Annotated in this window: 49 protein-coding genes and 1 riboswitch (1 of these 50 only partly in view); of the genes, 23 read left to right on the top strand and 26 right to left on the bottom strand. The window is 62.3% G+C overall.

The features are described from left to right. Positions 1-38 precede the first annotated feature (38 nt). Together ACMFWR_RS19025 and ACMFWR_RS19020 are read left to right on the top strand one after the other, a co-directional pair. Positions 39-890, top strand: a complete 852-nt coding sequence (locus ACMFWR_RS19025; RefSeq protein ID WP_413196251.1) for a DUF692 domain-containing protein — start codon at positions 39-41, stop codon at positions 888-890. Next, positions 887-1,699, top strand: a complete 813-nt coding sequence (locus ACMFWR_RS19020; RefSeq protein WP_413196250.1) for a putative DNA-binding domain-containing protein — start codon at positions 887-889, stop codon at positions 1,697-1,699. Before ACMFWR_RS19025 ends, ACMFWR_RS19020 begins: the two co-directional genes overlap by 4 nt. A 244-nt stretch (positions 1,700-1,943) precedes the next feature. Here the strand turns inward: ACMFWR_RS19020 and ACMFWR_RS19015 are convergent, their stop codons facing one another. Continuing rightward, positions 1,944-2,177: a hypothetical protein gene (locus ACMFWR_RS19015; protein WP_413196249.1), complete on the bottom strand. Its 234-nt coding sequence runs from the start codon at positions 2,175-2,177 to the stop codon at positions 1,944-1,946. Positions 2,178-2,636: 459 nt separating this feature from the next. On the opposite strand from ACMFWR_RS19015, the gene ACMFWR_RS19010 reads away from it, so the two are divergent. After that, positions 2,637-3,386, top strand: coding sequence for an SDR family NAD(P)-dependent oxidoreductase (locus tag ACMFWR_RS19010; RefSeq protein WP_413196248.1), 750 nt, complete (start codon positions 2,637-2,639; stop codon positions 3,384-3,386). A 114-nt stretch (positions 3,387-3,500) separates the two neighbouring features. Here the strand turns inward: ACMFWR_RS19010 and ACMFWR_RS19005 are convergent, their stop codons facing one another. Further along, positions 3,501-3,887 (bottom strand): hypothetical protein, encoded by a 387-nt coding sequence (locus ACMFWR_RS19005; RefSeq protein WP_413196247.1) that lies wholly within the window; start codon positions 3,885-3,887, stop codon positions 3,501-3,503. 337 nt (positions 3,888-4,224) lie between these two features. On the opposite strand from ACMFWR_RS19005, the gene ACMFWR_RS19000 reads away from it, so the two are divergent. The 7 genes from ACMFWR_RS19000 to ACMFWR_RS18970 all read left to right on the top strand — a co-directional run bounded on the left by ACMFWR_RS19000 (position 4,225) and on the right by ACMFWR_RS18970 (position 12,654). Then, positions 4,225-4,665, top strand: coding sequence for a glycine zipper domain-containing protein (locus ACMFWR_RS19000; protein WP_413197284.1), 441 nt, complete (start codon positions 4,225-4,227; stop codon positions 4,663-4,665). 54 nt (positions 4,666-4,719) lie between these two features. Further along, positions 4,720-5,325 carry a hypothetical protein gene (locus ACMFWR_RS18995; RefSeq protein WP_413196246.1) on the top strand — a complete coding sequence of 202 codons (606 nt, stop codon included), beginning with the start codon at positions 4,720-4,722 and terminating at the stop codon, positions 5,323-5,325. A gap of 450 nt (positions 5,326-5,775) precedes the next feature. Continuing rightward, positions 5,776-6,849, top strand: a complete 1,074-nt coding sequence (locus tag ACMFWR_RS18990) for a sugar ABC transporter substrate-binding protein (RefSeq protein ID WP_413196245.1) — start codon at positions 5,776-5,778, stop codon at positions 6,847-6,849. An 87-nt stretch (positions 6,850-6,936) separates the two neighbouring features. Then, on the top strand, positions 6,937-7,932 hold the full coding sequence (locus tag ACMFWR_RS18985) for an ABC transporter permease (protein WP_413196244.1): 996 nt from the start codon (positions 6,937-6,939) through the stop codon (positions 7,930-7,932). Further along, positions 7,929-8,702 carry an ATP-binding cassette domain-containing protein gene (locus ACMFWR_RS18980; RefSeq protein ID WP_413196243.1) on the top strand — a complete coding sequence of 258 codons (774 nt, stop codon included), beginning with the start codon at positions 7,929-7,931 and terminating at the stop codon, positions 8,700-8,702. The genes ACMFWR_RS18985 and ACMFWR_RS18980 overlap by 4 nt, the downstream gene beginning before the upstream one ends. 98 nt (positions 8,703-8,800) lie before the next feature. After that, complete coding sequence (locus ACMFWR_RS18975) at positions 8,801-9,103, top strand: hypothetical protein (RefSeq protein WP_413196242.1); 303 nt, start codon at positions 8,801-8,803, stop codon at positions 9,101-9,103. A gap of 338 nt (positions 9,104-9,441) precedes the next feature. After that, entirely contained in the window at positions 9,442-12,654 is a 3,213-nt protein-coding gene (locus ACMFWR_RS18970; protein ID WP_413196241.1) for an EAL domain-containing protein, read from the top strand. A gap of 5 nt (positions 12,655-12,659) precedes the next feature. Here ACMFWR_RS18970 and ACMFWR_RS18965 read toward each other — a convergent pair whose 3' ends face one another. The 3 genes from ACMFWR_RS18965 to ACMFWR_RS18955 form a co-directional block, all read right to left on the bottom strand. After that, positions 12,660-12,956, bottom strand: coding sequence for a hypothetical protein (locus ACMFWR_RS18965; RefSeq protein ID WP_413196240.1), 297 nt, complete (start codon positions 12,954-12,956; stop codon positions 12,660-12,662). Positions 12,957-13,128: 172 nt separating this feature from the next. Beyond that, positions 13,129-13,542: a MarR family winged helix-turn-helix transcriptional regulator gene (locus ACMFWR_RS18960; protein ID WP_413197283.1), complete on the bottom strand. Its 414-nt coding sequence runs from the start codon at positions 13,540-13,542 to the stop codon at positions 13,129-13,131. An 88-nt stretch (positions 13,543-13,630) separates the two neighbouring features. After that, a complete protein-coding gene (locus ACMFWR_RS18955) occupies positions 13,631-14,533 on the bottom strand; it encodes a DMT family transporter (RefSeq protein WP_413196239.1) in 903 nt (300 codons plus the stop codon). Between the two features lie 288 nt (positions 14,534-14,821). Between ACMFWR_RS18955 and ACMFWR_RS18950 the strand changes: the two genes are divergently transcribed. Further along, on the top strand, positions 14,822-15,751 hold the full coding sequence (locus ACMFWR_RS18950) for a helix-turn-helix domain-containing protein (RefSeq protein WP_413196238.1): 930 nt from the start codon (positions 14,822-14,824) through the stop codon (positions 15,749-15,751). On the opposite strand, the gene ACMFWR_RS18945 is transcribed toward ACMFWR_RS18950, so the two are convergent. Further along, on the bottom strand, positions 15,748-16,650 hold the full coding sequence (locus ACMFWR_RS18945) for a DMT family transporter (RefSeq protein WP_413197282.1): 903 nt from the start codon (positions 16,648-16,650) through the stop codon (positions 15,748-15,750). The two genes, ACMFWR_RS18950 and ACMFWR_RS18945, sit on opposite strands and share 4 nt — an antisense overlap. A gap of 723 nt (positions 16,651-17,373) precedes the next feature. On the opposite strand from ACMFWR_RS18945, the gene ACMFWR_RS18940 reads away from it, so the two are divergent. Both ACMFWR_RS18940 and ACMFWR_RS18935 read left to right on the top strand, forming a co-directional pair. Next, positions 17,374-18,057, top strand: coding sequence for an alpha/beta hydrolase (locus tag ACMFWR_RS18940; protein WP_413196237.1), 684 nt, complete (start codon positions 17,374-17,376; stop codon positions 18,055-18,057). Between the two features lie 117 nt (positions 18,058-18,174). Further along, positions 18,175-19,806 carry an EAL domain-containing protein gene (locus ACMFWR_RS18935; protein WP_413196236.1) on the top strand — a complete coding sequence of 544 codons (1,632 nt, stop codon included), beginning with the start codon at positions 18,175-18,177 and terminating at the stop codon, positions 19,804-19,806. 101 nt (positions 19,807-19,907) lie between these two features. Here ACMFWR_RS18935 and ACMFWR_RS18930 read toward each other — a convergent pair whose 3' ends face one another. Together ACMFWR_RS18930 and mprF are read right to left on the bottom strand one after the other, a co-directional pair. Continuing rightward, the gene (locus ACMFWR_RS18930; RefSeq protein WP_413196235.1) at positions 19,908-21,245 is read right to left on the bottom strand and encodes a virulence factor family protein; all 1,338 of its coding nucleotides are present in this window, start codon (positions 21,243-21,245) and stop codon (positions 19,908-19,910) included. A 133-nt stretch (positions 21,246-21,378) separates the two neighbouring features. Next, entirely contained in the window at positions 21,379-23,964 is a 2,586-nt protein-coding gene (mprF, locus tag ACMFWR_RS18925; RefSeq protein ID WP_413196234.1) for a bifunctional lysylphosphatidylglycerol flippase/synthetase MprF, read from the bottom strand. A gap of 725 nt (positions 23,965-24,689) precedes the next feature. Between mprF and ribA the strand changes: the two genes are divergently transcribed. Next, positions 24,690-25,352: a GTP cyclohydrolase II gene (gene ribA / locus ACMFWR_RS18920; RefSeq protein WP_413196233.1), complete on the top strand. Its 663-nt coding sequence runs from the start codon at positions 24,690-24,692 to the stop codon at positions 25,350-25,352. Between the two features lie 99 nt (positions 25,353-25,451). On the opposite strand, the gene ACMFWR_RS18915 is transcribed toward ribA, so the two are convergent. The 6 genes from ACMFWR_RS18915 to ACMFWR_RS18890 all read right to left on the bottom strand — a co-directional run bounded on the left by ACMFWR_RS18915 (position 25,452) and on the right by ACMFWR_RS18890 (position 32,638). Continuing rightward, positions 25,452-27,026, bottom strand: a complete 1,575-nt coding sequence (locus tag ACMFWR_RS18915; protein ID WP_413196232.1) for a DHA2 family efflux MFS transporter permease subunit — start codon at positions 27,024-27,026, stop codon at positions 25,452-25,454. Between the two features lie 216 nt (positions 27,027-27,242). Further along, positions 27,243-29,630, bottom strand: a complete 2,388-nt coding sequence (locus tag ACMFWR_RS18910) for a putative bifunctional diguanylate cyclase/phosphodiesterase (RefSeq protein ID WP_413196231.1) — start codon at positions 29,628-29,630, stop codon at positions 27,243-27,245. A 20-nt stretch (positions 29,631-29,650) separates the two neighbouring features. After that, entirely contained in the window at positions 29,651-30,271 is a 621-nt protein-coding gene (locus ACMFWR_RS18905) for a methylamine utilization protein (protein WP_413196230.1), read from the bottom strand. A 15-nt stretch (positions 30,272-30,286) separates the two neighbouring features. Then, on the bottom strand, positions 30,287-30,964 hold the full coding sequence (locus tag ACMFWR_RS18900) for a group I truncated hemoglobin (RefSeq protein ID WP_413196229.1): 678 nt from the start codon (positions 30,962-30,964) through the stop codon (positions 30,287-30,289). Positions 30,965-31,022: 58 nt separating this feature from the next. Next, positions 31,023-31,922: a DUF3034 family protein gene (locus tag ACMFWR_RS18895; RefSeq protein ID WP_413196228.1), complete on the bottom strand. Its 900-nt coding sequence runs from the start codon at positions 31,920-31,922 to the stop codon at positions 31,023-31,025. Positions 31,923-32,461: 539 nt separating this feature from the next. Beyond that, a complete protein-coding gene (locus tag ACMFWR_RS18890) occupies positions 32,462-32,638 on the bottom strand; it encodes a hypothetical protein (RefSeq protein ID WP_413196227.1) in 177 nt (58 codons plus the stop codon). Between the two features lie 435 nt (positions 32,639-33,073). Continuing rightward, positions 33,074-33,185, top strand: a riboswitch (SAM-I-IV-variant riboswitch). 250 nt (positions 33,186-33,435) lie between these two features. Between ACMFWR_RS18890 and ACMFWR_RS18885 the strand changes: the two genes are divergently transcribed. From ACMFWR_RS18885 to ACMFWR_RS18875, 3 genes are all read left to right on the top strand, one after another. Continuing rightward, positions 33,436-33,690, top strand: coding sequence for a hypothetical protein (locus ACMFWR_RS18885; protein ID WP_413196226.1), 255 nt, complete (start codon positions 33,436-33,438; stop codon positions 33,688-33,690). Positions 33,691-34,319: 629 nt separating this feature from the next. Then, positions 34,320-35,696, top strand: coding sequence for a pyridoxal-phosphate dependent enzyme (locus ACMFWR_RS18880; protein ID WP_413196225.1), 1,377 nt, complete (start codon positions 34,320-34,322; stop codon positions 35,694-35,696). Continuing rightward, positions 35,693-36,874 carry a trans-sulfuration enzyme family protein gene (locus ACMFWR_RS18875; protein WP_413196224.1) on the top strand — a complete coding sequence of 394 codons (1,182 nt, stop codon included), beginning with the start codon at positions 35,693-35,695 and terminating at the stop codon, positions 36,872-36,874. Before ACMFWR_RS18880 ends, ACMFWR_RS18875 begins: the two co-directional genes overlap by 4 nt. Before the next feature lie 47 nt (positions 36,875-36,921). Here the strand turns inward: ACMFWR_RS18875 and ACMFWR_RS18870 are convergent, their stop codons facing one another. The 3 genes from ACMFWR_RS18870 to ACMFWR_RS18860 form a co-directional block, all read right to left on the bottom strand. Beyond that, positions 36,922-37,410, bottom strand: coding sequence for a PRC-barrel domain-containing protein (locus ACMFWR_RS18870; RefSeq protein ID WP_413196223.1), 489 nt, complete (start codon positions 37,408-37,410; stop codon positions 36,922-36,924). Between the two features lie 69 nt (positions 37,411-37,479). After that, positions 37,480-39,186 carry an acid phosphatase gene (locus ACMFWR_RS18865; RefSeq protein WP_413196222.1) on the bottom strand — a complete coding sequence of 569 codons (1,707 nt, stop codon included), beginning with the start codon at positions 39,184-39,186 and terminating at the stop codon, positions 37,480-37,482. A 191-nt stretch (positions 39,187-39,377) separates the two neighbouring features. After that, entirely contained in the window at positions 39,378-39,980 is a 603-nt protein-coding gene (locus ACMFWR_RS18860) for a TetR/AcrR family transcriptional regulator (RefSeq protein ID WP_413196221.1), read from the bottom strand. Positions 39,981-40,174: 194 nt separating this feature from the next. Between ACMFWR_RS18860 and ACMFWR_RS18855 the strand changes: the two genes are divergently transcribed. After that, on the top strand, positions 40,175-40,987 hold the full coding sequence (locus tag ACMFWR_RS18855; RefSeq protein WP_413196220.1) for an SDR family NAD(P)-dependent oxidoreductase: 813 nt from the start codon (positions 40,175-40,177) through the stop codon (positions 40,985-40,987). Here the strand turns inward: ACMFWR_RS18855 and ACMFWR_RS18850 are convergent. Together ACMFWR_RS18850 and ACMFWR_RS18845 are read right to left on the bottom strand one after the other, a co-directional pair. Next, on the bottom strand, positions 40,984-41,892 hold the full coding sequence (locus ACMFWR_RS18850; protein ID WP_413197397.1) for an ankyrin repeat domain-containing protein: 909 nt from the start codon (positions 41,890-41,892) through the stop codon (positions 40,984-40,986). The two genes, ACMFWR_RS18855 and ACMFWR_RS18850, sit on opposite strands and share 4 nt — an antisense overlap. Positions 41,893-42,387: 495 nt before the next feature. Continuing rightward, entirely contained in the window at positions 42,388-43,287 is a 900-nt protein-coding gene (locus tag ACMFWR_RS18845) for a LysR substrate-binding domain-containing protein (RefSeq protein ID WP_413196219.1), read from the bottom strand. A gap of 269 nt (positions 43,288-43,556) precedes the next feature. Here ACMFWR_RS18845 and ACMFWR_RS18840 point away from each other — a divergent pair, with 269 nt between their 5' ends. Next, positions 43,557-44,303 (top strand): SDR family NAD(P)-dependent oxidoreductase, encoded by a 747-nt coding sequence (locus tag ACMFWR_RS18840; protein ID WP_413196218.1) that lies wholly within the window; start codon positions 43,557-43,559, stop codon positions 44,301-44,303. A gap of 107 nt (positions 44,304-44,410) precedes the next feature. On the opposite strand, the gene ACMFWR_RS18835 is transcribed toward ACMFWR_RS18840, so the two are convergent. Further along, complete coding sequence (locus ACMFWR_RS18835) at positions 44,411-44,734, bottom strand: thioredoxin family protein (RefSeq protein ID WP_413196217.1); 324 nt, start codon at positions 44,732-44,734, stop codon at positions 44,411-44,413. Between the two features lie 156 nt (positions 44,735-44,890). After that, the gene (locus ACMFWR_RS18830; protein ID WP_413196216.1) at positions 44,891-47,386 is read right to left on the bottom strand and encodes an AsmA family protein; all 2,496 of its coding nucleotides are present in this window, start codon (positions 47,384-47,386) and stop codon (positions 44,891-44,893) included. A 366-nt stretch (positions 47,387-47,752) separates the two neighbouring features. Here ACMFWR_RS18830 and ACMFWR_RS18825 point away from each other — a divergent pair, with 366 nt between their 5' ends. Further along, the gene (locus tag ACMFWR_RS18825; RefSeq protein ID WP_413196215.1) at positions 47,753-47,890 is read left to right on the top strand and encodes a hypothetical protein; all 138 of its coding nucleotides are present in this window, start codon (positions 47,753-47,755) and stop codon (positions 47,888-47,890) included. 21 nt (positions 47,891-47,911) lie between these two features. On the opposite strand, the gene ACMFWR_RS18820 is transcribed toward ACMFWR_RS18825, so the two are convergent. Continuing rightward, positions 47,912-48,793, bottom strand: coding sequence for an AraC family transcriptional regulator (locus tag ACMFWR_RS18820; protein WP_413196214.1), 882 nt, complete (start codon positions 48,791-48,793; stop codon positions 47,912-47,914). A 150-nt stretch (positions 48,794-48,943) separates the two neighbouring features. Here ACMFWR_RS18820 and ACMFWR_RS18815 point away from each other — a divergent pair, with 150 nt between their 5' ends. Further along, positions 48,944-49,717, top strand: a complete 774-nt coding sequence (locus ACMFWR_RS18815; RefSeq protein ID WP_413196213.1) for a sugar phosphate isomerase/epimerase family protein — start codon at positions 48,944-48,946, stop codon at positions 49,715-49,717. 5 nt (positions 49,718-49,722) lie between these two features. Then, entirely contained in the window at positions 49,723-50,874 is a 1,152-nt protein-coding gene (locus ACMFWR_RS18810) for a Gfo/Idh/MocA family protein (protein WP_413196212.1), read from the top strand. 218 nt (positions 50,875-51,092) lie between these two features. Here ACMFWR_RS18810 and poxB read toward each other — a convergent pair whose 3' ends face one another. From poxB to ACMFWR_RS18795, 3 genes are all read right to left on the bottom strand, one after another. Further along, entirely contained in the window at positions 51,093-52,814 is a 1,722-nt protein-coding gene (poxB, locus tag ACMFWR_RS18805) for a ubiquinone-dependent pyruvate dehydrogenase (RefSeq protein WP_413196211.1), read from the bottom strand. A 97-nt stretch (positions 52,815-52,911) separates the two neighbouring features. Next, complete coding sequence (locus ACMFWR_RS18800; RefSeq protein ID WP_413196210.1) at positions 52,912-54,363, bottom strand: efflux transporter outer membrane subunit; 1,452 nt, start codon at positions 54,361-54,363, stop codon at positions 52,912-52,914. After that, the gene (locus ACMFWR_RS18795; protein WP_413197396.1) at positions 54,360-55,388 is read right to left on the bottom strand and encodes an HlyD family secretion protein; all 1,029 of its coding nucleotides are present in this window, start codon (positions 55,386-55,388) and stop codon (positions 54,360-54,362) included. The genes ACMFWR_RS18800 and ACMFWR_RS18795 overlap by 4 nt, the downstream gene beginning before the upstream one ends. A gap of 223 nt (positions 55,389-55,611) precedes the next feature. Between ACMFWR_RS18795 and ACMFWR_RS18790 the strand changes: the two genes are divergently transcribed. Then, a complete protein-coding gene (locus tag ACMFWR_RS18790; protein WP_413196209.1) occupies positions 55,612-57,246 on the top strand; it encodes an MFS transporter in 1,635 nt (544 codons plus the stop codon). Here ACMFWR_RS18790 and ACMFWR_RS18785 read toward each other — a convergent pair. Continuing rightward, positions 57,243-57,671 carry the 3' portion of a sugar porter family MFS transporter gene (locus ACMFWR_RS18785; protein WP_413196208.1) on the bottom strand. 972 nt of this gene lie beyond the right edge of the window, so the window shows 429 of its 1,401 coding nt (coding positions 973-1,401); the start codon falls outside the window, past its right edge; its stop codon occupies positions 57,243-57,245. The two genes, ACMFWR_RS18790 and ACMFWR_RS18785, sit on opposite strands and share 4 nt — an antisense overlap.

The raw sequence follows: 57,671 nt of genomic DNA, 5'->3' as shown, positions 1-57,671 counted from the left end.
GCCTCTTTTGCCCTTTCATCTACGTAGAGGTCCGCGCGATGCTCACATCTTCCCCATCATTCGCCGGCTATGGTCTCGGTCTGCGAAAGGAACACTATCGGGACTTCCTCGAAACGGCCGTGCCGGTCGACTTCGTCGAAGTGATCTCCGAGAACTTCATGGTCGATGGCGGGCAACCGCGTCATATCCTGCGCCAGGTACGGCAGCGTTATCCCGTGGCACTGCACGGCGTATCGATGTCGATCGGTTCGGCCGACGGGCTCGACGCTGCGTATCTTCGTCGCCTCAAGGCGCTCGTCGACGAGATCGAGCCGCTGTTTGTGTCGGACCACCTGAGCTGGTCGCGCATTGGCGGGTTCAACTCGCACGATCTGTTACCGATCCCCTACACGCAAGAAGCGCTCGATATCGTTTGCAGAAACGTCGATACCGCACAGAGCGCGCTGGGTCGCACGATGTTGTTCGAAAACCCGTCGAGCTATCTCGCGTTCAACGACTCATCGATGAGCGAATGGGAGTTTCTCTCATCGCTGTGCCGTCGCACGGGATGCGATCTGCTGCTCGATATCAACAACATCTATGTCACGGCGGTCAATCACGGGCTTGACGCACAGGCCTATCTCGATGGCATTCCGATGGAACGCGTTCGTCAGATTCACCTTGCCGGACACACGCGTGGTCCGGAGTTGTTGATCGATACACACGATCAGCCTGTTTGCCCGGACGTCTGGACGCTTTATGCGGATGCCCGGCGCCGTCTCGGCCCTGTTGCCACCATGATTGAACGCGATGACGATATTCCGCCGCTCGACGTCCTGCTCGACGAACTCTCGATTGCCCGCAACCTCGCGTCGGTCAACACCGGCGCTGCCCACAAGGAGGCCGCATGACACTCGCCGAACTGCAACAGGACTTTCGTGTGTGGCTTACCGGCCATGCAAGCGACGTCGACGGTAGCTCTGGGGGTGACGCGCCAGGCGATGCCAACGTTGAAGCAACATGGAATGCCATGGCGCAAAGAATGCGCACGCGTTCGGCGTCGGGCTTCCCTGTCTATCAAAACAACTACCGCACGCAGCTTGTCATCTGCCTTGAAATTACTTTTCCGCAAGTGCACGCATGGCTCGGCGACGACAACTTCCTGCACGCTGCCGTTTCGCATATCGATCGTCATCCGCCTTGCGCGTGGACGCTCGATGCCTATCCTGAACACTTCGGCGAGACACTGAAGGCAGTCTATCCCGACAACCCTGATCTGCACGAACTTGCCTGGATCGAACTCGCGCTGTCGGATGCGTTTGTCGCGGTTGACGCCACGCCGATTGCGCTTGATGCCTTGCCGTCGATTGACTGGGATACCGCTCGACTGGGTTTTGTGCCGTCGTTGCGCCGCCGCGTTGCGACAACCAATGCATACGAAGTCTGGCACGCGCTCGCACATGACCAAACTCCGCCCGAGGCTTTCATGCTCGAACAAACCGGGGGTCTGGTCGTCTGGCGCGACGGGTTTACTTCACGCTTGCAGCAGATCGACGGGCTCGAGTTCGATGCGATCCAGCAGGTCGAAGCGCACGGAGATTTCGAATCACTGTGTGAATGGCTTGTAGCGCGACTCGGTGAGGAAGCCGGGCTTCAGCGCGCCGGTGCTTTGCTTGCCGCGTGGATCGGCAATGGGATGGTCGTGCAAGTCGAGGGCTAAACCCTATTTAAGGCATGACACAAAAAAAGCCGTCGGCAGCATGTGCTGCATGACGGCTTTTTCGTCTTTCTGGATAGCGTGCATTTCTGCGTCGGAAGCATTTCTTCATCAAGCACGTTTCCGTGCCCAAAGGCTTGCTGCGTCTGAGGGATCGCTGCGTCGAAACGCAAAACGCTCGAAACCCGTGTGAGGTTTCGAGCGTTTTGCGTCACGCGCGGACTGCCCTGATGACAGCCCTGATACATCAACGACCGCGATATTGAGCACGCAGTTGCTGGAATTCACCGCTACGGCGCGAGGCGACGAGCTCTTGATACACCTCACGGCGCGTCTTGGATGCCATGTCATCCATCGGTGCCGAGGAAACCGACAACGAAAGTGCTGCCGGCGCCGAGCCGACGTTCGACACTTCAGCTGCGTGAGTCAGACCTGCTGCCGAACCGAGAGCAAGGGCGAGAACGAAAAGACGTGCCTTCATGATGATTCTCCACGCGCCACATATCAGGGCGCCGCAATGTTTAAGTCAGTGAGTCATGCTGCATCGCTTGCGGCCTGAACCGCTTGCGGTGTGGAGTCATTAGACGCCCCGGACGTATCGCTCATGTTTCGAGCCGCGGCGCGATTGAATCGTTGTGTGTCCGTATGTAGTCGTGGGGTCAGAAGCCATGCTACGTGCCCCTTTCAGCCCTGTGCCCTGTGCCCTGGTCCTACGCCTTGCACTAGCACTAGCCCTGTGTCCTAGTCCTAGTCCTGTGCCCTAGCCGTCGAGCGCCAAACCTGAGTCCTGATCGCATGACCAGGGTGTACCGGGCCGAACTATTCCTGCCAGGAATGGCTGTCATTCGCGGATGCCGTCTACTGCACACGGCCGCAATCGAGCAAAGTTCGCTCCAACGCAAGACGCGTTTCCCACTCAAGTCTTCCAAGGAGCATTGAAATGAGCAAGCCCGTCGTTCTGATTACCGGCGCACTGACCGGCATTGGTCGTGCAACCGCCATCGCTTTTGCCAACGAAGGCAACCGTATCGTCGTAAGCGGTCGTCACGACGATAAAGGCCAGGCACTGGCCGCTGAACTGCAAGGGCTCGGCGCCGAGGCGGAATTCGTGCGCGCCGATGTGCGTCATGAGGCTGACGTTCGGAGCCTTGTGGAAAAGACCGTCGAGCGTTTCGGTCGTCTCGATGTGGCCGTCAACAATGCGGGCACGGAAGGCGCACTGGGTCCGATCGTCGATCAATCGACGGAGAACTACGAAGCCATCTTCTCGGTGAACGTCCTCGGTACCCTGCTCTCGGTCAAGCACGAGTTGCGCGCGATGCAAGCACAAGGATCCGGATCGATCATCAATCTGTCGTCGATTGCGGGCCAGGTCGGCATTGGTGGCGCATCGGTCTACGCGGCCAGCAAGCACGCCGTAGAAGGCATCACGAAGAGCGCAGCGCTGGAAGGCGCCGCATCCGGCGTGCGCGTGAATGCGGTCGCACCGGGGCCGGTCGAAACACAGATGTTTGATCGCTTTGTCGGCAACAGCGACGAAATCCGCGCAGGCTTTCTGTCGATGGTGCCCGCCAAGCGTGCCGCTACACCTGAAGAGATCGCTCAGACCATCGTGTTCCTTGCCAGTGACAAGTCGCGCTACCTGACGGGCCAGCGCATCGCGGTCGACGGAGCCTATACCGCGCAATAAGCGACGAAATAAGCCACGCAATAAGCAGCTCAATCAGCAAAGCAGTCAGCACTTTATGGCTCCCGCGCGTCGCCTGGCTGGCGGCGCGCGGGCGCAACACGCAACGTTTGGACGTTAGTCGCGGATGTTGTCGAGCGGGCCGCTTCTGTCTCGTTCATAGATCGCGAGATCGTTGCCATGGCCCACGAGCGTCAAATTGACGCCCCTGGCCGTACGCGTGACGCGCGACCGCGTGCCGTCGTCCCATTCAATCTCTCCTGCGCGTGTGTAGTGCCCCGCATGATTGTTCCTGGAGCGGTCCCTGTCATAAACCTGAGCGCGTCCGTTGCCTTCGACAACAAGCGTGTAGTCGTCGTGGTGAACGTGCTTGTTCCCGCCCTTGTAGTGCCCAATCAGCCACTCCGGAGCGCGAGCGTCGTGGAGCTCGTTGGCGTGCCCGTTCGACATCGCACACACCGACAAAAGAAAGCCACATCCCACAGCGCGAATCATTTTGTTCATTGGGCATATTCCTGGAAGTACGGTCCGATACAGCGATGGCGAAGTTTAGCCACAGCCCCCTCATCAAGACCTCACACTTAAACCCTCCTAACACTCCTTACTGTCGCTTAATAAATCCTCTCGAAATCGCCGGTGTCGGAGAGATCGGCGATGCGAAGAAGATGAATCATTACCTCACTAATCGAACGCGCGAATCGCCGGGGAATTCAGGCGCGATTCGATGCCGGCCATAGTATTTTTCTCAGGCGCGCTCAGCAGACACACGTTCAAGGGCACAGGCATTTGCGGCCTGCCCGCGTTCGGGCGCACCACGGGCGAGGTCGCGATGAATCGAACGATGGTCATGCTGTTTATGGGTCTGATTTGCAGCGTAGCAAGCGCTCAAAAGCCCGCTGTCTATCCTGCAAAGGGTCAATCTGCTCAGCAGCAACAGGCCGATGACGGCGCATGCTATTCGTGGGCCAAACAAAACACAGGTATTGACCCCGCTGTCGTGGCCCAGACGCCGCCGCCGGCCACCGGGCCCACGGGTGCGCGCGTCGGTGGTGCGGCACGAGGCGCGGCAGCCGGTGCTGCGATTGGCGGTGTCGCCAATGGCGATGCGGGGCACGGCGCAGCAGTCGGCGCGACGGCCGGCGCGCTCGCCGGCGGCGTGAGATCGCGTCGCGAACACGCGGCAGAGAATCAGGCGGCCCAATCGAATCAACAGGCCCAGATGCAGACGTACTGGCGATCGTACGGCGCATGCATGCAAGGTCGCGGGTACACCGTGCAATAGCGATACCGAGACAAACACACATACCTAAACCAGGCCAATTCAGGGAGAGCCACGATGCAATCGCATGTTCAATCGAAGTTTCATCGCAAGCTATTTGCCGCTGCCTCCCTCGCGTTGGCCCTCTCGCCTATCGCGCACGCTGCAGACGCCGCCGCCGCAACAGATACGTCGCACGCGGTGCAAACCGGTGTGGTCGCACACGTGGTGACGAAGATTGTCGGAATCGACCCCGATTCGAACAGCATCCTGATCAAGGGGCCGAGAGGCAATGAAGTTCCGGTCGATGTCGACCCCGCTGTCGGCAATGTCAGCGATCTGAAAATCGGCGACACGATCACGATTGACTACGAGAACGCGCTGCTGATTCACGCGGACAAAGTCACGGGATCGGGTATCCGCGAAAAGATCGAGACGGACTCGACGACGCCGGTGTCCGGCGGCGCGTCGACATCGGTACGTTCGGTTCAGATCGTTGCAACCGTCGAGAAGATCGATCGCAAGGCGCGACTCGTCACGCTGCGTGGCCCGGAACGCACCGTGGTCGTCGAAGCCTCACCGGATATTCCGCTACAAAATCTCAAGGTCGGCGATAGCGTCAAGGCCGATTTCAAGTCTGCCGCAGCCGTGCAGATCTCACGCAACGGCGCGCCGCTCAAATAGACCTGCGTGGCAGTTTGAAGAATATTTCATGAACGCCATCGCACGCGACGGGTAAACCCTTTCGCGATGCAGACCACTTGCACCGTCGACTCAAGTGAACGCGTTTACGGGCGATGCACTGCGACCGTAAACGCGTTCGCGCGCACGCTTCCTGCGTAAAACACCTAGGGCACGAACCTTGACAAAGGCTATGCGCGCGCCCTACCTTAAGCGCTCAAATACGCCGTCATCCGGGCACGCTGCTGCGTGCCCCGGTGCAAAGCGATCTGCCGCGCTCAGTCTCTTCTTTCGTCTGTCGAGCGCCGTTTTGCACTCTTCTGTCAGGCACGGCGACTCATAACAAATGCGCCGATGCCAGCCGCCGTGATCGATCCGACCTGATCGATGTCGTGGTGCGCCTGGCGCGTCGTGTGGCACGTGCAGCACACCACCACAACCGAAGGAGACGACATGGCAGATCATCAGGATGACGCGCCCGGCAACCCGCAACGCATGCGTCGCGCGCTGTTGCAATCAGCAGGGCTCGCAGGCGCAATGGCAATGCTCGGCGGCGTCAGCACCCCGGCACTCGCCGCAGAGGGCGGATTCCCGAATCACAAGCGCTGGAAGATCGTGTTCGTCAATCACGTGACGACCAACCCGTTCTTTGTGCCGACGCAGTACGGCATTCAGGACGCGACAGGCCTGCTTGGCATGGACTACCAATGGAGCGGGTCGGCCAATGCCGACGTCGGCGAAATGGTCAACGCCATGAATTCCGCCATTGCAGCCAAGGCGGACGCCATCGCTGTGCCGATCGTCGATCCGAAAGCGTTCGACAAGCCGATCAAGGCCGCCATGGATGCGGGTATCCCCGTGTTCTCGTACAACGCGGATGCTCCTGCTGGCAGCAGCAATTCGCGTCTGGCTTATATCGGGCAGGATTTGTATCTGTCGGGCTATCAGATGGGCGAGCGCATCGCTCAAGTCGTCGACAGCGGCCTCGTCGCGCTGTTCATTGCGACGCCAGGCCAGCTCAATATCCAGCCGCGGCTCGATGGCGCGATGGACGCGATCAAGAAATCAGGCAAGAAGATCGACGCGCAGATGATCGCGACCGGCGCAACGGTCAACGAAGAGCTGTCGAAGATCAAGGCCTTTTATCTCGGCCACCAGGACCTCAAGGGCATGTACGCGGTCGACGCGGGCAGCACGCAGGGCGTCGCGCAGGTCATGAAGGAAAACAACCTGCCGTCCAAGGGCGTGCATGGCGGCGGCTTCGATCTGTTACCGACGACGGTCCAGTTGATTCACGACGGGTTCCTCGACTTTACGATCGACCAGCAGCCTTATGTTCAGGGCTTCTATACGGTTGTCGAAGCCTTCGTGTTCCTTGCATCGGGCGGCCTGGTTGGTCCGGGCAATATCAACACGGGTCTCAAGTTCGTCACGAAGGACAGCGTCAACCCGTATCTGACGACTGAAACGCGTTACGAAGGCAAGAGCACGAAACCTCAGATCGTGCCGCATTCGGGAGCCTATTAAACGGGCCTGCCTTGATCGAACCCGATCCGCCGCTGCCGCATCGCCTGATGCGTCATGCGGCGGTGAGTCATTCTCTGAATTCTGCTCATGGCCGAAACGAAGCAAAACGGCGCCAAGCCGCCGCGATTCGGGCCCCGCGCCCTCAGACGTTCCAGCGAGCTCAGCATTCTGCTCGTGCTGGTGATCCTCTCCGCGTATTTCGAATTTGCGAATCGCGACTTCCTGCTCACGAGCGCGAGTCTGCAGAATCTGTCGCAATTCATTGCACCCGCTGCCATCATCGCGTGCGGCGAGATCATGCTGATGATCGGCGGCGAAATCGATCTCTCGGCCGGCATGGTGTTCGCGCTCGCACCGTTCGTCATGCACTTTGCCCACGAGGCGGGCATGCCGATGGGCATTGCATTGATTTGCGGCTTGCTGGCCTCCGCCGTGGTCGGCCTGGTCAATGGCATTGTCACTGTCGTGTTGCGCATACCGTCATTTGTGACGACGCTCGGCACACTCTTCTTTGTCAACGGATTCACGTTGACGATCTCGCACGGTACGCCGGTGCCGACGCCCGGCGAGGAAGGCTTTGCGGCGTTCTTTGGCGCGTGGGGCTATAGCGAGATCCTGTGGGCGTTCGCCGTGGTGATCCTGATGCATATCGTGCTGCGGCACACGCGCTGGGGTCTGCACACCATCGCGGCCGGCGCCAACCCGCTCGGTGCGAGCGAGGCCGGTATTCATGTGAATCGGCTCAAGATCGGTAACTTCATCATCGTCGCCGTGTTCTCGGGGCTCACCGGCACGCTCGAGGCGTTCCGGATCACGTCGATCGATCCTCAGGCCGGTGGCAACCAGATCATGTTCCTTGCGGTCGCAGCGGCGGTGATCGGCGGCACGCCGCTTGCGGGCGGTTCAGGCACGATCATCGGCGGGCTGATCGGCGCGGCCGTGCTCGGCGTGCTCAGCGATGGCTTCACGCTGATCGGCATCAACGCGTTCACGTTCAACATGATTCTTGGCGCGGCGATCCTGCTCGCCATGATCTTCAATATCCATATCGTGCGCCTCGGGCGCCGCGGAGGTTCACGATGAGCGCCGCTCCGGAAGCACTGCGCGCGCAGAACATCGTCAAGCGGTTCGGCGCCGTCACCGCCCTCGACGGGGTATCGCTGCATCTGCGCCAGGGCGAGATTCTCGGCATCCTCGGCGACAACGGCGCGGGGAAGTCGACGCTGATGAAGATCCTCACGGGTTTTCAGCAACAGACCTCGGGGACATTGTTTATCGATGGCCAGGAGATCTTGCTGCGTTCCGTCGATCACGCGCGGTCGCTCGGCATCGAGTGCGTTTATCAGGACCTTGCACTCGCGAACTCGCTGAGCATTTACCACAACATGTTCCTGAACCGGGAGATCGTTTATCCCGGGCCGATCCGCCTGCTCAACAACCGCGCGATGCGCGCGCGGGCGTCCGAGCTGCTCGACGAGATCGGCGTGCATGTCCCGTCAGTCGATCTTGCGGTCGAAGCACTCTCGGGTGGCCAGCGCCAGGCCATCGCCGTCGCACGGGCTGTCAACTCAAACGCGCGGATCCTGTTGCTCGACGAACCGCTCGCCGCCATGGGAGCTCGCGAAGCGGGGCTCATCATCGATCTGATCTTGCGCCTGAAGGAAAAAGGCAATCTGTCGATCGCGATGATCATGCACAACTACGCGCAAACGCTCGACATCGCCGACCGCGTCATGCTGATGCAACGCGGCCGTGTGACCTACGAACAAGCCGCCGCAAGCACCTCGGTTGCCGAACTCATGGACATCGTCCGCCGCGAATACCGGGCCCTGCGAAGCGGCGACTCGGCGTAATCGCCATGGACGGGAGCTGCTCGATTTTTGCAAGTCAGCCTGACGCGCTCTTGGTATTTTTATACACACGGCCAATCCGGCGGTGAGGGAGAACGTTTATGTCTGATGCCGAGATCGACCAACACCAAGGCGCACTTCTCGAGGGCTCACGACTCGGACCGCGAATCGTCAACGCGCATTTCAGTGATGAAAGTCGTGAGTTGACCATCAAGTTTGACAACGAGTCGAGCGTGGTGCTGTCCGCCTCGGACGTCCAGGACCTCGGGGGCACCGGCGGAGTGCCCGATGTCAGGGCGCTTTCGAAGCACGAAATCACGGGAGATGGCTACTATCTCTACTTTCCGTTGCCCGACATCGCGGTCTACGGACCGGAACTTCACGGACGAACCGCCGCAGGGTGAGATGGCTGTGAACGCCCGCGAGGCAATTCCACAACTCCTGCGGCCTCCGAGATCCAAGCGCCCGTCCACGCAAGTCGCCTGAACCGCACCAACACCCCCGCCTTTCGATGTCATTACAACGAGGCGTGAGGCGGCTTGCCCGCTTCGCCTCCGGGCGCTTCCCTATTCAAGAATCGTGCTTGATTGCCGTTAAGCAGCTCACCTGAGCATCTCTTAAACGGTATCCCAACGGCTTGTCCTTCCGGTCAGTCAAGCAACGGTTTCATGCACTACACACAGCACCTCTCGAACACGACCGGATCGCGCGCGCGTCGCGCAACTTCGCGGAGCACAGCGCGATGAACGCGCTCGACGCCCGTTACGCCGGGAAGGCGGGGCAAGTGCTCCGGCGCCTGCTCGAAGCGTATGTACTGTTTCCCGTATTCGCCGTCCTGCTGCTGATTTCGGCATGGACCTCGGTCATCCATCTCGTCAGCGTCGAAGGGGCGGCCGCCGAAGCCGCCGCCGCGGAATCGAGCCGTGAGCTCGCCGATACCTACGAAGCGCAACTCGTACGCAACCTCGCTTCGATCGACCAGACACTCAAGACCGTCAAATATGCGTATGAAATGACGGGAAACGACGCGATCGAGCGCCTTCGCGACAAGGGGCTCCTGCCCTCGCAGATGGTCTTTGAGATCGCGATCGCAAGCGGCGACGGCACGCTCGTCGCGACCACGCAATCGCATGCGCACGGCAATATCGCCGATCGCCCTTATTTCGTCGCCCAACGCCGACGCGCTGCCGATAGCCCGCTGCCCTATGTCAGCGAAGTCACGCGCAATCCCGTCAGCGGCGCCTCGTCGATCACGTTCAGCCGGCGCCTGCGTGACTCTGAAGGCGGATTCGCCGGCATCGTGCTCGTCTCGGTCGATCCGGCCTACTTCACGAGCGGCTACGACTTTTCTCGCATGGGCAAGCACGGCCTGCTTGCGATGATCGGAACCGACGGCGTAGTGCGTGCCGCGCAGATGGGTTCGCATGCCACATGGGGCGCTCATATTCCGATCGCGCTCACGAGCGAATCGCTGAACGACACCTCGGATGTCGCCACCATTCACGCGTGGGACGACGGGGTTGCCCGCTACACCAACGTCCGCGCCCTGCACGGCTTTCCGCTTGTGGCTGTACTCGGCCTCTCTCAGGATGAACAGCTGGTGCAGTTCCACGAGCACAAGCGCACCTATATCTGGGAAACGGCCGTTGGCAGCGTCCTGCTGATCGCACTGATGCTGGTGCTCAGCCGCACGAGCTGGCAGCTCGCACTGAGTCGGCAACGCGCACGTCAGGCACGCCAGACTTACTATGCGGCGTCGGAAGGCAGTATCGACGCGTTCTTTACGCTGCGCAGCGAACGCGGCGCCGATGGCGAAATCAATCGCTTTATCGTGCGCGACACCAACCGTCGCGGTGTCGAAATCTCGGGCTTTCCCAAATCGGCGCTCGTCGGCATGACGCTCGACGACGCGTTCCCGAATTCGAAAGACAACGGGATGTTCGACGAATTTGTGCGTGTCGCGGATACGGGCAACGTGCAGGAGCGCGAGTGGGTTCACCAGCGCGGCGACGGTTCAAGGCTCTGGCTGTATCGGCAGGTCGTTCGCGTCGAGGATGGCGTGGTCGCGATCATGCGCGACATCAGTGCGCGCAAGGGCGCCGAAATGCGCCGGCAGGAACAGAACCGCGTGCTCGAAATGATCGCCACCGCGACGCCGCTGACCGAAGTGCTCGACTACCTCATGCGTGTGCTCGAGACGCAGATCACCGGCGTCTCATGCGCGACCCTGATGCGCAGCGAAGACGGCCAGACGCTGCGCGTAGCGGCCGCGCCGAGCCTGCCGGATGCGTACTGGCAAGCCGTGTTCGGCACGCGGATCGGCGCTGACGCGGGTCCGAGCGGGCGGGCGATCCATACGCTTGCCCCGGTCATCGTGGCCGATGCGTCGCAGGAAGAGCGCGTGCGCGCCGAAATGATCCGCGTGCATGTGGGCGACTGCGCCGCGTGCTGGGCAATGCCGATCATCGCGCCGTCGGGCGATGCGCTGGCCTCGCTGACCATGTATGTGCGCGACGTGCGCGCGCCGACGCCCGCGGAGGTCGACGCGATCGCCATGGCCACGCGCATCGCGGGCATCGCGATCGAACGCAGCCTCGCCGAGGAGCGGATCCGGCACATGGCGAGCCACGACGTGCTGACCGGTCTGCCGAACCGGACTCAGCTTGCCGTGCGGCTCAATCAGGCGCTGCGCCAGCGCGACTCACGTCGTCGCCATGTCAGCGTGGTGTTTATCGATCTCGACAACTTCAAGCTGATCAACGACAGCCTTGGCCACCACGCGGGGGACGATCTGCTCAAGATCGTCGCGGAGCGCATGACGGCGTGTGTGCGCCGCACCGATACGGTGGTTCGTCTGGGTGGCGATGAATTCGTCGTGATGCTGTTTGGCGACGCGCGCGATATGGCGGCCGTCACGACCACGATCGAGACTATCCGCGACGCGATTCTCGAACCGGTTCAGCTCGCCGGACAGACTTACCAGATCACGTGCAGCATGGGCGTGGCGACCTACCCGGACGGCGGCGCCGACGCGGAGACGCTGCTCAAGAACGCCGACGTCGCGATGTATCGCGCCAAGGCGCTCGGCCGCAATAACTATCAGCACTACACGGCCGAGATGAGCGCGCACACGCTGCATCGGCTTCAGATTCAGGAGCAACTGCGTCAGGCGATCGCCAACGGAGAGTTCCGGCTCGTGTATCAGCCTCAGGTCGATCTTGAGACCCAGACGATCAGCGGCGCCGAAGCGCTGATTCGCTGGGAGCATCCGACGATGGGCCTGGTGTCACCAGCCGAGTTCATTCCGCTCGCGGAGGAAACCGGATTGATCATTCCGATCGGCGACTGGGTGCTCCACGAAGCCTGCAAGCAGAACAAGGCCTGGCAGGCGGCCGGATTGCCCGCGCTGACTGTGTCGGTCAACGTGTCGGCGCGACAGTTCCTGCACCCTGAATGGGTCGCGCGCGTGGCGCACGCGCTCGAGGAAAGCGGTCTCGACGCCGAGCATCTCGAGCTCGAGCTGACCGAGAGCCTGATCATGCAGGATCTCGACGCGGCCATCGCGACCATGATCGAAGTCCAGCAGATGGGCGTGCGGCTATCGATCGACGACTTCGGCACGGGCTATTCGAACCTGAGCGCGCTCAAGCACTTTCCGATCGTGCGTCTCAAGATCGATCAGTCGTTTGTGCGCGGCCTGCCGCATGGTGAAGACGACCGGGCGATCGTCACAGGCATCATCTCGCTCGCGCGTCAGCTCAATCTCGATGTCATTGCGGAAGGTGTCGAGACGGTCGAGCAGCTCGACTTCCTGCTCGAGAACGACTGCCACGACATTCAGGGCTATCTGTTCAGCCGGCCCCTGCCCCCGGTGCAGGTTGAAGGCCTGCTGCGCGAACGGCTCACGTGGTCGCGCGCGGTCGTCGCGGGCGACTCGAGTCGCGTCGTGGTCTGACCGGCTCAGACGAGCGAGGTCAGCACCGACAGCCACATCGCCGTGACGCCGCAGAGGAACGCGCGGCGCGCGACGCGAATCTTCGACTCGTCGTCGGCACGTTCCATGGGTGTCGTCGCAAACCACGGCACCGAGCCCAGGCAGATAAAACCGCCCATCGCGAGCAGCACGACGACGTAGTCGCGCACACCCCACGTGCCTGATTCATGGATACCCCAGTAGCCCAGGAACACCATGCCGATCGAAAACACGGTCGAGGCCGCCGAACTCAGTGCGACCACGGATCCCGTCGGAGACTGCATGGCTGACCTCCCTTGTGTGCGGTGTCGCGGCGGATGCATGCAGAGTAGTGCACGCCGCATGCGGATGCAGGACGAATGCTGACCGAATGCGGCCCTGGCACGAAAGGCGGCGCGGGGACTCGCGTGGCGCGTGCTTGCCCGGTGAGTGGCGTGCGGGAAGTCGATCCGGCGATCACAAATCGATTCGTGGCACCGTGAACGATCCCTCGAGCGATTTCAGCTCGGCGCGATGCAGCGCCGCGAGCCGCGCGAGCAGCCGCTCGCCGGTCTTTTCGAGGTGGACTTCGACCTGGCGGCGATCAGACTCGCTGGCCTGCCGCCGCACCAGCCCGGCGGACTCGCAACGCGTAACGAGCGCGACGACGCCGTGGTGCTGGGCCTGCAGGCGCTCGGCCAGTTCCCCGATGGTCGCCCAGTCGCGGCCCGGGAAGCCCTTGATATGCAACAGCAGCAGATACTGGAGCGGCGTAATGCCCTCCGCCTGCGCGGCATGTTCGGAAAAGCGTTCAAACCGACGCATCTGATAACGAAATGCCGACAATTGTTCGAAGTCGGTCTTGTTCAGCGCACGCGGGGCTTCTTTCATCGAGGGATCGCTAACGTCGGACGGCACACGCCGGGTCCCGCGAAGATAGCGCAAACCGCGAAGAAAGCAAAAATGCCCGACCCGAATCTCAGGTCGTCGCGCGCGCCGAGGCTCGCAGCTTCGTGTTGCCGCTGAAGGCGATGACGTTGCCGAGCAGGATCAGCACGATCCCCGCAGCGGCCAGCGCCGTCCATCGATATCCCTCGAAAATCGTCGACACGGTCAGCGCGACGATCGGAAACAGCACCGTGCAATAGGCGGCGCGCTCGGGACCGATCCGTCCCACGAGCATCAGATACGCCGTGAATCCGATCACCGAGCCTGGCACGGCCAGATACAGCAGTGCACCGACGTAGCGAACGCTCGGCTCAGGCACGAACGACAGGCCGGCGACCGCACTCCCCACGGCGAGGATGGCCGCGCCGATCAGCATCGCCCAGCTGTTGGTCAGCAAGGGATGAAGCCCGATCGCCTGCATGCGGCTCGAGAGCAGGCTGCCTGTCGAGAAGCACAGCGTGCCGAGCAACGCGACGGCGAGACCGAACATCGACCCGCCCTGCCCGGGCATCGCGCGCGTCAGTTCGGGCAAGAACAGGCAGAAGATGCCGGCCAGGCCGACAAACGAGCCGAGCACGACCGACGGCTGCAGGCGTCGACCGAGAAACAGCTTGCCGTTGACCGAATTCAGGATCGGCGCGATCGAGAAGATCACTGCAACCATACCGCTTGGCACGGTGCGCTCAGCGTAGTAGAAGCAAAGGAAGTTGCAGCAAAACAGCGCGAGACCCTGCGCGAACAGATAGGGCCACGCGGCGCGCGGCGGCCAGACCCGGCGGCGCATGACGAGCAGAGTCGCGAACAGAACAATCGAGGCCAGACCGAAGCGATAGGCAATCGAGACAGGCGGCGGCACGACACCCAGCTGCCACTTGATCGCAAGCCACGTCGTCCCCCAGATCAGCACTGTCACGCCGTAAAGCAATGCGTTCATCGTAAAAGCTCTAAAGCAATAAAAATGGCCGGATCCCGTACCCGGCTTTCGACTTCACTATGCCGAACGTCCTCGAACCGTAGTTGTTGAATCTTGCGCTTTTCGCACAGGAATTTCCGGGACGACGACAAGCCCATACCGGTCGAGAGGTTGAGCTGTCGGGGCAAAGTTGTCCGATCTTGCGGTTATTTGCGCCGTGCGGACCCCATACCGCGGCGCCCGGACATGCCCTTGTTTACGCGGCGATATAATCGGTCGCATCACACTCGTCTTTTCCCGCATACCGCTTTGACCAGCGCTACTGCCTCCCGCATCGTCAGTGTCGAGGACACACCCCAGGGCATCCGGTCCGTCTACGACACGCTCAAGACGGCTCACGCACGGCTCGAACGCTTTGCGTGGCTCGGGGACGAACTCGCGATTGCGATCTGGCAGCGTGACGGCGGACCGGAAATGACCTCATATCTCGAACCCGGGCATCACACGCTGTCGTGTTATCTCGATGGCGGCTATCGGACGGAACGCGAGACGATGCCGGGCATTTACGGCGCGCCGAGCCGGCTGTGCGCGCTGCCCGGCGAACACGAGTCGCGCTGGTGGGTGCCCGCACCGATGCGCTTCATGCACATCTATTTCCTGCCCGGCCATTTCACGCGGCGCGCTGTCGTCGAGCTGGATCGCGAACCGCGCGAACTGACGCTTGCCGATCGAACCTATTTTGAAGACCCGCAGATGGCGGCGCTCTGCCTGGATCTGGCCCAACGGGACTGGGAAGACGCGGATGCGCGGCTCTACGCGAACGAGACCGTGCACGAGCTGCTGAACCGGCTGTTACATACGCAGTCCGCACGCGCCCCGTCGAACCCGCGCGGCGGGCTGTCACCATCGGCTCGCCGTACGCTGCGGGACTATATCGACGCGCATCTCGATTCGGCGATCACGCTGGGTGAACTCGCGCGAGTCGCGAATCTGTCGGAGTTTCATCTCGCCCGGATGTTCACGCTGTCATTCGGTATGTCGCCGCATGCGTGGATCACGGAGCGGCGCGTCGATCGCGCGCGGCATCTGCTGCGCACGACGGACCTGCCGCTCGATCAGATCGCGAGTCAGTGCGGCTACGCCGACCCCAGCCATTTGAGCCACCGGTTCCGAGGCGTGCTCAATGTGTCGCCGGGACGGTATCGGAAGGTGCTGGGGCCGGACAACCCGGCTCGTTAAGCGTCCGCGGCAACGCCATTATTGCCCGCCGCAGGCACATGCGCGTCGCGCTCGCGCCCGGGGAGCAGCTGGCATACGAGCAGGCCGGCCAGCATCAGCGCACAACCGAGAATCGCGCGCAGCGAAAGGGTCTCGCCAAGCACGAGCCATCCGGCGATCGCGGCAAATAACCCTTCCATGCTGAAAATCACGGCCGCGTGAGCCGGCGATGCGCGTTTTTGCGCGACCACCTGAATCGTGTAGGCAATACCGACCGACAATCCGCCGCCATACAGAATCGCGGGCAGTGCCGCACGCACGGAAGCCAATCCCATCGGCTCGGAAAATGCCGCGACGACCATGCTGATCAGACCCGTCGCAACGAATTGCACAAGCGACAGGGATAACGGATCGTGCTCGCGCGCATAACGGCCGACCAGCAGAACCTGCACGGAAATCACGATAGCGCAGACAAGCTGATACCAGTCGCCGAGCAGAATCGTGAAATGTTCGTCGACGCTCAGAAAATACATGCCGACAACCGCCAGAATGGCGCCGACCCACGTTCCTGTTGCCGTCTTATGACGAGCGAACAAGCCCATCATCGGCACGATAATCACGTAGAGCGAAGTAATAAAACCGGCGTTTGCCACCTTCGTGTATTGCAATCCGATCTGCTGCGCGGAAATGGCAATTGCGGTGACGAGACCCAGCACGCCCCCGGCGCGAAGCAACGCCACATCCGTGGGTATCGTACGCAGTGCCTTGCGTTGCGATGGAATCAACAGGCAGAACGCAAGCACGACGCCCGCACCGAGCAGAAAGCGCAAACCGGTGTAGTAGAACGGCCCGATGTCCTGCGCGCTCAGGCGCTGGGCGACGAACGCCGAGCCCCAGATCACTGCGGCAAGCAACATCATCAAATCAACGAGAATCGGGCGGCGGGTCAAGGCGACATTCCTGTGAAGAGCGGGGACAACGTCCAGTCCGGCGGACGAACGTCAAAAAAACCAGGCCGCGACAAGCGCGGCCGGACAGCGATGATACCAGCTTGTCTTACGAGTCCCTGTCGGCCTCGTTCATATATTCATTATTTCTGGCTCGCATCGGTTCGCTTCCCCCACCGCCTGCCGCCGGGATGAACGGCGTATGAGCGCCTGATCCCGGAATCCCGTCTCGCCAGTGCAATTCGATCGAATGAATATCCCGGATCGAATTCGCGATTTTTGTGCAAAGCGCACGAATCGAATCATTGTGATGCGTGTGCAACGGACATTACATCGTCGAAATGGGTGAATTGAATATCTTTACCGCACCCTTTTCCTATCGGATAATCCGATCGATTCATTCCCAATACGGCACGATTTTTGCAATTAAGCACTCCCCTCAGAAATATTTTTCCCCGCCACTCTCAAGTGTTTTTGAAAATCGGCCGTAATACCCTATGTGCGGGTTTCCGTCGCGATGAGAAACCCCTGAGTCGAAAGGGTAATTAGGTTCGTAATGAAGGTGCGAATCTTTTTTTCGATTCGAATTGACAAAAATTAAAAACGCGCAAAAACAAGGCTGGGCGCGCATGTTTGGGCAGTTTAGGATGGCGGTCTTCAAGCGACTCGGTCGCCGACCGCAGAACGGACGCAGATATGGAATCGAACAGCGATTTACTGCCGGCCATCGAGATCGAGACCGGCGACAAGCCCGATTGCGCAGTCATCTGGCTTCACGGACTCGGCGCGGACGGCAGCGATTTTGTTCCGGTCGTGCCGGAGCTTGGTCTCCCCGCCTCACTCGCCGTGCGTTTTGTGTTTCCCCACGCACCGTCGATCCCCATCACATGGAACAACGGCTATGTGATGCCGGGCTGGTACGACATCTACTCGCTCGACGAAGGTCGACGGCACGCCGATGAAGACGGCATCCGCCAGACGCGCGACGCCGTGCGTTCGCTGATCGAGCGTGAAAATGCGCGCGGCATTCCCACTGAGCGCATCGTGCTCGCGGGATTTTCGCAAGGCGGCGCCATCGCCTATATCGCCGGCCTCACGCATCCCGACCGGCTCGCCGGCATCATCGCGCTGTCGACGTATATCGCTGCGCCGGCCATGCTCGAAGCCGAGCGCACGCCGGCGAACGCGACGACGCCGGTGTTCGCCGCGCATGGTGTCGAAGATGAAGTCGTCCCTCCCACCCTGGGCACCGCGGCGCGCGACATGGTCGCCGCGTTCGGCAACCCCGTCGAATGGCACGCGTACCGCATGCCGCATTCAGTCTGCCTCGAGCAAATCCAGCAGATCGGCACCTGGCTGACCGCACGGTTCGCCGATTGACACGATGAACGCGTGTGCCACGGACCGGCGCTGCCCGCTCGCGCAATCGTTTAACCCCGTTTCGCACCGTCGGCGCGGTGTGAAAGCGTTTTCTTGCGCCCTGGAATCCCGCTGCTGATGAGTACGACTGTCACTTCCATCGGTCAGCCACTCGGGCTGCCGGACCTAGAACCCGCGCTGCTGTTCTTCGTATTCGCGGCGGCCGCGGTTCACGTTTGTCAGCGGCTCGTCGAACAGGCTGCCGTTGTGATCGGCGCCGACGCTCGCCGCGCGAGCTTTGCGCGCACGGCGCTGTGCGTCGGGTCGATCGTGTGGGCACTCGATGCCGCGGGCCTGTTCATGTACCCCGACGTCGTGATCGGCGACGCGAAACTCGCGCCGGCGATCCTCGCTCTGATCGTGATGGTCGTGACCGGCCGATGGACGATTCCGCCGCTCACCAACACACGCTCGAATCTGCGCGTCGTCGTGGCTGCAATCGGACTTGCGCTTGGCATGCTCGCCGGCAACGCGCTGATGCTGTCTGCATTTGGTGGCATCACGCTGATCATGAGCTGGCAGGCGGGCGCCGGAGCGCTGGTGCTCGCCACCGTGATGGCGGCCGGGCTCGCGCTGCGTCACCGCTCGGCGCGGCTGCGCACCGATCCGAAGGCTTACCTGCCCTTCTCGTGGCAAGAGAAGGTGCTCGGGGGCCTGACCGTGGTGCCGCTGCACGTCTGCCTCGCCAATATGTTTGCGCTCGAGCCGGCGACACCGGCGCATGGCGGCGGCCTCAAGCTGATGCTCGCGCTCGTGTTGTTCGGTATCGTCGGCACGGCGTACCAGGTTCGCAGCCTGCGCACCGACGCACGGCAAGAGCGCTCGATGAACCTCGCGCTGATGCTGCAGAACTCGGCGCACGCGCGCTTGCGCGAAGACGGCGGTCAGCGGCTCGCGTTGATTGCCGAGCGACTGCCGGCGCTGCTCGCGCCGTCGCGCATGGCGCTGCATTTTCAGCCGATCGTGGCCGCGGATGACGTCGGGGGTCCGGCGCGCCTCGAGGCGCTCTTGCGCGTGCACGACCCCGATCTGGGCTACGTCGATCCTGAACTGTTCTTTCTCGCCTGCGAACGGCTGGGCTACACGAGCATGGCCGACCGACTCGTGATCCGCTACGCGCTGGACCTCTCGGAAACCTGGCGTCAGCCGGAGTTCGAGTGTGAAGGCATTTCGGTGAATATCACGCCCAACACGCCGTTCGACGACGACTTCGTCGAGTGGCTGCACCGGCAACTCGCCGAGACACGGTGCCCGCCGGGCTGGCTCAAGCTCGAATTGACCGAGCACGCGATGATCAACAATGCGGAGCGGCTGGCCAACGTGATCCGTGAGCTCGCCGCGCTCGGCGTCGGCGTCGTGATGGACGACTTTGGCGCGGGCTACTCGTCACTCGCCATGCTCGGCGATCTGCCGATCGAAGGGATCAAATGCGATCGCAGCTTTGTGAGCGCGCTCGAACATGACCGTCGCCGTCAGGCGCTGCTGCGTCATATCTGCGCGATGGCGCGCGAACTGAGCCTCAAGGTCACCATTGAAGGCATTGAAGCGGAGAGTGCGTTGAAGATCGTGCGCCGGCTCGGCGCACAGGATGTGCAGGGTTATCACATTGCGCGACCGATGCCCGCGGGCGACGTCGCGCAGTGGTTGCTGGCGCGCCAGAGTGAGCGCTACGTGCAGGCGCCAGCGCGCACACCGTTCAACGCGTCCTGATCTCGGGCGCGTCGCAGCGACTTGACCGGCGCATCAGCGTTCACAGCAAAAGTGACCCGGAGACCCCGCCTCCGAGGCGAAGACACGCCCCGGGACGGGATTCACCGAACGTCAGGCTGTGCCTTCCATCCATCGAGGATGGTCTTCGTCAGCGCGACATAGTCTTTGCTGAAATGGTGACCGCCGCTCGTACGCACGACGGCGACACCCGTTGCAGCAAGCGAAGGACACAGCGTGTCTTCTTCGTCCTGACCATAGATGCACTGCACGCGCGAAGCCGGCACCTTGGCGATTTCAGGCGCGACGTTGAGCGCCTTCTCGCTCGGCGGCAAACCGAGCCAGCCGCTCACGCGAATCTGGAAGTCCGCCGCGTGCGCGAATCCGAGCAGCGACATGAACGAGACTTTCTCGCGCAGCGCTTGCGGCAGGCGGTTGTAGGCGAATGGCATCACATCAGCGCCGAATGAATACCCGATCAGCGCGAAGTGGCGTGCGTGCCAGCGTGTCGAATAGCGATCGAGAATGCGGGCAAGATCGTGGCTGGTCTGCTCGGGCGACTTGGGCGTCCAGAAATACCGCAGGCTGTCGATGCCGATGACCGACACGCCCTGCTTCTGCAACGTTTCCGCAATCGTCTTGTCGAGATCGCGCCAGCCGCCGTCCCCCGAAATCACGACAGCGAGCATGTCGGTCGGGTGTGCGGCGGGAAGCTCGATCAGCGGCAGGTCCGCGACGCTGTCGGCACCGCTGTCGCGCTGCTGCAGATGCGGCTCCATCAGCGCGATCAGGCTGTCGACCGTCGTCGCGCCCTTGTCGAGCTTGTGCACCGCGACCGGGGGTCCTTTGGGCGGCTGAACCGGCTTGACTGACGTGCCTTCGGTGGCACCCAGCTCGAGAAACCCCGGCAGGCCCTTGCCACGGCTCAACGTCGGGTCGGGCGGGCACAGGTTGAATCGATCGTCGAGCGTGGTGTCCGGATCAATCGCGACGGCGCCCGCCAGCGTGTTGTCGGGAGCCTGCGCAAGCATGCGTTCGGCAAGCAGCGCGCCCTCACCGGTGCCCGCGAGAATCGGCGAGAAATACTGGCTCGATTCGACCTCCCGCTGCAGTTGATGGCTCACGTTCTCGGCGTCGCCGACGAGCGGGTGGCACTGTTCGCCGTGAATCTCAGCGAGCTTCGACGCGTAGCGCGGCATATCGACACCCACGACCATCGCGCCATTGCGTGCCAGTGCCTCGGCTGCGTCCTGGTCCGTGTGGCTCCAGCCCGTACGGCCCGAAAACAGCACGACAAAGCCGCGCAGGGTGCCGCTCGGGCGCACGAGCTCGACATCGCCATACCGGCCGCCCGACACCGTCTCGGCGTGCGCGAACGACATGGCGCCGAGCCACGCACCGGCCATGACAAGACCCGTCCCCAGGGCTTTGACTACTTTCATCCGTCTCTCCGCAAATCCCCGCTGAGCGGGGCGAATGGCGCGACATCGCGCGCAGCAAAAGCGCGTGGCACATACGCGTCGCGGGCGCGCGGCAAGCAGCCGCGCCGTCCGGCCGCAACGCTGAATGCGTCGCTTACGAGCGCCATCCTCCGGCCAACAACGACAAGTCGGCCAGGGTGAAAAATACGCCGACCGAGCCGGAAGCCGCGAGATAACGCGGTTCCCAGCGCGGCTGGAACTTGCTTTTGAATCCGCGCAAACCGCGGAAATTGTAGAACCTTCCGCCAAAACGCCAGACGAGGCTCGCCACGCGATGCCATGACGACGCGAGCGGCGTCGCATGCATGCCCGACAGCGGCGCAATGCCCAGGCTCAGGCTTTGGTATCCGCTCTCCTTCAGATGCAGGGCAAGCTTGGTGAACAGATACTCCATCGCGTACGGCGAGGCATCGGGCAAATGACGCATCACGCCGACGGTCGCTTCCGTCTTGAGGTCCGTCGTCATGAACGTGACGAACGCAGCCGGCACGCCATGGCGGCGGACCAGCATCACGGATTGCGCCGACAGGTACTCCGCCGTGAAGGCGGCCACCGAGAAGCTCTTCTCGCGCGCCGTACGACTCGACAGCCAGGCGTCCGAGATCTGCTTGAGCGCCGGCAACAATCCGACGATCGAGTGCCGTTCGACGATTTCCACGCTCAGGCCATCGCGTTCGCCTCGCTTGAGCGCGTAGCGCAGATGCGAACGATGCGGACCGACGAGTTCGAAGTCGTCGAGCGCGATATGCGCTTCCTCGCCGAGCTTCATCAACGACAAGCCGGCGTCGAGGTAGAGCGGCAATGCGTCGGCGCGGACCTGATAGAACGCTGCGCGTCCGCCGTGGGCGTGTGCAAGCGCAACGAATTTCGCGATCAGCGCCGGCCACTCTTCGGCGGCCCCGACCGGGTCGTGGAGCGCGGCCCACGTGCGGCCATGCTTGGCGTACATCAGAAACGCCTCGCGCGACTCCGAAAAGAGGAAGCTCTTGTCGCCCATCATGGCGAGGCCCGCATCGCTGCGCGCCTGCGCGAGGATGATGCGCTGGGCGTCGCGCAGGTCATCGTGATGCGGGGCGACAAAGCGCCCGGCCGACGGACGCAGCAGCTGCCCAAACGCAAACGCGAGGCCGACCAGCGCGGCGGCCAGCGTCGCACGCAAGGCGCGGGGTGCGCGCTCGTCGAACGCGAACTGCCACCAGAGGTCGTCACGGTACGGGACGTCGCGAAACGCGAAGAACAGCACCCAGAATGCGAGCGCAAGCACGATCGCCACACAGACGAGCCACAAGGCCGTGAACGGCTCGCCGAACAGCGACGATGTCTTGTCGAAGCGCTTGCGGGTCACGATCAGCAGCAGGATCAGCACGCCGAGCACACCGACTTCGACAAAGGCCAGGCCCTTGGCAAGCGACAGGACCAGGTTGGCGACGGCAACGGCCATCGTGATCCACCACGCCGCGTCGAGACGGCGCATCAGGCCGCGCGCGACGAACAGCAGCGCAACGCCGAACACGCTCGCGAGCAACTGCGAGCTTTCGAGCACCCAGAGCGGCACGACGGTCTGCAGGCACAGCAAACGGTAGCGAAACGCCGGCGTCGCGCCCGAAATCACGAGCATGCCGCCGACCACAAACGCAAAAATGCCGAGGAACAAGGGCACCAGCTGAAGCACCTGCTCGCGGCGCGACGCATCGAAGCGCGCGCTGAGCAGACGGCCTTCAAAACCGGCGAGCAGCCCGGCCGACAGAATCAGGGGGGCGCCAAAATAGATCGCACGGTAAGCCAGCAGCGCCGCGACCATTTCGGGTACGGGCACGCTGTGGCCGAGGGCGAACACCATGGCCGCCTCGAAAATACCGATGCCGCCGGGTGTGTGGCCGATCATGCCGAGCAGCATCGCCGCCGAGAACACGACCAGAAAGTGAACAAACCCGACATCGCCGTGCGGCAGCACCGCCCACAGCGCAAGCGCGGCGGCGATCACGTCGATCACGGCGAAGAAAACCTGAGCCAGCAGCACGGTGCGGCCCGGGATATCGACCGTGATCCAGCGCAGCTTGACGGCACGCGAGCGCGCGCCGCACCCGAGCGCGACGATCGCGGCGAACCCCGCCAGCGCCGACGCGCCGATGGTCTCGACGACCTTCTGCGGCAGGTGGAACATCGGGCTCAGCGTCGCGCCAGCCACTACCATGCCTGCGGCGGTCATCAAGGCGAGCGAGATGGCGAGCGTCACGCTCGTAAAGACGGTCAGCCGGCCCACCTGCGCCGGCGTAATGCCTGCCGTGCCATAGACACGGCAGCGGACCGCTCCGCCCGTCAGCGCGCCAAAGCCGGTCGCGTTGCCGAGTGCGGAACCGGCGGTCGCGCCGATCCAGAGCGGTGTGGCAGGAACCTTGGCCTCAATATGGCGCAGGCCGATGGCGTCGCGCGCCACGAGGGCCAGATAGCTGAGCACGGTCGCCGCAAGCGCCGCGCCCCAGGCCGACACCGGCAGGTGCATGACGCTATGGACGACGGAGTGATAGTCGATCGTCTTCGACAGATGCTGAAGGGCGACGAGCAGCAGCGCGCCGACCGCGAGCACGACGGCAGGTGCGACGAACCGGCGCCACTGCAACTTTGCGTTCCCTCGGGTTGCGCCCGTGGACGCCTGACTGACATTGTCTTCGTAATGCATGCTGAATCGGTAATCGGATGCCACAGCGGCGCCGCGGGCTCAGGCCCCGACCGACAGGTCGTCGGTCGTTTTACACGCCGTGGCTTACACGGCGATGTCGGCAAACGGGCGACTGCGAAAATACTTTCGCGCCGCTTTCTTTCTGCTTACTACAGGGCAGCAGGCTGTTTATCGGCATATCTGCGCCCGACTTAAGCGGCGCGCGTGCCGGTTGACAACCCTTTGTGGGACATCGCCCGGCGCGAGGGCCGGTATTTTACCGTGTTCCGCCGTGCTGCCCCGCTTACCTCCCCCTGCTCCGGCTTCGCGAACCGGCCGTGATTCCGATATGCCGCTTGCGGGACGGCCTCATGCCGGCCTTGCGCAGGCCTTGATCCAATCTCGTGCCGACCTTGTTTCAACCTTGTTTGACACTGCTTCGACCCTGTGCCGACCCTGTGTCGACCTCGAGTCACCCGTGATCTGGCGCAACTTTCCGCCGGAGCATTCACTCACCAAACCGCCGATCGCTGCCTTCGTGGTGCGAGGAACGTGTGGCCTCGCCAAAACGTTGACGTAAAGATTTCCGTTCCGCGCATCTTTTCACTCAACCCGCGATCCAAACCGGGACGCCTCCCGGCTTCGGAGGGACGCGTTGGGCGGCCGGTGCGCGCGCGTGGTAGCCTTCGTGGTTCAGCGCCCGTGTACGCGCGCTTGGTTCACATGGAAAAGCAGTGCCTGGAAAGATGAAAACTTCTGCGGAAACGGTAACGTCGTCGTCGGTCGCGTGCGGCGAACCGGATGTCAACGACTGTGTCACGCTGGTCGCCAAGGCCACGATCCCGACGCGCTACGGCACCTTCATGTCGTACTGCTATCGCGTCAAGGCGACGGACGCCGAGCATATTGCGTTTGTCATGGGCGACGTGTCGGGTGACGAGCCGGCGCTGATCCGGCTGCATTCGGAATGCGTCACCGGCGACGTATTCGGCTCGTACCGCTGCGATTGCGGTGAACAGCTCGATATGGCGCTGCATTACATCGCGGCCGAAGGCCGGGGGGTGCTACTGTATCTGCGCGGACACGAAGGCCGCGGCATCGGGCTCGCCAACAAGATCCGCGCGTACGCGCTGCAGGAACAAGGTTTCGACACCGTCGACGCCAATCTTCAGCTCGGCCTGCCCGATGACGCGCGTGAGTACGATTCGGCGGCCGCCATCGTGCGCGCACTCGGCATCAGCTCGGTGCGGCTGATGAGCAATAACCCGTCCAAATTCGATACGCTGCTCAAGCACGGCATCCCCGTGTGCGAGCGTGTGGCGCTGGCCATTCCCGTGCGCGAGGAAAACGAGCGTTACATCAAGACCAAACAAGCGCGCTTCGGTCATTACTTCGACGAAAACGAATAAGGCCGGATCCCGTCGGGTAACGTCAGATTAGGCGCGCCAGCCGGTCAACAACAAGAAACAAGATGAAAAACAAACGGGCCCCGCGGGGCCCGTTTTTTGTCAGTGCGCGCCGGCTGCCGCCGCCCCGCCCGCGCCGCCGCTGCGATACCGCTTGGTGATCCAGATCAGCGGAATGATCGCAAGAAAGATCAGCGACGACGCCCAGAACACATCGTCGAGCCCGAGCATCGCGGCCTGGGTGTCGACGCTGAGCCCGAACATGGCGCGCGCCGTCGCAGCCGGGACGTTGAACAGCGACTGCAAAGCCGACTGCCCCTGCGCGTAGTCGGGGTTGAATGCGTTGGCGACCTCGGTCAGGCGTTCGTGATGAAGAATCGTCCGGTTGTTCCATGCCGTGCCGGCGACCGAGGTGCCGATTGCGCCGCAGAAGATCCGCACGAAGTTCGACAGGCCCGCGGCAGCAGGAATCCGCTCGCCGGGCAGCCCTGACAGGATGATCGCCGTGAGCGGCGTGAAGAACAGCGCCATCGGGATGCCCTGCAGCAGCGTGGGCAACACCAGCGTCCACGTGTCGACGTAGACGTCGTAGCGCGAGCGCAGGAAAAACACGAAGGCGAAGCAGATGAACGCGACGGTCGCCATGATCCGCGTATCGGTCTTCGGCATGATCCGACCGATGATCGGCGCGAGAATCACGGCGAAGATGCCCAGCGGCGCCGTGACGAGGCCCGCGTCGACCGAGCGGTAACCGAGGTATTCCTGCATCCACTGCGGTAGGAGCACGAGGTTGCCGAAGAACACGGCATAGCCCACCGAAATCGCGATCGTGCCGCCGAGGAAATTGCGCCCCTTGAACAACGACAGGTCGACGATCGGGTGTGCCTCGGTCAGTTCCCAGATCACGAACGCCGCAAAACCGATCACGGCGACGATCGCCAGCACGACGATGGTCGTCGAGTTGAACCAGTCGAGATCGCGTCCCTTGTCGAGCATGATCTGCAGGGAGGCGACCCAGACGACCAGCAGGGCGAGGCCCACCGTATCGATCGGCAGCTTGCGCGTCATCGATTCGCGCTTGTGATAGATGCTCCACACGGTCGCAGCCGCAAAGACACCCACGGGAATGTTGATGTAGAAGATCCACGACCAGCTATAGCTGTCGGTAATCCAGCCACCGAGTGCCGGGCCCGCAATCGGTCCGACGACGGCCGTCATGGCCCAGAGCGACAGCGCCATCGACGCCTTCTCGCGCGGATACGAACCCAGCAGCACGGCCTGCGACAGTGGAATCAGCGGCCCCGCCACAATGCCCTGCAGCACGCGCGCAGCCAGCAGGACGGTCAGGTTCGGCGCAAGCCCGCATAGCCACGACGCGATCACAAACATCGCGATCGCGCCGACGAACAGGCGGATCTGGCCGAAGCGCTGGGTCAGCCAGCCAGTCAGCGGCACTGCGACGGCGTTGGACGCGGCAAACACCGTAATGACCCACGTGCCCTCGTCGATCGAAACGCCGAGATTGCCCGATATCGTCGGGATTGCGACGTTGGCAATCGACGAATCGAGCACAACCATGAATGTCGCGAGCGCGACGGCGAACGTGGCAAGCAGAAGCTGGCCGCCTTGAAGCGGCGGCGGTGCAGCGGGCGCGGCGGGCGAAGTCGGGGCGCTCAACGATGGATCCTCGGGTCTTGGGGCGCGCCGCGCGAACGCGGCGCGGCTGCGCTGAATGGGCAGCCTTGGCCGTGGATGCTACAACGGGACGCTCTTCGCTGCAGCGGATCGTCCGGCACGCGTGGCCGCCAGACACACCCGATGTCTCTAGCCGACCGACCCGATACACTCGATGCTCATGCGGCTCATGCGGCGGCGGATGCACGCACTACGCCACTACACAGGCAGGTCGGCACCCGCCGGCGTCTTCGAATGACCAGCGCGCCATTCGGTGAGCCACACCTGCAGACGCTCCGGCGACAACGGCCGGCTCACGAAGTAGCCCTGCGCAAGGTCGCAATCGAGCTGGCGCAACTGTTCGAGTGCCGATTGCGTTTCAACGCCCTCCGCGACCACCTTGAGCCCGAGGCTGTGCCCCAGCGCGATCGTCGAGCGGACGATGGTTTCGTCGTCACGGTCGTCCGTCATGCCCATCACGAACGACTTGTCGATCTTGATCTCGTGCACCGGCATCTTCTTCAGATACGCGAGCGACGAATAGCCGGTGCCGAAATCGTCGATCGAGAGGCGCAGCCCCATCGCATAGAGATCGTCGAGCGTGGACATTGCATGCACCGGATCGTCCATCACCGCGCTTTCCGTGATTTCAACCCAGATCCATTCGGGTTCGACACGATGCTTCTCGAGCAAGGTCGCGAAAGTCTGCGGCAAATCGGCGTTGATCAGATCGCGCGCCGACACATTGATCGACACATCGAGCTCGATGCCCGCCTTGCGCCATGCGGCACATTGTTCGAGCGCCTTGTTTGCGACCCAGCGCGACAGCACCTTGATATACCCGGTTTGCTCGGCGAACGGAATGAACTGATCCGGCGGCACGATGCCGCGCACGGGATGTTCCCAGCGCAGCAGGGCCTCGACGTAGCTCACGCGGCCACTCGTGAGGTCGACTTTGGGCTGGTAGTAGAGCGTCAGCTCGTCGCGCTCCACGGCCTGACGCAATTCACCCATCAGCGACAGGCGTTCAGGATTGTGCTGATCGTCGCCGGGGTGGTACACCGCGTAGCCCGCATTGCGCCGCTTGGCGGCATACATGGCGACGTCCGCACGACGCATCAGGGTGTAGAACGTGTCGCCGTCGTGTGGGAAACTCACAAGCCCGATGCTGACGCTGACATCGATGATCTGGCCTTCGATCACGATCGGCGTTTCGAGCGCATGCAGCAGCGCCGTGGCCTTGCGCTGCCCCACATCAAGACCATCGAACGGTAACAGGGCCGCGAACTCATCCCCGCCGAGCCGCGCAATGACGTCGCCGTCGTTGGCGAGCACCTTCCAGAAACGGAAAGCCACCTCGCGAAGCAACAAGTCGCCGATGTGATGCCCGAGCGAGTCGTTCACGTACTTGAACCGGTCGAGGTCCATCATCATGATCGACATCGGATGGCCCTGCACGCGTGCCTCGGCAAGCGCGGCCTCGACTGATGTGTTGAACTTGCCGCGGTTGGGCAGCCCGGTCAGCGTGTCTTCATAGGCGAGCAGCGAAATCTGCCGCTCGCGAATCGCAATGTCGTGCCGCATTCGCTCGAACGCATCGGCCAGCTCGCCGACTTCGCCATGCCTCGCGACCGGGGCTTCGGCATGGTAGTCGCCTCCACCGATCTGGCGCGCGAACCGCGTGAGATCGCGAATCGGTTCCGCAATGCTGCGCGCGGTGAACATGCCACCTGCGACGGAGATCGCGACACCGACAAGCGCGATGACCACAAGCGTCGATTGCAGATGGCGCAGCGGCGCCAGTGCGTCGTGCATCGAGCGTTGAAGCACCGCCACGATCGGCCGGCCGTCTGTCGCAATGACGAGCGCCTTGGTGCCGTAGTCCTCGCCATTGACTGAAACCACGGTCGGCAGGCCCGGAGACCTTGCAGTTCGCGACAACAACCGCGTCAGTGCGTCCGGCTCGGCACCCATGATCGAGGTTGCGAGCATCTGCCAGCGATTGTCTCCACCGAGCCCGAGGAAGGACACGTCGAGGCCGACCAGGCTCGCCTGTTCCCGCAGCATCACATCGGTGATGTTGAAGCCCATGACGACCCAGCCGATCGTCAGCGGCGCTTTCACCGGCACAGCCACCATTTCATAGACGCGCCCGTCGATCATGTCGATCGCACTCGCACTGCCATCGCGCGCGGCGCGGCTCACGAGCTTCGGAAACACGAGGCCTTCGAATGTATGGCTCGGTGGGTGCGTTTGCGCGACAAGCTTGCCGTCGAGGCCAATGAATTCGACCACGCCCGCATGCACGCGCTCGCCGTGATTCTCGAGCGCAGAACGCACGGTATTCACGTCGTCGCTCGCGACCGCGGCGCGAAAGCCGAAATCGGCCGCGATCACCTTGGCCGAATCGATGAGCTTGTCGCTGTTATTGCGCAGCGTCCGCTCGAACACGCGTTGCCCGACATCGAGTTGCTGATTGACCGTCGTACGCGAACTCGTGTGAATGACGCCGGTAATGACGACGAACACCGCAAGCTGAATCGCGAGCAGCAGCACGACAAATACCAGTGCGATTCGCGTACGTAGGCTATGCGCGCGCATGAACATGACTGGGCCGGTGCTCCGGGTTATTTGGGTTTGGTCTGCACCGTGACCTTGACATCGGCGTCGGCGTCGGTCGACAGCCGTGCTGACGGCAACGTGGTGGTATCGGCCATCTGATAGTGCCAGGCCCGGAACTCATAGTTGCCCGGCGGCAGGTTCTCGACACGCGCGATACCGTTCTGATCCGACTTGCCGAAGTACGGACTGTCGACCACGTAAACGTACGCGATCATCGAGTCGTGGATATTGCAGCCGAGCACAGCAAGGCCCGGCTTGTCGAACACGACCGGGTGCGACGGCACACCGCTGTACAGGTCGAGTTCAAAGGTCTTCGCCGGAGAGAACGAATAGACGTCGTGCTCGATATTGTCCTTGTTCGGGAACGAAACCGAGGTACCCGTCTGGATCACCGTGACGAGCGGAACGAACGTGCGTTTGACCTGGTCGATGACCGCTTCACCGGGGTGCGGTGTGGGCAGCTTGCCATTCAGGGGCACCGCATAGACGGCGGCGTCCGACAGTGCGTGGCCATCCTGGTCGAACACCTGAACCTTCACCGTCACCGCGATCGCTGTCTGCGCAAGCAGGGCCGCGGTCAATACGGTGCAGGCGCCAAGCGCCCGGCCTAAAGAAACCAATTTCATCGTGTCTCCGGACAATCAGGGTTGCTCGACGATCTGGCGATACATCGGCGCCAGCTTCGCAAGCAGTTTGTTCTGGGTGTGGAACGGAATGCCGTTCTCGTCCATCGACTTCTGCAAGTCCTCGACGAGTGCATTGAATGCCTCGGCGGTGATCTTCTCGCCCGCATGCGCGCGCTTCATTTCGCGCCCGGTGTAGGTACACGGGCCGCCGCTCAGCACGCAGAACTGCTCAACGAGCTTCTGCTTGATGCGCTTGATCGATGCGTTCTCGAAGTAAGGATTGGTGCGCGGGTCGGCGAGCACATGCGTCATCATGCCGTCGACGATCTTCACGAGACCAGGCCGGGCGCCGAGTGCCTGATACAGCGAATCGTCGACCTCAGCCGGCGCGCTCGAGGGTTGGGCACCAGACTGAGCCTGGGCCTGGGCCGGGTCCAGAGCCGGCGTTTGCCCCTGCCACTGCGTTTGTGCATGCACAGGCGCGCCCATCGTCAGCAGCATCCCGACGCCGGCCACGAGCCCCGCGCCAAGCGCGCGGACCACCCACGCGCGGATCTGGCGCGCGACGCGTCGCGCACGCTTGAACAGCAAGCGCGCATTCGCCGCACTCATCGCGGCTACGGGGTCAACAGGCGTCATCATGTCGGGCATCGCACTTACAAAATCACTCATCCAGGGAGACAGTCGATTCATTGCGCAATCGAAAACGTGCTGCCGATCGTGCCGTGAACGAGATCTGTCAACGTGGCCGTCAGAATCCCAACTGGCCCGATACGTAAAACCCATGCTGGTTACGGATCGTTGCGATGTCGCCAAGCTGCACATACGCAACGGTCAGCGACACATATTTATTCGGTTGCCACGCGACAAACGCGTCATACCAGTCCTGCTCACGTGCAAAGGACAGGTTGTCGGGCTTCATGCGGTACTCGGCGCCGATCGCGATCTGTTTCGACAGCAGATACGCAATCGAGGTCTCGAACTCCGGTCGATAGCTGTCGTTGCGATCGCCGCCAAAGCCGAGCAGCCCGAGCTGGTTGGCCTTCGTCAGGCGCAGCGTGCCGTTGATCAACAGGCTCTGAGCGAGCAGCAACTTGGTCGCTGAAATGTAGAAGTCCGTGCCCGAGTCGCTCTTCGCACCGATCGCTTCAACAATATTCGCGTTGTTGTTGTGCTTGTACTGGATGCCGACCGATACCTGCGGCCACCAGACGTCCTGGTCGAGTACCGCGTTGCCGAGCACGCGCACCTTCGCGCCGATGATGTCCTGCGAAAAACGATAGCCCTCGCCCAGTCCGAGCTCGGCGCCGACGTCGCGCGTATCGAATGACTGATGCGCGACGGAGAATTCGAATCGATCGGCAATGCCAAACAGACCGCCGACGCTGTTCAAGGCATACGCGCCCGATTTGACATACGTGTCGTGCACATTACCGCCGACCTGCCCTGCCGTTCCTTGTCCGCCGATCAGTGCCCATGGCGTGAGTCCGCCACCGGCTGCGCCGTCGATTTCCGATACGCCGCCCGTCAGCAGCAGCTTGCCGCCGGTCGATGCAACCTGCGCGCATGCCGATGCGCTCCAGACAACGCCGCAGGCAACGAGACACGCCGCGGCAATCGCACGCGGTGCATGCTTTGAATAGTCAAACATTGGACAGGAAACCCGAGAACGCCTCGTGCCGCGAGATGCGCGAGGCCTAGTCGTGATATCGGCGATGCACCGGGTTTCTTGAACAGGGGAAAAGCCTGAGACGGGCGTGGAAAGACGCTGGTGGCCGGGGCATGCGACGCTGGAGGGAGGCGGGTTGCCGCCGTGTCCGGATATCGAATAGCTCACGCCGTGAGACGATCTGCCGCCTCGCCGCGTCGGCGCGACATCGCTGCGATTTGTCAGCGGAATGCGCCGACGTCACGCAGATCGCCGACGCGCTGACAACCCCACAACGACAACGTGGACATCAACCTCGATGTCCACGTTAAAAAAATCTAGAGGCGACGCTCCAGCACGCCTCGGCTACACCGTGCCGACGGTGCGCCGGCGAAACAATGCGCGCGCAACACGTCCGAGGACTGTACGCACCTTGCGAACCGTTTCAAGCCGCGTCGCATCGGTCGTGCGAACGCGATAAGTACGGGAAAACGAACGCTGAGCAATCGTGCACATGGCAGCAGCCTCCTCGAACGTTGACGTTAAGCCGCTTCGCAAACGCGAGTTTCTGCTGCTTGCTGTTGTTGCTGCTGCGGCCGTTGAGCCTGACGCAGCGCCGTGCGAGCCTGCGTACGGTATGCAAACGGATGCCACGTCGTTTCAGTGGGACCCAGCTCGTCGAGCGATGAATACGATCCAAGCGGTGCGAAGTCGGACATGATGAACTCCCGATAACTTTCGCGTGACCGGCGCTGTCGGGATGCAGTGCATCCGAGAGAAAACGCCGCCACGCATTGCCTTGCCGGGTCTGCGGGTATCGCAAACGACCCTTCATGGGTTCCAAAGATAACGGGGCACACGATGTGAATAAACCACCCGGCGATGAATACATTGATGCCACGGCGTGAATAATGCGGCAAAAGCAGCCCCGTCTACCGGGTTAACGGTCGGCGGCGATATCCCTTGAGTCCCTTGCCAGACGGACGATTGCGGCAGATTTGACCGGTCTCGCACATGCAGTATCGACGGACGGCGAAACGCGCCGATTCCACGTCATTCGTGAAAAAGCCTTCATTCGGGCGTTCATCCAATGTCATCGACCGGACCCTCGACAAGGGTCTTGAAAGCCCCGTTCTGCGTTTCTTGGTATCATGCGCGGGCATCCAGAGTCGGCGAGCAGGTTCGCCGACGCCAACCTGCCCTCCCGGGCAAGGTGGCGGCCAGTCATGGCGATGCGGCCGATTGTCGGCAACGAAACGGGAACAGCTTGGCTCGCACCGGTTCGTGATGATCTAACCGGATATCGAGAATGCAAGCATCGAACGCTTCCACGCCCGCTTCAAATTCTGCAGCACATCCCGCTTCAGGTCCTGCGTCACGTCCTGCTTCACACTCCGCAGCACGTTCCGCTTCACATCCCGGTTCACACCCCGCGTCAGATCCATGTCGCGCGAACGCGCAGCCCTCGTCCAGCGATATCGGCGCGCTGTTTCCGGGTTCGCAACTGAGCCACGTCTTGCATGTGGTGACCGAGCCCAACGTCGCTGCGGTCAGCAGCGTGATCGAATGTCTTGAATCCGAGCCTTCGTCGCCGATCGATATTCAGAGCTTCCACGTGCGCCGCCTGCCCGGCGCGTTCGACCAGCGCATCTGCGTGCAGGGCATCGATGAAACACACGCCCGGCACATTCGCGAGCGTCTCGAGCAACTGCAAGCCGTCGAACGTGTGCGACTCGAACATCAGGTGCGCGTCGTCCGCGGCGTCGAATAACCCTGGTTGGAAGATGGCGACCGCGTAACGTTGAGTCAGCGCCGCCGATTCAGTCGCGGCACTTTCATGGCGGTCACTCATAGCGGTAACTCGATGGCGGTACCGCTGTGACGGCGACGTGGTGGTGATGATTGCTGGTTTCTATGCAAACCATTCGAACAATCAATATGACGTGAGCAGGGTCTTTTTGTGAGAATCGATTCCAGCGAATGACGCAGGACCGATGACATGAGTCACGGCGATTGCGTCGAACGAATCCGATTCTCAGAGAGGGCACCATGAAACGACTGCACACTTCCGCCATGCGCTCGCCTGCACCCGCGCACTCGCAGTGGTCGACACTGCGTACGCTGCTGACCGAACTGCTTGCACATCGCGCCCGCGCTTCGTAACCCGACGCGGCGCGTACGACGCAGCGCTCCATAAGGGCGCTGCGTCTCGTGCATTCGGTCTGTAGCGGTGCACGGACTGCGCCGATGCTATATGCTCTGAGCGTCCGTCCGGCTTCCGGACAGCAGCACTTGTGCGCGCTGCAGCTGCGCCCTCGCCCGAAGCCCATGCCGATCGCCGCGCGGCATCTACGCATGTGATGCAACGCCGCGCAGGCACCCCGACCACGAGGTGGCTGCATGACGCTGGCTTCAGGCCCCGCCGTACTCGACCTGATCGGTCACACCCCGCTCGTTCGCGTAACACGCTTCGATACCGGCCCATGCACCCTGATGCTCAAGCTCGAGTCACAGAACCCGGGCGGCTCGATCAAGGACCGCATCGGTGTCGCGATGATCGAAGCGGCCGAGCGCGACGGCCGGCTCAAACCGGGCGGCACGGTCGTCGAAGCCACGGCGGGCAACACCGGGCTCGGCCTGGCCCTCGTCGCACGCGCGAAGGGTTATCGCATCGTGCTCGTGGTGCCCGACAAGATGTCGACCGAGAAGGTGCTGCATCTCAAGGCCATCGGCGCCGAGGTGCATATGACGCGCTCCGATGTCGGCAAGGGCCACCCCGAGTACTACCAGGACTACGCCGCGCGCATCGCAGCGGGCATCGATGGCGCGTTCTTCGCTGATCAATTCAACAACGCCGACAATCCCCGCGCCCATGAAGAAGGCACCGCGCCAGAGATCTGGGAACAGACGGGCCACGACGTCGACGCGATCGTCGTGGGTGTCGGTTCCTCAGGCACGCTGACCGGCCTCACGCGATACTTTCGCAAGGTCCAGCCTCAGCTTGAATTTGTGCTCGCCGACCCGGCGGGATCGGTGCTCGCCGAATACATTCGCAGCGGCAAGGTCGGCCAGGCCGGTTCGTGGGCCGTCGAAGGCATTGGCGAAGACTTCATCCCCGGCATCGCTGACCTGAGCGGCGTGCGCAGTGCCTATTCGATTTCCGATGAAGAGAGCTTTGGCACGGCGCGCGAACTGTTGCGCCGCGAAGGCATCCTGGGTGGTTCGTCAACCGGAACCTTGTTTGCGGCCGCCTTGCGCTACTGCCGCGAACAGACCGAACCGAAGCGCGTGGTGACCTTTGTCTGCGATACCGGCACGCGCTATCTCTCGAAGGTCTACAACGACAACTGGATGATCGATCACGGCCTGCTCGAGCGGCACCACTATGGCGATCTGCGCGACCTGATTTCGCGTCGCTTCGAAGAAGGCAGCGTGCTGAGTGTCGGCGAGGCCGATACACTTCTGACCGTGTTCCAGCGCATGCGGCAACTCGATGTGTCTCAGTTGCCCGTGCTCGACAGCCAGCATCGCGTGATCGGCGTCATCGACGAATCCGATCTGCTGCTTTACGTGCAGGCACACCGCGACCGTTTCCAGGCACCCGTCTCCGCGGCGATGACGCGCGCGCCGCAGACACTGCCGCCTGCCGCGAGCCTGGCTGAACTCAGCGCCCTGCTCAACACAGGGCTCGTAGCCATCATTTCGGACGATAGCGGGTTTCATGGCCTGATCACCCGCATCGACCTGCTCAATCATTTGAGGAGAACACTCGCGTGACTGACGATACCCGTACCCCGCTCGGCTTTGCGACTCGCGTGATCCATGCGGGCCAGGCGCCCGACCCGAGCACCGGCGCCATCATGCCGCCGATCTATGCCACCTCGACCTATGTGCAAAGCAGCCCGGGCGTGCACAAGGGCTACGACTACGCGCGATCGCACAACCCGACGCGCTTCGCCCTCGAACGCTGCGTCGCCGATCTCGAGGGCGGTGCGGCAGCCTTTGCGTTTGCGTCGGGCCTCGCCGCGATTTCGACGACGCTCGAGTTGCTCGACAGCGGTTCGCATATCGTGTCGAGCCATGATCTCTATGGCGGAAGCTTCCGCCTGTTCGAGCGCGTGCGCCGTCGCAGCGCCGGCCACGACTTCACGTTTGTCGACTTGTCGAACCTCGCCGAACTCGAAGCCGCGTTAAAACCCAACACGCGGATGATCTGGATCGAGACGCCGACCAATCCGCTTCTGCGTCTGTGCGATCTCGAAGCGATCGCCAAGCTTGCGCGCGAACGCGGCATCATCACCGTCGCGGACAATACGTTTGCAAGCCCCTATGTGCAGCGTCCGCTCGAATTGGGCATCGATATCGTCGTGCATTCGACGACCAAGTATTTGAATGGCCACTCTGACGTGATCGGTGGCATTGCGATCGTCGGCGGCGCGCCGCATCTGAGCGAACTTCGTGAGCGCCTTGGGTTTCTTCAGAATTCGATCGGCGCGATTTCCGGTCCGTTCGACAGTTTCCTGACCTTGCGTGGCGTGAAGACACTGGCACTGCGCATGGAACGCCATTGCTCGAACGGGCTCGCACTTGCGACGTGGCTCGAGAAGCAGCCCAAGGTCAACGCGGTTCACTACCCGGGTCTGGCCTCACATCCGCAGCATGCGTTGGCGAAGAAGCAGATGCGCGGGTTTGGCGGCATGATCTCGATGGATCTCGATACCGATCTCGCCGGCGCGCGGCGCTTTCTTGAAGCGGTGAAAATCTTTTCGCTCGCCGAAAGTCTCGGCGGTGTCGAAAGCCTGATCGAACATCCGGCGATCATGACGCACGCGACGATTCCCGAGAAAACGCGCGCGGCGCTCGGTATCGGCGACGGGCTGGTTCGCATGTCGGTGGGCGTCGAGGACATCGTCGATCTCGAGGCCGATCTCGCCAACGCTTTCGCTGCGATCTGAGCGCGCCGACGCGCATTCACGCGATCGGCGCGCGTCCATCGAAGAGCCTAGAGCAACGGTTTCTCGATGCTGGCCGCAGCATCGTCGTCATACGGTCCTTCATCGCCGAGCCAGTACGGACGGCGATGATAGTACTCGTGGACCGAGGTGCCCCACTGCGCGTCGGCCATCGACGGCCAGTGGTCCTTGTCGAAGCCCGGTGCGTTCTTGATGGCTTCGGCATCGACGTCGAGCCTGAAGCACTTCTCGTCCGTATCGAGCGTCAATGCGGACCAGGGAATGGCGTGCAGATCGTCACCCATGCCGAGAAAGCCGCCGCTCGACAGCACCGCATACGCGATATAGCCGCCCCGGACATCGAGCATGATGTCCGAGATCTTGCCGATATGCTGGCCATCCGAAGTGAGCACCTTGTTGCCGTCGAGCGTTGCCGCAGCCATCACATCCGGACCCGGACCTTCGCCGGTGCCCATGCCGATAATGCGCGCGCCACCCGTCGTACCGCCTGCCTGCGTTCTAGGATTCATTGAGCCCATGATCGTCTCCTGGACAACGTGATAGGACCCTTCCTAGTGCAAGCGATGTGCCACGCGAACGCCAACCTCTCAGCTGAGCTCGAGCGCGTGAGTCAGGTCGCCAAACGGTGCCTGACCACGTGCGATACGTGCTGCATCACGCGAGCGCACGCCGTCGAGCGGCTCAAGATCGTAGACGCGGCTGATGAGTCGCAAGATCGAGTTCGTGTCGTAGATCGTGTGATCGACAAAACCTTTTTTCGCGAACGGCGAGATCACTAGAGCGGGAATTCGCGAACCCGGTCCCCAACGATCGCCTTCGGGTGGCGTCACGGGGTCCCACCATCCGCCGTTCTCGTCATGCGTGATGACCACGACCATGCCGCCCCACTGCGGTCCCTTCTCGAGATGCGCAATGATGTTGGCGATGTGGCGATCACCCGACGCGACGTCGGCGTAGCCCGCGTGCATGTTCAGATTTCCTTGCGGCTTGTAAAACGTGACAGCGGGCAAGCTGCCGGCATCAATATCGGCGAGAAACTTGTTCGTTGAAGGATCGTCGCCGACACCACCATCGCGCAGATGCGTACGACCTGTCGTACCCGGCGCATACGCGCGGAAATAGTTGAACGGCTGATGATGGAACTGGAAGTTCGGTACCGAGCCACTCTCGTGATGGGTCAGCGCGTCTTGCCATGCGCCCGCATACCAGGCCCACGAAATCTGCCGTGCTGTCAGTCGATCGCCGATCGTGTCGTAGGACTGCGGCGGCAACACGGACGCATTGGCCGGATCGGCCAGCATGGGATCGCCACCGGGCGCCGGCGCGACAAAGCTCGGCTGATACGGCGGCGCGACTGTGTTCACCGCATAGCCATCGGGCGTGTAGGCGCCGTCCTTCACGTAGACCGGCGGACCGTCGAGCGCCGACTTCGGCGAATTCGGCGCGACTTGCAACCGCGTGCCGGTCGGATCGTCGCCTACGATCACGGAAACCTGCTTCTTCGCTGGCGAGTTGAACACGTCGGGGTGACGCGGCGTCTGCCCCGAGATCAGGTAGATATGGTTGAGCCATGAACCGCCGAAGGCCGCCATGAAGAAGTTGTCGCACAGCGTGTACTTCTGCGCGACACCCCAGAGCTGAAGCGAAGACGCGTCGTTGCGATAGTGGCCCATGACGAGGCCGCCGGAATCGGCCCACGCAACGAACTGATTGTTCTTGCCCGCGTTGATCTGCATCTGGTTCTGATAGAAACGATGCACGAGATCGCGCGTGATGACCGTTTGCGGCAATGGCGTGCCCGTCTCATCGCTGATGCGAAACGGCGCGTTCGGCAAGTTCGTGATCTGATCTTCCGCGATCACATAGTTCCGACCGTCGATGGTCTGCGCCTGCGGGACGAGGCCGCCCCAGAACTTCGGCAACGCATCGAGCGTGGTCTCGCCATCGCGGTCGTACTGAGTGAAGCGCGCGGTCGGAACGTGGTCGAGGGGTGTCTGGACGCCGGGGAAGTTGCCGTACAGGTTCGTGAAGCTCCGGTTCTCGGCGTAGATCACGACGATATTGCGGACCTTTTCCCGAAGCTTTTGTGTGACCGCGGAGGCGTTGGGCTCAGGGGTCGCAGCCTGAGATGTCTTCAGCGTGTCGCAGCCGGCGACGACCCATGTCGCGCCGACGGCCGCGAGCCCGCCTAACAGACGCCGTCGCGCCGGGTCGGCCGGCTGATCGCCATCGCGCGTCGCTTCAACGGGAAGGTCGTGGCTGCGTTCGTCGTTCGTATCGTCGTGGCGGCTCATGGGCGATCCCCGTGCGCGAAGTGGCGAAGAGCGTCAGGCTACGGGGATCGTCATGACAGCGCAACCTCGGCGCAGTACGGCCGCGTCGGTCGATACACGGGCGGCATCTAGCTGGCCTCGAGGCCACCCCGCCGCCTCGGCACGCTTGCGACGCCTTGGTGCGAGCGAAGCGTGACGCGTGCAAAGCTTCCTTAGCGCGCTTGCGGTTCGACGATACGTTCGAGGTCGTCGATCAGTCGTTCGCGGGCCGCTGCGAGGAGTTCGCCTGAGAGCTTCGGATCGTTCGTTGCGCGCGCCATGCCGAGCGCGCCCGACATGGTGGTGACGATCACCAGCGCATGCGACCGACGTTGCGCGGCAGGCCGAGCTTCGCCCAGCAGCGGAACCAGGCGGGAGACCAGGCGTTCGATATGCGCCGAATAGAGCGCACGCGCCTGCGCGCCGCTGCGAGCGATATCGCCGGTCAACGCGGCCATCGCGCACCCGACGGCCGGGTTGTCACGATGCTCGGTACTCAGGTACTCCTCGATATAGCGCGCAAGGTCGACCGCACCCTTGTCGTCGACCATGTTGCACAGCGTGCCATCGCTTGCATGCAGCGCGCAATCGACCGCCTCGGCCACCAGTGCGTCGCGCGATTCGAAGTGCCGATAGAACCCGCCATGCGTCAGCCCGGCCTCCTTCATCAGGTCGGCGAGGCTGATGCCGTCGATGCCCTTTTCGCGGAAACGCGCCGCCGCGGTCTTCACGATCCGTTCGTGCGACTGCGCCTTGTCGGCTCTCGAGTAACCCATGTTCGTGTCCCTGTTTCGAGGACGCTGATGATACCGCCCCACTTCTGCGATGCCCAGAAGCGGCGCTATGACGTCCATTGATTCAATCAATCAAGATGTTGATTGACATCTACATTCTACGCCGATACGCTGCGTTCATGGTGAAGATGATGGACAACATCCACAACCACCAAATTCCACTTTCAGGAGCAAACATGAGCAACGAACAGCACAAAGGCACGGCCGTCATCACGGGCGCTTCGACGGGTATTGGCGCAACCTACGCGGACCGCCTCGCACGCCGCGGTTATGACCTGATCCTTGTGGCACGCAACGGCCAACGCCTTGACGCGGTCGCCGCGCGCCTGCGCAGCGAAACGGGCCGCACGGTGCAAACGATCGTCGCCGATCTGACCAAGCGCAGCGACCTCGAAAAGGTCGAACACGTGCTGCGCACGGATGCGACGGTCAGCGTGCTCGTCAACAACGCCGGCACGGCGTCTTTGGCGCCGTTGGGAACGGCGGACATCGACAAGCTCAATAGCGAGATCGAACTCAACATCGTCGTGCCGACGCGACTGTCGCACGCTGTTCTGCCCGGACTCGTATCGCGCGCACGCGGCGCGATCATCAACATCGCCTCGGTGATGTCGCAACTGATTCAACCGGGCAATACCGTCTATGGTGGTACCAAGGCCTATCTGCTTCACCTGAGCCAGGTGCTCAACACGGAGGTCGGAGGGTCGGGTGTTCAGGTGCAGGCCGTCCTGCCTGGCGCGACGCGTACGGAAATCTGGAGCAATTCGGGTATCGATCTCGACGCCGCATTTCCCGCAGAAATGATCATGGAAGTCGGCGAGATGGTCGACGCTGCGCTCGCCGGTCTGGATAGTGGCGAAACCGTCACGATCCCCTCGCTGCCCGATACGGCCGACTGGCAGCGCCTGATCGATGCACGTGACGCGCTGCGCCCCAATCTGTCGCGCCAGCACCCTGCGTCGCGCTACGCCGTAGCCGTCAAAGCTTAAGGACGGCGTCGTGGCGCGAGCGCGCGAGCGGAGCGCGTCCGCCCTTCGACATAGGCCTCGAGGGCAGCGATCACTTGCAGCGCGCCCCTGTTTTGCAGTTGCTCTTGCTGAAGCGCGAACTCGAGATCGGGCGCGACACGTCCGGTCTCGAGCAGTCGCTCCACGACACGATATCGCCCGCCTCTGATGGCCGCGCGCTGCGCACTGAGGCCCGATGTGTCACACGCATCGATGTCGATGTCGGGCCGTCTCAGTAACGCATCGACAATCTCGAGATGTCCGTTCCACGCAGCGTGAACAATCGGTGAGTCGAGATTGGGGCATGTTCGCGGGTCGTTCAAAAGCCGCCGGGCAATCGAGACGTAACCACGATCAACAGCCATGCGAAGCGGCGTGTAACAGGGGTATTGGCGCGCGCACGTCGTTGCGTATCGAAACGAAAGCCCGGGTGCAACCTCGTCAAGCGCATCCATCGGGCGCATGCCTTCGAATTCCGGTTGACGTGGAATCACGATATCGCCGAACAACGTCGTGACTTTCCAGCCTTGCCCAATAGAAGCAGCACCGAGTACAGCATTCGCTTGTCCGCACTCGCGAGCATTGACTACCGCAACCCGACCCATCAGCGCGCGCACGACAAAGAGTGCGCGAAATGTCGCCGCAATCCAGAGCGGATTGCAACGATTCGCATCGATCCCCGGCACGGACAACAAGTGCTGCACCGTTTGCGTGTGCCCGTTGCGTGCGGCCCACCACAGCGCGGTGCGGCCCCACGCGTCGGGATTGTTGACCACACGTCTGAACGCGGGGAACTGCAGTAGGAATTGCACGTGATCGAGATGGCCGCGACTTGCGCTGGACGCCAGCGTTTCGCAAACTTCTGCTCGAGGCAGGCCGTCGAGCATGGCGTCGAAGGCCGCCCGAAGTCTTTGACTTGTCCGTGACATCGAACGCACGTCTTGAAAGTCGAGATAGCGACAAATCGAGCCAAACACTTCCCTCGGGAGCGACTCGAGGTTTGCGGATCTCACCGCACACGACGCGGAGCGTGGCGAAAGCGTCTCGCCGCACACCGAGCGAATGGCATCGGCATTGTTCCTCACCGCTGTCGCGGGGTAGGGCGCCGCGCGTGGAGCACCGACCCTCACGATGTCATGTACAAGGGGAACCGCTCCCGATCCAGAGACCGCACGAGTGATCGGCGATCGGCTCCGTGGCAACGAGGGTGAGGCCGGCCCAACAACGCGTTCCATGTGTTCCCCGCATCAGCGATCCGAAGAAGGCATCGTAAGGCGAACACCGGTGGCATGTATGCCGATATCGCTCCAGTACGACTGCCCCGCCGACACGACCGGAAAGGCGTCCAAAACATTGACGAAGCTCAGCATCCGGCCGCTCCATCACACGAGCCGTGCGTGTCCGTCATCCGCGAGTTCGTCGAGCCGTTCGAGGAACCGCTTGAGTACGGGCGACGCATTGGTCTTGTTGTAGCCAACGGCAAGGTCGATCATCGGCACCTCTCCGTCCAGCGGTCGGCTGACGACAGACCACGGCAACAAGTTCATCGCGTAAGCCGGCATTAACGCGAGTCCGCGTGTGGATGCGACGAGGGACATCGCTCCGGCAAGGTTGTCGACATTGTGCTCACGTTCAAACGCGATACCCGCCTTCTGAAGGTACGCCCGCGTCACCGCTTGCAGCACCTTGGCCTTGTTCGAGGTCGCAACAAAGACTTCACCGTCGAAATCCTCGGGACGGATGCGCTCCCGTAACGCCAGCGGATGATCGCTAGGCATTAGCACGACAAGCGGTTCACGCCGCACGATTCGATATTCGAGCCCGAACCCCGCTTCGGTTCGTAGAAACGCCGCATCAAGCTTGCCGCGCGCGAGTGCATCGGCGAGGTCAGGCGAGTAATCGCTCGAAACCGTCACCTCGATACCCTGCAACTCGTCGCGCAGCACCTGCATGGCACGCGGTAACCACGTCATTTCAGTGCCGGTCAGAAATCCGAGTGCAAGCGTCGGCTTGGTGGGTTGCGATGCGCGCCTCGCTGCTTCAACCGCAGCCTCGACTTGCGAGAGCGCCATGCGCGCGTGATCGAGAAAGGCGCGCCCGGCGTCCGTCAGATCGACCCCGCGCGCGCTGCGAATCAGCAAGGGCGATCCGACTTCCTCTTCGAGGTCCCGTATCTGGCGGCTTAACGACGGCTGCGACGTGAAGAGCCGGTGTTCGGCGGCCTCGGTCAGGCTGCCTGTCTCTGCGACGGCGACGAAATACCGGAGATGCCGAAGTTCCACGCTGCCTCCAGATCGGGAGCAAAAACGTACACCATGCCTGCGAAGCATGCGTACCCGCTTACAAAGTCTTTTTCCGCCGCGTCACCAGCCACTACATTGAGATCCAGGTCATCGCTGTCAAGCAGACGTCGGGAAAGAGCCTAACGCAAGCCGGCTTTTTCCGCAGTGGCGGGGCAAGGCCATCCGGCCTGGCACTGCTCGGGCAGGTATCACGCCGTTCGGATGCTGATGCGATGAGGCGATATCTCTCAACCTTGATGGAAACGATCATGACAAACCTCACAGGAAAGACCGCGCTCGTCACGGGCGCATCACGCGGCATCGGACGCTCGAGCGCACTCGCACTCGCGAAGGCAGGTGCGAAGGTGCTCGTTCACTACAGCAGCGGCGAGAAGGAAGCCGACGCCGTCGTTGCGGAGATTCGCGCCGCAGGCGGACATGCGGAGAAGATTGGCGCTGATTTGCGCGCGGCAGACGGCCCCCATTCGCTCGCACGTCGTGTGCGGGCAATCATCGGCGATCGACTGGATATTCTGGTCGCGAATGCCGGGATCTCGAAGGCTGCGCCGATCGAGGACGTCACGGTCGAGGACTTCGACAATCTCTTCGCCGTGAACGTACGCGCCCCCTACTTCCTCGTTCAGCAATTGCTGCCGGTGCTCGGCAAGGGCAGCAGCGTCGTGCTGCTATCGTCGCTTGCTGCACGTGCGGCAGTCGGCACGCTATCCGCCTATGCGGCAACGAAGGGCGCGATCGATACGCTCGTCAAACACTTCGCACAGACGCTCGGCGAACGCGGCATCCGCGTCAATGCGGTCGCACCCGGGATTGTCGATACGGATATGTCGAACTTCGCGAAGACCGATGCAGGACGCGACTATGCGTTCGGCATTCAAGCGATCAAGCGCATTGCGCAGCCTGATGAAATCGGCTCGGCCGTCGCGTTTCTTGCTTCGGATAGCGCGCGTTGGGTCACGGGCGACACGTTGCGCGTCGACGGCGGTTCGAAGCTCTAAGGTTCGAAGCTTAAGGTTCCAAGCTTTAAGGTTCGAACCTTTAAATCGATGCGGGTCCGGATCGCCGGCTAAGCATTCAGCTGGCGATCCACTAACGCAGAGACCACTCAGGCCGGGTCGATTTCCGCGAGTGCCTGCTCGATCGACTGGACATCATCCGGGCGCACGAGACGTGCGATCTCCTGACCGTCGCGCATGAAGATGAGCGTCGGCCAGAGTTTGACGCGAAACGACCGTCCGAGCGCACGTCCCGGTCCGTCTTCGACCTTGATATGACGCAGATCCGCGTGCTTGTCCATCGCGGTGGACAACAGCGGTTGCGCGGCGCGACAGTAGCCGCACCAGTTCGTGCCGAATTCAACAAGGGTCGCGCCGGCCAGAGCATCGACTTCAGCACGGCTGGGCGCAGCTTCGGTGTACACGGTCTGCATAAAGAATCACAAAAGATATTGACGACCTATCGCGCCGACTGACGCTCTGTCGCCAATCGCGACGACCGCTCGCTACCCGCTTGCCGGGCCGCCACCTGAGCCGTCGTCACGATCACCGACTCATCGCTTGGCTCCGAGCATACCGGGAAACGCACTTCAGTGCTTTTCGTAGCTCGCACCGCTCTCGCCATTCGTCTGCGCGGAACGCGTCGAATCGGCGTTCGCCCGGCCTTGTGCGCGAGCGGGTGCCGAGGCAGCCGCCGGCGCAGAGGCCGCGCTCGAATCGGACGTCATATAAGCCGGCGCCGCCTTGCGCTTTTCAATCTTGCCCGGAGGCGGTGCCGTCGGGGCCTTGGCCATATCGGCCAGCATCTGCTGACAAGGCAACGGTTTGTTGTTGCTCGGCTGCAGCAACGGGATTAGCGCCGCGAACGGATTGATCAGTCCGAGGCCGACCGCGAGGCCTCCGCGCAACGCGAGCGCACCCGCATCGACGCCGACGCTCGGCTTTTCGAACGTCCCTTTGACATACAACGGCGAACGCAGCGAGATGATGCGGAACCCCTTCGTGTGCGGATGGATATGCAGATCCATCGTTTCGTCCTTCATGTTGACAGTGCCGTCGACATTGATCACGGCATCATCCGTATCCAGTGCGAAGACTCTTGAATCGAGCACGCCGTTCGTCACAACGAAGTCGGCCGCCGCACAATTGATCTTCACGTCCTTGTTCCCGAACAACTTTTCATAGACGACGTTCGCCACGTTAAGCCCTGCCGCCTCCATATACAGCTGGCTCACCGTGCCGTCGTTGATCAGCGTCTTGACCTCGCCGTTGGACGTCGCGGCGAGCGCGGCAGGCGAATTTCCCACGGCCGACAGTTGGGCATCGCCGTTGATTTCGCCGAGTGCCGACTGCATGGTCTTGTTCGTCGGGAACAGCTGCTTGAGTTTCAGATGCCGCGCCGATGTCTGAAATCGGCCCTTAAGCGGCGTGGTGCTGCCGTCCAGATAGATATCGTTCGCCAGCGTGCCGCCCGCGACGCCGAACTTGAGCGGCTGAAGCGTCAGCACGCCATCCTTCATGATCACGTGCGTGTAGAGATCGGTGATCGGCAGATCCGGGTTCTTGATGATGCGATGCCCCGTGAACCGCACATCGGCATCCATGGCCTTCCAGCGGTCGGTCTTGAACTCTTCGGTCGGCAGGGCCTTGCCCGTCGGCTGACGTTCGGCGTCGCCGCGGCGGGCCTTGCTTGCGTTCGAGTCGGCTCCGATGATTGGCGCGAGATCGGAGAATTGCAACAGACGCGATTCCACTTCACCTGTCAGCGATGGGCGCGGTTGCTTGCCGGCGTAGGTCAACGAGCCGTTGAGGTCGCTGCCACCGACACGCCCCGTAAAGTGCTCGTATTTGAATACATTTCCACTCTTGTTGAAATTCCCGACAAGGTGACCATCGGTCGCATACGGGGGCGTCTCGGGCAACGTGACGCCGGTGACGTCATAGAGATGCGCAAGGCTCACGCCCTGCAACCAGAGCCGCATATCGACTGCGGCGAGGTGCATCGGGTCCGTGACGGTGCCGACGAATGCGATATGAGTATCCCCGATGCGTACATCGGCTTGAAGGGGGAACGGACGGCGCGCGTCACGTACCGCAAGCACCTGCCCCACTTTGCCCTCGCCGGTGACCTTCGTATGTTTGTAGGTCCCCTTGATCGTCCACCCGAGGCCATAGACCGGTTCGCTCGCGACGGGGTGTCCGGCGGCCGCCTGATCGTTGGCGGTCGAGTTGGTCGCTTCGCTGGTGCCTTCATTGCTGTTTTCGGTGCGCTGCGCCGCCGTGGAGTCACTCGCGGCGCTCGCCGAAGCTGCGGCCTCGGTGCCGCTCGTTGCGCTCGCAGCGGCGGTTGCTTCGGTACTGCTCGTCGCACTGGCGCTGCCCGAATCAGCCGCGACCGCCGCCGATACGCTAGATGCCGCTTCCGCTGCCACCGCGCTTGCCTGGTTCGCCAGCTTCTGAGCCCCCGCCTTGCCAACTGTCTGCGCTGACGACTGGCGTGAAGCGGTTTCCTGCTGCTTCATGACCTCGCCGATGGGCAGGGGCTGGCCAAGCGTGTCGATCGTCCCCTGCATATTGGCGGACGTGACCTCGTCGGCTACCGAAATTGCACCCTTTGCGAACGAGATGTCGTGCAGTTGAAGATTCCAGATCGATGGCTGCGACGACTCTTGCAGCTTGAACGTCCAGTTGTTGCGGTTGTCCTTGAGCCGTTCGATATCGACCGACGGATTCACAAGATTGATGGCGGGGATGATGATGTCGTGTGCCAGCAGGGGCAGCACTTCGACCTGAAAGTCGATTTCGTCGAGCGTCGCGAAGTACTTCTGCTTGGCCCAGTCCGGATTGCCGATCGTGATATTGCGAGCCGAGAAGCGCGGCCAGGGGATCCATCGTTTCCATCCTGCCTCGTTCGGCGGGCGCTCCCATCCGACGCGCAGATCACCGTTGATGGCGAATGGACGCCCGATCGCCTGCGTGACCTTGTCGTCGACCCATGGACGAGCGCGATTCCAGTCGAACGTCAGAAAGATCACAACGAGGATCACGACGAGCAGCACGAGCACGCCCACCGTCCAGCCAGCCACTTTTCCGATTGTTCGACCCGTCGCCACCGTCTGCTCTCCGGTTCGTTACACACCGGCAGTGCAGCACTTGATGTGCCCGAAAAAGGCAAGCCTTCGCGCGAACAATCGTGTTTCTGGCCGAGATTTCGCCAACGCGCCGCGATTGCGACTCGATTCATCCAATTCTGACAAGCGATTCAGGCAACACTCGCCGCGTCGAGGTCTATCTTATCGATCCAATTCGAGTCGCTTTAACAGCCTTGAGCGCTGCTCGATGGGGCGTTCACGAATGCAATCGATACAACATACCCAGTGAGAAGTACGTATGACTGACCTTGAGGCGCGTTTTCGCCGTTGTTCGCCTTTGATCTCTATGAGGTCACAACAATGAAAGCTCTCGCACACCGACTCTTCCCGCGCTACGGCGAACGTGAAGCGCTGCATTTCCTATGGGCATACTTCGGCATCGGCTTAGCCGGCATGCTGCTCATCGCGACCATTGCAATGAGATGCCTTGGAATGTGACCTTGACCAAAAGCGATCGGACTAACTGGCAGCAGGACTCGGCTGCACGCGAAACGCCCCGGGCGATACGCCGCACCAGCGTTTGAATTGCCGTGAGAAACGATTGCCATCGGCGTAGCCCAGCCGCGTGGCAATCTCTCCGATCGACAGCACGTCGTCGAGCAACAGCATCTTGGCGCGCCTCAGCCTTAGCGTTGATTCGTACTGACGCGCGGACAATCCGAACACCTGCCGGAACAAGGAATTCCCATAGTCAGGGTGATAGCCGAGCTGACGAATCATCGATTCGATCGTCGCTGCCCCACCGATGTCCACCTCGCGTTCAATGCGCTCGGCTAACCGCGTTGCCGTTTGCAACGTTGCCTGGGGCAACTCCGGTAACGCGGCATATTCAATCTGATACGCGCCCGCGAGCACGGCAAACACTGCGAACAAGCCTGATGCGAGTTCGAGCCGTGAGATCAATCCTTCGTGCGTCGGGATCGAACGCATTTGCTTGAGAATCGGCCGCAACCGCTCGCCGACCGTCGTATCGGCCCCGATGATCCGCGAACCGCCCCGGCACAACAAACGCCGCAGCGCGAGTTCATCGATATCGAAGTGGATGCAATACAGCTTTGAATCGACGGATGCCGTGCTGGCGTGCGCATCGAACGGGCACAGCAACAGCAAGTCATTGGGCTCCTGGTGCAGCGTACGCCCCGTGAGCCGCGTCTCCTGCTGCCCCGACTCGAGCAGACAGATCTCGAAGTACGGGTGATCGTGCCGCGGATAGGCCCAGCCGGCCGGCACGTCGCGTGAATGGGCGCCCGTCAGCTGAAAACTGGCGGAAAGATTAGGCTGCCGCAGCGTCGGCACACTGCTCGGGTCAAGATTCGGCGGAGGGGTCAGGCTCGGATGCATAGGGTAAATACGGACGCGAAATCTCGGGTTTGGTCAGATGGATCCCGCCTCCGGTTATGTCTCTGTGGCACGCTGGCTGGGATGATTCTATGTGAATTCACCCGACAGACGGTGATGAAAACCCCAGATCCCACATTGGAGGAATGACACGTGGCAGCAGCACAAGCATTGCCTATCTCGATCCAGATCTACAGCCTGCGTAACCTGGGCAACCTCGACCAGGAACTCGACACAGTTAAGGCGGCCGGCTATCAATACGTCGAATTGATCGGCGCCCACCTCGACGACGCCGACAACGTGCGAGCCAAGCTCGACGCGCGCGGCCTCAAGGCCTCGTCAAGCCATGTGAGTCTCGACGCCCTGCGCACGCGCTTCGACAAGATCGTCGCCGCATGCAAGACGCTCGGCTTCACGCAGCTCTTTATGCCTTCGGTACCGCAGAATGAACGCGAAAGCGAAGGCCCGTACTGGAGCGCACTCGGCCGTGAACTCGGCGACTTTGCACGCCGCTTCGCTGAACACGGCATCCATCTCGGTTATCACAATCACAACTGGGAACTGAAGCAAAAGGACGGCGGCAAGAACGCGCTCGAGCTGTTGTTCGAAGGCGCAGGCGACAGCCCGCTGACCTGGCAAGCCGACGTTGCATGGCTGGTGCGCGGCGGCGCTGACCCGAAGGTCTGGCTCAAGCGCTATAGCAACCGCGTGGTGTCGGTCCACGCCAAGGACATCGCGCCGCAAGGCCAGGCCCTCGACGAAGACGGCTGGGCCGACGTCGGCACCGGCGTGCTCGACTGGCATGACCTCGCCGACGCGAGCCGTGCTGCGGGCGCGCGCTGGCTCGTCGCAGAACATGACAAGCCGTCCGACCCGAACCGCTTCGCGCACGCGAGCTTCAAGTTCCTCAATTCTCTGCACGGGTAAGCAGCATGACAGTGACTCACATCGGCATCATTGGATGCGGCAATATCAGCGACGCCTATTTCAAGGGTGCCGCGCGTTCGCAGTTGATCAAGGTCAAGGCATGTGCCGACCTCCGGCATGAAGCAGCACAGGCCAAGGCGGAACTGTATGGCGTGCAGGCACTGAGCGTCGAAGCCCTGCTGGCCGATCCCGAGATCGAGATCGTCATCAACCTGACCGTGCCGGCCGCGCACGCACCGGTCTGCATGCAAGTGCTCAATGCGGGCAAGCACGTGTACCTCGAGAAGCCGCTGTCGGCCCAGCTCGCGGCAGCGCGTGAAGTCATCGCGCTCGCCGACTCGAAAGGCTTGCGCGTGGGCTGCGCGCCCGACACGTTCTTCGGCGCATCGCATCAGGCTGCGCGCCGTGCGATCGACGAAGGGCGTATCGGCCAGGCTGTCGGCGGCACGGTTGCCGTGCTTTCGCACGGCATGGAGCACTGGCATCCGAACCCCGAGTTCTTCTTCAAGCCGGGTGGTGGCCCGATTCTGGATCTGGGTCCGTACTACATCACCCAGCTCGTCAATATGCTCGGGCCGGTCGCTCGGGTATCGGGCATCACGACCATCGGCAATCCGGTGCGCGTCGTGACGAGCGAGCCACTCAAGGGCACGAAGATCGAAGTCGAAGTCCCGACGACCGTCAATGGCCTGCTCGAATTCGCAAGCGGTGCGAACGTCACGCTGAGCGCGTCGTGGGACGTGTGGCGCCATCAGCGCCAGCCGATCGAAATCTACGGCACGGAAGGCAGCCTGCTGGTACCCGATCCGAACTTCTTCGGCGGATCGCCGATGATCAGCGAACGCGACGCGGACTGGAAGGCGCTCGACATCACCGCTCACCCGTTTGGCGTCAACAACCGGACGAAGGGCAACGGTGACCCGGTGGCCGACTACCGCATCGTGGGCGTGCTTGATATGGCGAGTGCAATTCAGCAGGGCCGCGCCCATCGCGCAAGCGGCAAGCTCGCTTTGCACGTGCTCGAAGTGCTCGAAGCATTCGAGCGCTCGTCGAACGAAGGCCGCCACATCGTGATCGAAAGCCAGTGCGAGCGTCCGGCTGCCGTGCCGCTCGGCGAGGGTGAAGAAGTATTCGGCGCGGCACGCGAAGTCGCCTGATCGTCGAACGACACATCGTTCGAACGCATCAACGACTCCGCATCCAGCCTGAAAACGAAGTCTCCGAGGCTTGAAGGGCGAATGATCCAACGATCATTCGCCCGTTTTTTATGAAGCCGAGACTGCCGTATCGGCGCTTGAATACACACATTGCGTCGCAGTCGCGTACCTCGTCTCACAGCGCGCCATGTCCCTCGATCAGGCGCGCTTCAAATTCCCTACCGCAAATTCGTCTCCGCAAGTTCGAGGATCTCGTCGCCGCGGCCGCTCAGGATGGCGCGCAGCATGTAGAGGCTGAAGCCGCGTGCGTGGGCGAACTCGACCGTGGGCGGCATGGCCAGTTCGTACTTCGAGATCACGACGTCGACCAGTGCGGGCCCCGGATGGGCGAATGCCGCGCGGAGTGCCTCTTCGACACCTTCAGATTCCTCGACGCGCACGCTGAATATCCCCGCGCCTTTTGCAATGGCCGCAAAATCGGTCTTGCTCAAATCGACGTTCGTGTCGAGGTACCCACCCGCTTTGAGCTCCATCGACACAAAGCCGAGCAAGCTGTTGTTGAACACCACGACCTTGATCGGCAGCTTGAGCTGAACGGCCGTCAGCAAGTCGCCGAGCAACATCGACAGTCCGCCGTCGCCCGACATCGATACGACCATGCGCCCCGGGTTCGCGCCCTGTGCGCCCAGCGCCTGCGGCATCGCATTGGCCATCGAACCGTGATTGAACGACCCATGCAATTGACGCTTGCCGTTCATCGTCAGATAGCGGGCGGCCCAGATCGTCGGGGTGCCGACATCTGCCGTGAAGATCGCATCTTCACTCGCGACTTCATCGATGATCTTCGTCAGATATTGAGGATGCACCGCACGGCCAGCGCCGGCAGGTTTGGCGAGATCGTCGAGGCCTTTGCGCGCATCGGCATAGTGGCGCTTGGCGTTCTCGAGGAACTTCCGGTTTGTCTTGCGAGTGATCTTCGGCAAGACGGCGTTGACGGTCTCCTTGACGGTCCCCACGAGCCCCAGCGCCAGCGGTGCGCGGTGCCCGAGTTGCGAGCCCTTCCAATCCACTTGAATGATATTGCCGTGCTTCGGATAAAACGGCCGATACGGAAAGTCGCAGCCGAGCAGCAGCAAGGTGTCGCACGATTCCATCGCGTGATAACCCGAGCTGAAACCGATCAGGCCCGTCATGCCGACGTCAAACGGGTTGTCGTATTCGATGAACTGCTTGCCGCGCAGCGCGTGCACGATCGGCGCTCCAAGCGCATCGGCAAGCGCCACAACTTCGGCGTGCGCACCGGCCACACCGCTGCCGCACATGATCGTCACGGCATCGGATTTATTGAGAAGTTGCGCCATGCGCTCGATGTCGACGCCCGATGGCACGATTGTCGGCGGCACAGTATGCGACCAGGTCGCTTCCTCGGTCGGTCCGTCGCTGAGCGCGACGTCGCCCGGCAGGACGATCACGGCCACGCCACGCTCCTGAATGGCCGTCCGGATAGCACGATCCAGCACGCGCGGGAACTGTGACGCATTCGATACCAGTTCGACGAAATGGCTGCACTCCTTGAACAGCTCCTGTGGATGCGTTTCCTGGAAATAGCCGAGGCCGATTTCGGTCGACGGAATATGCGCGGCGATCGCCAGCACAGGCTGGTGGTTGCGATGACAGTCGAACAAGCCGTTGATCAGATGCAGATTGCCGGGCCCGCAGCTGCCTGCGCACACCGCGAGCTTGCCCGTCGATGCGGCATCGGCACCGGCCGCAAACGCCGCACTTTCCTCGTGCCGCGTGTGCATCCACTGGATCGAGCCCACCTGATCGAGGCTGAACGCGAGCCCATTGAGACTATCGCCGGTCACCCCCCATATCCGCTCGACCCCCACCGCTTTGAGTTTCTTCGCCAGATAACCTGCAATCGTCTGTTTGCTCATCGTGCTGACCTCGTGATGTCGAACGGTGTCGAGATAAATCCGAAGCCCGAGCGTACACGCGAGTCCCAGCTTGTTCAGATCGACATGAAGGGCAAGCTTACTTTGCGCTGACGGCGCTGGCGGCCGCCGCGGTGGCCGCCTCCTGCCTGACCGCATCCGACGTCCACCCGCCGCCGAGCGCGCGCACGAGCCCGACGGTCGCCGCGGCCTCTTCCTGCCGGCTGTGAATCAACTGACGCTCGACGTTGAGCGCATCGCGGTCGGCGTCGATCACTTCCAGATAGCTCACGTAGCCGTGCTGATACCGGCTCAGCGACAGGCGTGCGGCCTGGCTCGACGCGGTCGACGCTCTCTCGAAGCGCACTTCGCGCTCTTTTTGCGCAGCAATGCTGTTCAACGCGGCCTGCACGTCGCGCAGCGCGACCAGTGCAACCTGCCGATAGTTGGCATCGGCGATCGCAACGTTCGCCTGTGCCAGCTGGACAAGCGCATCGCGCTTACCGCCGTCGAAGAGTGTCTCGGTCGCGGTGATTCCCAGTCCCCAGAGCGTGCTGTTGCGATCGAGAAACTGCGACAGATCCCGGCTCGCAAAGCCTCCGCTCGCACTCAGCGTGATGGTCGGCAGCCACGCCGTTCTCGCGATGCCCACCTCGAGCGACGCCGCATCGAGCTGCCGGGCAGCCGCGAACAAATCAGGCCGTTGCTCGAGAATGGACGCCGGCATTCCGACGGGAATACCGGGCAGATAGACCACTGCATGGGGCGTCGGATCGATCTGCATCGACATCGGCGGAATGCCGGTGAGTACGGCGATCGCATCGACGAGATCCTCACGCGTGCGCTCGCTTTCCGACAATTCGGCTGCGGCCGTATCGAGCTCCGACGACGCGCGCAGGCTGTCGAGATCGCTCGCCGTACCTGCCTTGACGCGATAATTGGCGACCTCGAGCGCGACGCGGCGCAGCTCGATCGAACGCTGAAGCGCATCGATGTCCTGCTCGACAAAACGGAGCGTCAGGTAGTCGCTTGCCACTTCGGTGGCCACGTTCAGGCGCGCGGCATCGCGCTGTGCGATCGCCTGTTCAACACCTTCCTTGCCGACGTCCGTCTGGCCGCGCAGCTTGCCCCACAGATCAAGTTCATAGTCGGCTTCGACCGGCACGACCCAGTTATGCATCGTGCGTTTGGGCAGCGCGTTGTCGACGGTGCCCGATGCGCGTGCTCGCGAATAGTCTGACGCCACGCCGACGGTTGGGAACAACGCCGACCGGTCGACGCCGAGCAGCGCTCGGGCCTGATCGATACGCGCATTGGCGGCCTTGAGATCGTAGTTTCCGTTGACCGTTGCATCGACGAGCCGAGTGAGCGTGGCGTCGTTGAACAAGGCAGGCCAGTTCGTCAGCGAGACGGGCAGCGGCGCTGCCACATCGAGATGCCGGAACGTATCGGAGCCCACGGCGATCGGTGCCGGTGTTTCCGGGCGAATCGTGCAGGCGGCCACGCTGGCAATACCGACGATGCACACGATATCGCGCACCGTACGTTTCATGGCTGGCTCCGCCGCGCCGGCTCGAGCGTCGCGACAACCGACAAGCCCGGCAGAATCCGGCTCGCCCACTCGCCCGGATTATCGATCCAGATTTTGACGGGAACGCGCTGGGTGACCTTCGTGAAATTCCCTGTGGCGTTGTCCGGCGGCAGCAACGAAAACTGCGCACCCGTGGCGGGTGAATAGCTGTCGACCCGGCCGTGGAACACCACATCCGGAATCGCATCGAAGCGCAACTCGACCCGGTCGCCCTTCGTCACGTGGCGCAATTGCGTTTCGCGGAAGTTGGCGACGACCCAGGGGTTCGGTTCGACGATGGTCATGATGGCTTCACCCGGCGCGATCCGGTTGCCGGTTTCGACGGTCCGCTTGCCGACGTAGCCATCGGACGGCGCCACGACATGCGTGTATTCGAGTTGCAGCGTGGCATCGCGAAGATCGGCCTTGTTCTGCAGGGCGACGGCCTGCGTCGAAGCCAGTGCGGCCTGCGCGATGCGGACTTGCGCCTCGGCTTCCTTGATCCTCGCGTGCGCCGACGTCCGAGCGGCGTTGGCCGCATCGAACTCCTGCTGCGAGAGCCCGCGAGGCGATTCGCCCGTGAGTTCGCGTGCGCGACCGAAATCCAGATCGGCCTTGGCCGCGTCCGCGTGCGCCGACACGATGGCCGATTGCGCCTGCTCGATCTGGGCCTGTGCGCGCAACTGCTCGGCTTCCGACTGCTCCACACGAGAGCGTTCAAGCGCGACGCGGACCTCGAAATCTCGCGGATCGAGTTCGATCAGCGTGTCACCCGCGTGGACAAACTGGTTGTCATCAATCAGCAAGCGCACGACCGTGCCGTTGACGCGCGGCGAGATCACGTGCAAGCGCCCGGTCACGTAGGCATCATCGGTGCTGCGCTCGCCCTGCGCATACTCGAAATACAACGCGACAATCAGCACGAGCGCGAACAGCACGACCACGATGGTCGCGACAAGCTTGGCGCGGCTGCGCCCGGGCTCTGGCGGCACGGCCGTCGGCGGCACACCGGATGGCCCGGGCGTGGCCCCGGCAGCCGCGTGTCCCGAAGCGCCAGGCGGCCCGCCCGCCGCCCCGGAAGACGCATGCGCCGATTCGCCCGTGGCCTCCGAAGGCTTCTGCGCCGAATCGACAACCCCCTGGTCCTGTCCGTTATGTGTTGTTGTGCTCACTACAGTCCGCTCCCCTCGGATATGCAGATTTCAAATCGTCAAGCTAAGCTTGGCGTCCATGAGCACGCCCCTGACACCTCCGACGACGATCATCCCCGGTGCGACATCCCCTGCCGCCGCCGCGGCCCCGCCTGTTGCGACCGCCTTGCCGGGATTGCGCAGCTTTGCCGCCATTCTTGCCGTTTTGCTCGGCGCCGTCATATCGACCCTGACGTCGCGTATCACCTCCCTCGGCCTGGCGGACGTCCGGGGTGCGCTGGGCATCGGGTTCGACGAAGGTGCGTGGATCAATACCGCCTTTACGGCATCGCAGATGTTTGTCGGGCCGCTCGCGATCATGGCCGCGTACGTGTTCGGCACGCGCCGCGTGCTGCTCACCGGGGCGTCGATCTTTGTCGTCGTCGAAAGTCTGCTGCCGCTGAGTCCGAACTACGCGACGTTTATCCTGCTTCAAACGCTCGCAGGCCTGTCGTCGGGCGTGTTCGTTCCATTGACCGTCGGCTTTGTGGTGAAGACGCTGCCGCCGCGCCTGATTCCGTTCGGCATCGCGGCCTATGCGATGAACCTCGAAATGTCGCTGAACCTGTCGGCGACGCTCGAAGGCTGGTATAGCGAGAACCTGAGCTGGAGGTGGCTCTTCTGGCAAAACGCTGCGCTCGCGTTTCCTTTTATTCTCTGCCTGCTGATGTCGCTGTCCGACGAACCCATCAAGCGGCTCGCGGCCGGCTTCGACTACCTCGGCATGATTCTCGGGGCCGCCGGTTTCACGCTGCTGTGCATCGCGCTGGATCAGGGCGAGCGGCTCTTCTGGATTCAATCACCGCTGATCACCGGGTTGCTCGCGGCCAGCGTGGTCGTGCTCGCGGCCTTCTTCGTACGCGAATTGCTCGCGCGCAAGCCCGGCATCTCACTCGGCTATCTGGGCAAGACCAATATCGTGATGCTGCTCGTGCTCGTCGGCATCGTGCGTTTCATGGTGCTCAACACGAGCTTTATCCCGTCGCTGTTTCTCGCTACGACCTATGGCCTGAGGCCGCTGCAGGTCGGCGACACATTGCGCTGGGTAGCGTTTCCGCAATTGCTGTTCGCGCCGTGCGTCGCGTACCTGCTGCTGCGCATGGATGCGCGGCACGCCGTGATGATCGGCTTTGCGACGATCGCACTCGCATTCGGGCTCGCAACGCCGCTTGCCTCGGTGTGGGCCGAGCCGAACTTCATCCCTTCGCAATTGCTTCAGGCGCTCGGGCAGACGATGGCATTGACCTCGATTATTTTCTTTCTCGGCAAGCACGTGACAGCCGAGCACGCGTTGACCTTCGGTGCGATCGTTCAGACCACACGCCTGTTCAGCGGCCAGCTCGGCACCACGTCGCTTGCGGTTACACAACGGCTTGCGGAAAACACCCATTCGAATCTGCTGGGCGTTCATGTCAGCGTATCCGATCCGGTTACGCTTCAGCGATTGGCCGGCAGTGCGGCCTCGCTGGTCGCACACGGCGCGAGTGTCTCGACGAGCCATACGATGGCGTATGGCGTGATCGATCGCGTCGTGCGCGTGCAGTCGACGACGCTGGCCCTGGCCGACAACTATCGGCTCGCCGTCGTCTGCGCGGTCTGCGGGGTGGTGATCGCGATGCTGCTGCGTCCCGCGCCGACCCCTCCGCGTCCGATCCCTCCGCGTCCGACGCCTTAGCGTCCGATCTGACGAAGCGACTTGCCGGACATCAGGTTTTCTTCGATGCGTTCAAGCGGAACATCGCTTGTCTCGGGCACAAAGTACAACGTGAAGAAAATGAAGAGCGCATTCAACGCGGCATAGAGCCAGAACGTCTGCGCGTGGCCCAGCGAATTGAGCAGCGTCAGGAATGTCGCGCCCACGACCGTATTGGCGACCCAGTTCGTGAACGTCGACACGGCGATGCCGAAATCGCGCCCCTTGATCGGCTGAATTTCCGAGCACAGGATCCAGATGACCGGGCCGGCCGACATCGCAAACCCCGCGATAAAGATCAGCAACATCGCGACGGCAATGACTTGTTCGGTTGGTGTCTTGATACCGGCTTGCAAGAGCCATGCGAGCGCGCCCATCCCGACCGTCATGACCGAAAAGCCCGAGAT

This window comes from Pararobbsia alpina, assembly GCF_965118125.1.
Taxonomy (GTDB): Bacteria; Pseudomonadota; Gammaproteobacteria; order Burkholderiales; family Burkholderiaceae; genus Pararobbsia; species Pararobbsia alpina_A.
Note: the sequence above shows the minus strand (reverse complement) of the source record. Positions and strands in the feature narration are given on the sequence as shown.

Coding starts and splice junctions, on each gene's coding strand:
- ACMFWR_RS19025 (WP_413196251.1), top strand. CDS start 39: ATGCTCACATCTTCCCCATCATTCGCCGGCTATGGTCTCGGTCTGCGA.
- ACMFWR_RS19020 (WP_413196250.1), top strand. CDS start 887: ATGACACTCGCCGAACTGCAACAGGACTTTCGTGTGTGGCTTACCGGC.
- ACMFWR_RS19015 (WP_413196249.1), bottom strand. CDS start 2,177: ATGAAGGCACGTCTTTTCGTTCTCGCCCTTGCTCTCGGTTCGGCAGCA.
- ACMFWR_RS19010 (WP_413196248.1), top strand. CDS start 2,637: ATGAGCAAGCCCGTCGTTCTGATTACCGGCGCACTGACCGGCATTGGT.
- ACMFWR_RS19005 (WP_413196247.1), bottom strand. CDS start 3,887: ATGAACAAAATGATTCGCGCTGTGGGATGTGGCTTTCTTTTGTCGGTG.
- ACMFWR_RS19000 (WP_413197284.1), top strand. CDS start 4,225: ATGGTCATGCTGTTTATGGGTCTGATTTGCAGCGTAGCAAGCGCTCAA.
- ACMFWR_RS18995 (WP_413196246.1), top strand. CDS start 4,720: ATGCAATCGCATGTTCAATCGAAGTTTCATCGCAAGCTATTTGCCGCT.
- ACMFWR_RS18990 (WP_413196245.1), top strand. CDS start 5,776: ATGGCAGATCATCAGGATGACGCGCCCGGCAACCCGCAACGCATGCGT.
- ACMFWR_RS18985 (WP_413196244.1), top strand. CDS start 6,937: ATGGCCGAAACGAAGCAAAACGGCGCCAAGCCGCCGCGATTCGGGCCC.
- ACMFWR_RS18980 (WP_413196243.1), top strand. CDS start 7,929: ATGAGCGCCGCTCCGGAAGCACTGCGCGCGCAGAACATCGTCAAGCGG.
- ACMFWR_RS18975 (WP_413196242.1), top strand. CDS start 8,801: ATGTCTGATGCCGAGATCGACCAACACCAAGGCGCACTTCTCGAGGGC.
- ACMFWR_RS18970 (WP_413196241.1), top strand. CDS start 9,442: ATGAACGCGCTCGACGCCCGTTACGCCGGGAAGGCGGGGCAAGTGCTC.
- ACMFWR_RS18965 (WP_413196240.1), bottom strand. CDS start 12,956: ATGCAGTCTCCGACGGGATCCGTGGTCGCACTGAGTTCGGCGGCCTCG.
- ACMFWR_RS18960 (WP_413197283.1), bottom strand. CDS start 13,542: ATGAAAGAAGCCCCGCGTGCGCTGAACAAGACCGACTTCGAACAATTG.
- ACMFWR_RS18955 (WP_413196239.1), bottom strand. CDS start 14,533: ATGAACGCATTGCTTTACGGCGTGACAGTGCTGATCTGGGGGACGACG.
- ACMFWR_RS18945 (WP_413197282.1), bottom strand. CDS start 16,650: ATGATGTTGCTTGCCGCAGTGATCTGGGGCTCGGCGTTCGTCGCCCAG.
- ACMFWR_RS18940 (WP_413196237.1), top strand. CDS start 17,374: ATGGAATCGAACAGCGATTTACTGCCGGCCATCGAGATCGAGACCGGC.
- ACMFWR_RS18935 (WP_413196236.1), top strand. CDS start 18,175: ATGAGTACGACTGTCACTTCCATCGGTCAGCCACTCGGGCTGCCGGAC.
- ACMFWR_RS18930 (WP_413196235.1), bottom strand. CDS start 21,245: ATGAAAGTAGTCAAAGCCCTGGGGACGGGTCTTGTCATGGCCGGTGCG.
- mprF (WP_413196234.1), bottom strand. CDS start 23,964: ATGCATTACGAAGACAATGTCAGTCAGGCGTCCACGGGCGCAACCCGA.
- ribA (WP_413196233.1), top strand. CDS start 24,690: ATGAAAACTTCTGCGGAAACGGTAACGTCGTCGTCGGTCGCGTGCGGC.
- ACMFWR_RS18910 (WP_413196231.1), bottom strand. CDS start 29,630: ATGTTCATGCGCGCGCATAGCCTACGTACGCGAATCGCACTGGTATTT.
- ACMFWR_RS18905 (WP_413196230.1), bottom strand. CDS start 30,271: ATGAAATTGGTTTCTTTAGGCCGGGCGCTTGGCGCCTGCACCGTATTG.
- ACMFWR_RS18900 (WP_413196229.1), bottom strand. CDS start 30,964: ATGAATCGACTGTCTCCCTGGATGAGTGATTTTGTAAGTGCGATGCCC.
- ACMFWR_RS18895 (WP_413196228.1), bottom strand. CDS start 31,922: ATGTTTGACTATTCAAAGCATGCACCGCGTGCGATTGCCGCGGCGTGT.
- ACMFWR_RS18890 (WP_413196227.1), bottom strand. CDS start 32,638: ATGTCCGACTTCGCACCGCTTGGATCGTATTCATCGCTCGACGAGCTG.
- ACMFWR_RS18880 (WP_413196225.1), top strand. CDS start 34,320: ATGACGCTGGCTTCAGGCCCCGCCGTACTCGACCTGATCGGTCACACC.
- ACMFWR_RS18870 (WP_413196223.1), bottom strand. CDS start 37,410: ATGGGCTCAATGAATCCTAGAACGCAGGCAGGCGGTACGACGGGTGGC.
- ACMFWR_RS18865 (WP_413196222.1), bottom strand. CDS start 39,186: ATGAGCCGCCACGACGATACGAACGACGAACGCAGCCACGACCTTCCC.
- ACMFWR_RS18860 (WP_413196221.1), bottom strand. CDS start 39,980: ATGGGTTACTCGAGAGCCGACAAGGCGCAGTCGCACGAACGGATCGTG.
- ACMFWR_RS18855 (WP_413196220.1), top strand. CDS start 40,175: ATGAGCAACGAACAGCACAAAGGCACGGCCGTCATCACGGGCGCTTCG.
- ACMFWR_RS18850 (WP_413197397.1), bottom strand. CDS start 41,892: ATGCTCGACGGCCTGCCTCGAGCAGAAGTTTGCGAAACGCTGGCGTCC.
- ACMFWR_RS18840 (WP_413196218.1), top strand. CDS start 43,557: ATGACAAACCTCACAGGAAAGACCGCGCTCGTCACGGGCGCATCACGC.
- ACMFWR_RS18835 (WP_413196217.1), bottom strand. CDS start 44,734: ATGCAGACCGTGTACACCGAAGCTGCGCCCAGCCGTGCTGAAGTCGAT.
- ACMFWR_RS18825 (WP_413196215.1), top strand. CDS start 47,753: ATGAAAGCTCTCGCACACCGACTCTTCCCGCGCTACGGCGAACGTGAA.
- ACMFWR_RS18820 (WP_413196214.1), bottom strand. CDS start 48,793: ATGCATCCGAGCCTGACCCCTCCGCCGAATCTTGACCCGAGCAGTGTG.
- ACMFWR_RS18810 (WP_413196212.1), top strand. CDS start 49,723: ATGACAGTGACTCACATCGGCATCATTGGATGCGGCAATATCAGCGAC.
- poxB (WP_413196211.1), bottom strand. CDS start 52,814: ATGAGCAAACAGACGATTGCAGGTTATCTGGCGAAGAAACTCAAAGCG.
- ACMFWR_RS18800 (WP_413196210.1), bottom strand. CDS start 54,363: ATGAAACGTACGGTGCGCGATATCGTGTGCATCGTCGGTATTGCCAGC.
- ACMFWR_RS18790 (WP_413196209.1), top strand. CDS start 55,612: ATGAGCACGCCCCTGACACCTCCGACGACGATCATCCCCGGTGCGACA.